General features: G+C 68.6%; 54 protein-coding genes and 3 pseudogenes. 25 read left to right on the top strand and 32 right to left on the bottom strand.

Translation table 11 applies throughout. From position 1 onward, the window contains the following. Positions 1-118 (bottom strand): CBS domain-containing protein (locus tag B0F77_RS51020; protein WP_425435818.1); only part of this gene is annotated, 118 nt, incomplete at its 3' end. A 182-nt stretch (positions 119-300) separates the two neighbouring features. Between B0F77_RS51020 and B0F77_RS43680 the strand changes: the two genes are divergently transcribed. Then, entirely contained in the window at positions 301-666 is a 366-nt protein-coding gene (locus B0F77_RS43680) for an ArsR/SmtB family transcription factor (RefSeq protein WP_086668962.1), read from the top strand. A 117-nt stretch (positions 667-783) separates the two neighbouring features. On the opposite strand, the gene B0F77_RS43675 is transcribed toward B0F77_RS43680, so the two are convergent. From B0F77_RS43675 to B0F77_RS43640, 8 genes are all read right to left on the bottom strand, one after another. After that, positions 784-2,163, bottom strand: a complete 1,380-nt coding sequence (locus B0F77_RS43675; protein ID WP_086668961.1) for a S1 family peptidase — start codon at positions 2,161-2,163, stop codon at positions 784-786. A 239-nt stretch (positions 2,164-2,402) separates the two neighbouring features. Then, the gene (locus B0F77_RS43670) at positions 2,403-2,786 is read right to left on the bottom strand and encodes an alpha-L-rhamnosidase C-terminal domain-containing protein (RefSeq protein ID WP_342746909.1); all 384 of its coding nucleotides are present in this window, start codon (positions 2,784-2,786) and stop codon (positions 2,403-2,405) included. A gap of 128 nt (positions 2,787-2,914) precedes the next feature. Continuing rightward, positions 2,915-4,108 carry a fumarylacetoacetate hydrolase family protein gene (locus B0F77_RS43665; protein WP_086668959.1) on the bottom strand — a complete coding sequence of 398 codons (1,194 nt, stop codon included), beginning with the start codon at positions 4,106-4,108 and terminating at the stop codon, positions 2,915-2,917. A gap of 260 nt (positions 4,109-4,368) precedes the next feature. Further along, entirely contained in the window at positions 4,369-5,466 is a 1,098-nt protein-coding gene (locus B0F77_RS43660; protein ID WP_086668958.1) for a glycoside hydrolase family 43 protein, read from the bottom strand. Positions 5,467-5,563: 97 nt separating this feature from the next. Beyond that, positions 5,564-6,451 (bottom strand): alpha/beta hydrolase family protein, encoded by an 888-nt coding sequence (locus B0F77_RS43655; protein WP_086668969.1) that lies wholly within the window; start codon positions 6,449-6,451, stop codon positions 5,564-5,566. A 108-nt stretch (positions 6,452-6,559) separates the two neighbouring features. Beyond that, positions 6,560-8,800, bottom strand: a complete 2,241-nt coding sequence (locus B0F77_RS43650) for a rhamnogalacturonan lyase family protein (protein WP_086668957.1) — start codon at positions 8,798-8,800, stop codon at positions 6,560-6,562. A 29-nt stretch (positions 8,801-8,829) separates the two neighbouring features. Then, positions 8,830-9,870 carry a rhamnogalacturonan acetylesterase gene (locus B0F77_RS43645; RefSeq protein ID WP_086668956.1) on the bottom strand — a complete coding sequence of 347 codons (1,041 nt, stop codon included), beginning with the start codon at positions 9,868-9,870 and terminating at the stop codon, positions 8,830-8,832. A 68-nt stretch (positions 9,871-9,938) separates the two neighbouring features. Then, entirely contained in the window at positions 9,939-10,862 is a 924-nt protein-coding gene (locus B0F77_RS43640; protein ID WP_245849456.1) for an alpha/beta hydrolase family protein, read from the bottom strand. 348 nt (positions 10,863-11,210) lie between these two features. Between B0F77_RS43640 and B0F77_RS48380 the strand changes: the two genes are divergently transcribed. The 6 genes from B0F77_RS48380 (at position 11,211) to B0F77_RS43615 (ending at position 16,408) form a co-directional block, all read left to right on the top strand. After that, complete coding sequence (locus B0F77_RS48380) at positions 11,211-11,381, top strand: hypothetical protein (RefSeq protein WP_158102995.1); 171 nt, start codon at positions 11,211-11,213, stop codon at positions 11,379-11,381. 102 nt (positions 11,382-11,483) lie between these two features. Then, entirely contained in the window at positions 11,484-12,173 is a 690-nt protein-coding gene (locus B0F77_RS43630) for a lycopene cyclase family protein (protein ID WP_086668953.1), read from the top strand. Positions 12,174-12,182: 9 nt separating this feature from the next. Continuing rightward, positions 12,183-14,750: a cation-translocating P-type ATPase gene (locus B0F77_RS43625; protein ID WP_086668968.1), complete on the top strand. Its 2,568-nt coding sequence runs from the start codon at positions 12,183-12,185 to the stop codon at positions 14,748-14,750. Between the two features lie 31 nt (positions 14,751-14,781). After that, positions 14,782-14,934, top strand: a complete 153-nt coding sequence (locus tag B0F77_RS48375; RefSeq protein ID WP_158102994.1) for a hypothetical protein — start codon at positions 14,782-14,784, stop codon at positions 14,932-14,934. Positions 14,935-14,960: 26 nt separating this feature from the next. Next, positions 14,961-15,533 (top strand): CBS domain-containing protein, encoded by a 573-nt coding sequence (locus B0F77_RS43620; protein WP_086668952.1) that lies wholly within the window; start codon positions 14,961-14,963, stop codon positions 15,531-15,533. After that, complete coding sequence (locus tag B0F77_RS43615; RefSeq protein ID WP_086668951.1) at positions 15,530-16,408, top strand: universal stress protein; 879 nt, start codon at positions 15,530-15,532, stop codon at positions 16,406-16,408. The genes B0F77_RS43620 and B0F77_RS43615 overlap by 4 nt, the downstream gene beginning before the upstream one ends. 56 nt (positions 16,409-16,464) lie before the next feature. Here the strand turns inward: B0F77_RS43615 and B0F77_RS43610 are convergent, their stop codons facing one another. Then, a complete protein-coding gene (locus tag B0F77_RS43610) occupies positions 16,465-16,911 on the bottom strand; it encodes a universal stress protein (protein WP_086668950.1) in 447 nt (148 codons plus the stop codon). 64 nt (positions 16,912-16,975) lie between these two features. Next, entirely contained in the window at positions 16,976-17,473 is a 498-nt protein-coding gene (locus B0F77_RS43605) for a hypothetical protein (RefSeq protein ID WP_211294331.1), read from the bottom strand. Positions 17,474-17,639: 166 nt separating this feature from the next. Between B0F77_RS43605 and B0F77_RS43600 the strand changes: the two genes are divergently transcribed. The 4 genes from B0F77_RS43600 to B0F77_RS43585 all read left to right on the top strand — a co-directional run bounded on the left by B0F77_RS43600 (position 17,640) and on the right by B0F77_RS43585 (position 19,567). Then, positions 17,640-18,233 carry an Rv1733c family protein gene (locus tag B0F77_RS43600; protein ID WP_086668949.1) on the top strand — a complete coding sequence of 198 codons (594 nt, stop codon included), beginning with the start codon at positions 17,640-17,642 and terminating at the stop codon, positions 18,231-18,233. A 120-nt stretch (positions 18,234-18,353) separates the two neighbouring features. Further along, entirely contained in the window at positions 18,354-18,650 is a 297-nt protein-coding gene (locus tag B0F77_RS43595; protein WP_211294330.1) for an amino acid kinase family protein, read from the top strand. Positions 18,651-18,689: 39 nt separating this feature from the next. Beyond that, the gene (locus tag B0F77_RS43590; RefSeq protein WP_086668947.1) at positions 18,690-19,289 is read left to right on the top strand and encodes a TetR/AcrR family transcriptional regulator; all 600 of its coding nucleotides are present in this window, start codon (positions 18,690-18,692) and stop codon (positions 19,287-19,289) included. Continuing rightward, positions 19,286-19,567: a glycosyltransferase gene (locus B0F77_RS43585; RefSeq protein WP_086668946.1), complete on the top strand. Its 282-nt coding sequence runs from the start codon at positions 19,286-19,288 to the stop codon at positions 19,565-19,567. The genes B0F77_RS43590 and B0F77_RS43585 overlap by 4 nt, the downstream gene beginning before the upstream one ends. A 191-nt stretch (positions 19,568-19,758) precedes the next feature. On the opposite strand, the gene B0F77_RS43580 is transcribed toward B0F77_RS43585, so the two are convergent. Continuing rightward, the gene (locus B0F77_RS43580) at positions 19,759-20,061 is read right to left on the bottom strand and encodes a hypothetical protein (RefSeq protein WP_158102993.1); all 303 of its coding nucleotides are present in this window, start codon (positions 20,059-20,061) and stop codon (positions 19,759-19,761) included. Beyond that, the gene (locus B0F77_RS43575; RefSeq protein WP_086668944.1) at positions 19,950-20,453 is read right to left on the bottom strand and encodes a DUF998 domain-containing protein; all 504 of its coding nucleotides are present in this window, start codon (positions 20,451-20,453) and stop codon (positions 19,950-19,952) included. The genes B0F77_RS43580 and B0F77_RS43575 overlap by 112 nt, the downstream gene beginning before the upstream one ends. 139 nt (positions 20,454-20,592) lie before the next feature. On the opposite strand from B0F77_RS43575, the gene B0F77_RS43570 reads away from it, so the two are divergent. Further along, positions 20,593-21,042, top strand: coding sequence for a GbsR/MarR family transcriptional regulator (locus B0F77_RS43570; protein ID WP_086668943.1), 450 nt, complete (start codon positions 20,593-20,595; stop codon positions 21,040-21,042). Between the two features lie 101 nt (positions 21,043-21,143). Here B0F77_RS43570 and B0F77_RS43565 read toward each other — a convergent pair. Continuing rightward, positions 21,144-21,326: pseudogene (locus B0F77_RS43565) on the bottom strand (L-lactate permease); the annotation flags it as partial. A gap of 32 nt (positions 21,327-21,358) precedes the next feature. Here B0F77_RS43565 and B0F77_RS43560 point away from each other — a divergent pair. Continuing rightward, on the top strand, positions 21,359-21,844 hold the full coding sequence (locus B0F77_RS43560) for an FCD domain-containing protein (protein ID WP_086668942.1): 486 nt from the start codon (positions 21,359-21,361) through the stop codon (positions 21,842-21,844). Positions 21,845-22,024: 180 nt separating this feature from the next. Continuing rightward, the gene (locus B0F77_RS43555; RefSeq protein WP_158102992.1) at positions 22,025-22,723 is read left to right on the top strand and encodes a carbonic anhydrase; all 699 of its coding nucleotides are present in this window, start codon (positions 22,025-22,027) and stop codon (positions 22,721-22,723) included. Positions 22,724-22,857: 134 nt separating this feature from the next. On the opposite strand, the gene B0F77_RS43550 is transcribed toward B0F77_RS43555, so the two are convergent. Continuing rightward, complete coding sequence (locus B0F77_RS43550) at positions 22,858-23,040, bottom strand: hypothetical protein (RefSeq protein WP_086668940.1); 183 nt, start codon at positions 23,038-23,040, stop codon at positions 22,858-22,860. Positions 23,041-23,076: 36 nt separating this feature from the next. Beyond that, complete coding sequence (locus B0F77_RS43545; RefSeq protein ID WP_211294329.1) at positions 23,077-23,694, bottom strand: TetR/AcrR family transcriptional regulator; 618 nt, start codon at positions 23,692-23,694, stop codon at positions 23,077-23,079. A gap of 106 nt (positions 23,695-23,800) precedes the next feature. On the opposite strand from B0F77_RS43545, the gene B0F77_RS43540 reads away from it, so the two are divergent. Beyond that, positions 23,801-24,721, top strand: coding sequence for a nuclear transport factor 2 family protein (locus B0F77_RS43540; RefSeq protein ID WP_086668939.1), 921 nt, complete (start codon positions 23,801-23,803; stop codon positions 24,719-24,721). A 263-nt stretch (positions 24,722-24,984) separates the two neighbouring features. Here the strand turns inward: B0F77_RS43540 and B0F77_RS49455 are convergent, their stop codons facing one another. Further along, positions 24,985-25,146, bottom strand: coding sequence for a hypothetical protein (locus B0F77_RS49455; protein ID WP_211294335.1), 162 nt, complete (start codon positions 25,144-25,146; stop codon positions 24,985-24,987). 145 nt (positions 25,147-25,291) lie between these two features. On the opposite strand from B0F77_RS49455, the pseudogene B0F77_RS43530 reads away from it, so the two are divergent. After that, positions 25,292-25,629, top strand: a pseudogene (locus B0F77_RS43530) (transposase); the annotation flags it as partial. A 67-nt stretch (positions 25,630-25,696) separates the two neighbouring features. Here B0F77_RS43530 and B0F77_RS49450 read toward each other — a convergent pair. Continuing rightward, entirely contained in the window at positions 25,697-26,575 is an 879-nt protein-coding gene (locus tag B0F77_RS49450; RefSeq protein WP_086668938.1) for an NmrA family NAD(P)-binding protein, read from the bottom strand. Between the two features lie 246 nt (positions 26,576-26,821). Between B0F77_RS49450 and B0F77_RS43520 the strand changes: the two genes are divergently transcribed. Then, positions 26,822-27,391: a TetR/AcrR family transcriptional regulator gene (locus tag B0F77_RS43520; protein WP_086668937.1), complete on the top strand. Its 570-nt coding sequence runs from the start codon at positions 26,822-26,824 to the stop codon at positions 27,389-27,391. A gap of 186 nt (positions 27,392-27,577) precedes the next feature. Here the strand turns inward: B0F77_RS43520 and B0F77_RS48370 are convergent, their stop codons facing one another. Further along, a complete protein-coding gene (locus B0F77_RS48370) occupies positions 27,578-27,724 on the bottom strand; it encodes a hypothetical protein (protein ID WP_158102991.1) in 147 nt (48 codons plus the stop codon). An 847-nt stretch (positions 27,725-28,571) separates the two neighbouring features. Here B0F77_RS48370 and B0F77_RS43515 point away from each other — a divergent pair. The 4 genes from B0F77_RS43515 to B0F77_RS43500 are packed head-to-tail and all read left to right on the top strand — an operon-like array spanning position 28,572 to position 33,258. Then, positions 28,572-29,837: an extracellular solute-binding protein gene (locus B0F77_RS43515; protein ID WP_086668936.1), complete on the top strand. Its 1,266-nt coding sequence runs from the start codon at positions 28,572-28,574 to the stop codon at positions 29,835-29,837. Next, the gene (locus B0F77_RS43510) at positions 29,834-30,793 is read left to right on the top strand and encodes a carbohydrate ABC transporter permease (protein WP_245849454.1); all 960 of its coding nucleotides are present in this window, start codon (positions 29,834-29,836) and stop codon (positions 30,791-30,793) included. Before B0F77_RS43515 ends, B0F77_RS43510 begins: the two co-directional genes overlap by 4 nt. After that, positions 30,790-31,641 (top strand): carbohydrate ABC transporter permease, encoded by an 852-nt coding sequence (locus B0F77_RS43505; RefSeq protein ID WP_086668935.1) that lies wholly within the window; start codon positions 30,790-30,792, stop codon positions 31,639-31,641. The genes B0F77_RS43510 and B0F77_RS43505 overlap by 4 nt, the downstream gene beginning before the upstream one ends. Positions 31,642-31,665: 24 nt before the next feature. Then, positions 31,666-33,258, top strand: coding sequence for a glycoside hydrolase family 43 protein (locus B0F77_RS43500; protein ID WP_086668934.1), 1,593 nt, complete (start codon positions 31,666-31,668; stop codon positions 33,256-33,258). Here B0F77_RS43500 and B0F77_RS43495 read toward each other — a convergent pair. The 3 genes from B0F77_RS43495 to B0F77_RS43485 form a co-directional block, all read right to left on the bottom strand. Beyond that, positions 33,221-33,643, bottom strand: a complete 423-nt coding sequence (locus B0F77_RS43495) for a DUF418 domain-containing protein (protein WP_211294328.1) — start codon at positions 33,641-33,643, stop codon at positions 33,221-33,223. The two genes, B0F77_RS43500 and B0F77_RS43495, sit on opposite strands and share 38 nt — an antisense overlap. 230 nt (positions 33,644-33,873) lie before the next feature. After that, entirely contained in the window at positions 33,874-34,302 is a 429-nt protein-coding gene (locus tag B0F77_RS43490; RefSeq protein WP_211294327.1) for a DUF6069 family protein, read from the bottom strand. A 25-nt stretch (positions 34,303-34,327) separates the two neighbouring features. Then, positions 34,328-35,188, bottom strand: coding sequence for an SDR family oxidoreductase (locus B0F77_RS43485; RefSeq protein WP_143467227.1), 861 nt, complete (start codon positions 35,186-35,188; stop codon positions 34,328-34,330). A 117-nt stretch (positions 35,189-35,305) separates the two neighbouring features. On the opposite strand from B0F77_RS43485, the gene B0F77_RS43480 reads away from it, so the two are divergent. Together B0F77_RS43480 and B0F77_RS43475 are read left to right on the top strand one after the other, a co-directional pair. Further along, positions 35,306-35,701: a winged helix-turn-helix transcriptional regulator gene (locus B0F77_RS43480; RefSeq protein WP_281252620.1), complete on the top strand. Its 396-nt coding sequence runs from the start codon at positions 35,306-35,308 to the stop codon at positions 35,699-35,701. Between the two features lie 339 nt (positions 35,702-36,040). Further along, positions 36,041-36,499, top strand: a complete 459-nt coding sequence (locus B0F77_RS43475; protein WP_086668931.1) for a hypothetical protein — start codon at positions 36,041-36,043, stop codon at positions 36,497-36,499. Here the strand turns inward: B0F77_RS43475 and B0F77_RS43470 are convergent. From B0F77_RS43470 to B0F77_RS43455, 3 genes are all read right to left on the bottom strand, one after another. Further along, positions 36,474-37,016, bottom strand: coding sequence for an MmyB family transcriptional regulator (locus B0F77_RS43470; RefSeq protein ID WP_245849453.1), 543 nt, complete (start codon positions 37,014-37,016; stop codon positions 36,474-36,476). The genes B0F77_RS43475 and B0F77_RS43470 overlap by 26 nt on opposite strands. A 308-nt stretch (positions 37,017-37,324) precedes the next feature. Then, complete coding sequence (locus tag B0F77_RS43460) at positions 37,325-38,269, bottom strand: NADP-dependent oxidoreductase (protein WP_086668930.1); 945 nt, start codon at positions 38,267-38,269, stop codon at positions 37,325-37,327. 106 nt (positions 38,270-38,375) lie between these two features. Further along, positions 38,376-38,843, bottom strand: coding sequence for a cupin domain-containing protein (locus B0F77_RS43455; RefSeq protein WP_086668929.1), 468 nt, complete (start codon positions 38,841-38,843; stop codon positions 38,376-38,378). Positions 38,844-39,018: 175 nt separating this feature from the next. Between B0F77_RS43455 and B0F77_RS43450 the strand changes: the two genes are divergently transcribed. After that, entirely contained in the window at positions 39,019-39,516 is a 498-nt protein-coding gene (locus tag B0F77_RS43450) for a MarR family winged helix-turn-helix transcriptional regulator (protein ID WP_086668928.1), read from the top strand. A gap of 2 nt (positions 39,517-39,518) precedes the next feature. On the opposite strand, the gene B0F77_RS43445 is transcribed toward B0F77_RS43450, so the two are convergent. Next, positions 39,519-41,477, bottom strand: a complete 1,959-nt coding sequence (locus B0F77_RS43445; RefSeq protein WP_245849451.1) for a P-loop NTPase family protein — start codon at positions 41,475-41,477, stop codon at positions 39,519-39,521. Between the two features lie 29 nt (positions 41,478-41,506). Next, on the bottom strand, positions 41,507-42,361 hold the full coding sequence (locus B0F77_RS43440) for a helix-turn-helix domain-containing protein (RefSeq protein ID WP_086668927.1): 855 nt from the start codon (positions 42,359-42,361) through the stop codon (positions 41,507-41,509). Between the two features lie 926 nt (positions 42,362-43,287). Here B0F77_RS43440 and B0F77_RS43435 point away from each other — a divergent pair. After that, positions 43,288-44,211, top strand: a pseudogene (locus B0F77_RS43435) (non-reducing end alpha-L-arabinofuranosidase family hydrolase); the annotation flags it as partial. Positions 44,212-44,411: 200 nt separating this feature from the next. Here B0F77_RS43435 and B0F77_RS43430 read toward each other — a convergent pair. From B0F77_RS43430 to B0F77_RS49440, 5 genes are all read right to left on the bottom strand, one after another. Continuing rightward, on the bottom strand, positions 44,412-45,518 hold the full coding sequence (locus B0F77_RS43430; RefSeq protein ID WP_086668925.1) for an XdhC family protein: 1,107 nt from the start codon (positions 45,516-45,518) through the stop codon (positions 44,412-44,414). Positions 45,519-45,698: 180 nt separating this feature from the next. Continuing rightward, the gene (locus tag B0F77_RS43425; protein WP_086668924.1) at positions 45,699-47,909 is read right to left on the bottom strand and encodes a xanthine dehydrogenase family protein molybdopterin-binding subunit; all 2,211 of its coding nucleotides are present in this window, start codon (positions 47,907-47,909) and stop codon (positions 45,699-45,701) included. Further along, complete coding sequence (locus B0F77_RS43420) at positions 47,906-48,886, bottom strand: FAD binding domain-containing protein (protein ID WP_086668923.1); 981 nt, start codon at positions 48,884-48,886, stop codon at positions 47,906-47,908. Before B0F77_RS43420 ends, B0F77_RS43425 begins: the two co-directional genes overlap by 4 nt. Before the next feature lie 6 nt (positions 48,887-48,892). Then, positions 48,893-49,552, bottom strand: coding sequence for a (2Fe-2S)-binding protein (locus B0F77_RS43415; protein ID WP_086668922.1), 660 nt, complete (start codon positions 49,550-49,552; stop codon positions 48,893-48,895). 133 nt (positions 49,553-49,685) lie between these two features. Then, the gene (locus B0F77_RS49440; protein ID WP_211294326.1) at positions 49,686-49,862 is read right to left on the bottom strand and encodes a hypothetical protein; all 177 of its coding nucleotides are present in this window, start codon (positions 49,860-49,862) and stop codon (positions 49,686-49,688) included. Positions 49,863-50,362: the final 500 nt, after the last annotated feature.

The following is a 50,362-nucleotide window of genomic DNA, read 5'->3' as shown; positions in this document are numbered from 1 at the left end:
CGACCGGGCGCCCGGTCGAATCCACCACCGGGATCGCGATCACCTCATGAGCGATCATGATGCCGACCAGCTCTTTGAAGGACGTGTCCAGGGCCGCCGTGACGACCCGACGGCACATCACATCCGCTGTCGTCGGCTCACTCATGTCCGTCCTCCCACCGTTGTGCGAGGTGACCGGCGTTGCTTACTTGGTAAGATTAGCAACTGCTGAATCCCGTTGAAACGCATCCCGAGTCGCAACAGCGGGGATCTACCAGGGAGGATCAGCACCATGACGACGGTCGGCGGGAAGGGGCACCGATGAGCAGGCCCCTCTACCAGGTCAAGGCGGAGTTCTTCAAAACCCTCGGCCACCCGGCGCGCATCCGGGTGCTCGAACTGCTCAGCGAGCGCGAACACTCCGTCGCGGAGATGCTCCCCGAAGTCGGCATCGAAGCCGCCAACCTCTCCCAGCAACTGGCCGTACTGCGCCGCGCCGGGCTCGTCACCACCCGCAAGGAAGGCTCCAACGTCTTCTACTCGCTGACCAGCCCCCACGTCGCCGAACTGCTCGCGGTCGCCAGGCTCATCCTCACCGGTGTCATCACCGGCCAGATGGAGCTCCTCGACGACCTTCGCGCACCAGCCGTCGCCCTGCCCCGCAGCCGCACTCGCAAACAGAACTGAGTGCCGTTCGCGCTGGTCCTGCCCGGTGAAGGCGTCGGTTGCCGCGAGCCCCGGTAACTCCGGGCCTTCGTCGGTGGCCGGGCGCGTCGACGCCCGGCCGCTCGATGACGGGGCTCGTCAGCCCTTCTTCACGATGCCGGGCAGGGCCTTCTCGGCCAACCGGATGTCGGTGAACACTTCCAGGCAGTCGCCGTCCGACCACTTGCCGCCGCCGCTGTGGATGCCCTTCGCGACGACCTTTCCGCCGCTGATCGTGTAGATCGGGCCACCGGAGTCGCCGGGGGCGGTGCAGGTGCCGCTCTTCTTGCCCAGGGTGATGTTGCGGGCCATCTGGCCGTCCCGGTACTTGATGTTCGTCTTGGGGTCGGCGACCTTCCAGCCGCACAGCTCACCCTTGGTGGTGCCACCCGTGCAGTACTTGTCGCCGATTTTCGGCGACTTGGAGGCGACTCCCTTGACCTTCCGGTGCGAGCTTCCGTTCGGCCCACCGACGTAAATGTCCCCGGCGGTCAGCCAGTTGCCGTTCATCTTCACCAGCGAGAGGTCACCGCTGTAGTACGACACACCGCTCATCTTGGTCGAGCCGGTCGTGTTGTTCCAGTTGTCCTTGACGACCTTGCCGATCTTCTGGCTGCCGTAGTGCGGCATCCGCACGTCGCTGTTGGCACTCGTGCAGTGCCCGGCGGTGAGGAAGTAGCTCTCGCCCTGGTGCGTCCAGGAGAACCCGACCGTGCAGGTGCCCACGTTGGTGTTGGTGGTGGAACCGCCGTAGAACGGGTTGGCATCGTCGTCCCGGCTGTACTCGGCACCAGGGGACACACCCGGAGTGAGGTGAACCGCGACCTTGTCGGCGCCGTACCGGGTGGCCAGCGCCGTGCGGGTCTCCTCGGTGAGCGCTGTGGCGCGCACGACCACGCGGTTGCGTTCGGCGTCCACAGACGCGGCGTACAGGTTGCCCACACCGGGTACGTCGGACTCCAGCACCGCGTCCTTCACGGCGTCGAGGTCGGCGAGGCTGTACTTCGCCTTCGGCGTGCTCGGGTAGAACATCCTCGGGATGATGATGACCTGGTTGGGCGCCGGGGCCGGTGATGCGGCCGGCGGTTCCTCGGTCTTGCCGGTCTCGATGCCGTCCTGGGCCGGGTCGTCGTTGCCGTCGTCGTCATTGGACGCGTTGACGGCGATGCTGGCCGCCGCGTAGGCGACCTTCGTCGAACCGGCCTCGGCACGGACGCCCGCGACGATCCGCCCGGTGGCCCGATCGACATACGGAGGGGCGAGGTCCGCTGGATCCGCGTCGGCGCGCGCCTCAGCCGTCTCCAGAGCCTGGGCCACGTCGTCGGCGAGCTGGTCCGGAATCGCGGGTGCCGCGGTGAACACCTCGACCGCCGTGGCCGTGGCCGCCTGGTCGCCGGTGACGACGGTGGAGCTCGATGCGGCGCCGGCCGGCTGTCCGGCACCGAGCACCGCGGCGGCTACCGAACCGGCGGCGATCACACGGATCAGGATTCGGCGCTTGTGTCTGTTCAAAGAAAAGTACCCCCATCAACGAATGCCCGTGCGGACACTCGCGTTCCACGGAAGGGAAACGCGGACGGGGCAGGCCCGCATCGCCGCGCGTCCCTTCAACCGTCGGTTCCGGCGAATCGATCACCGGACTCGCGGGCGACGATGGCAGCGCGTGGTTGCAAATCGCTGACACCTGGTGCGGCAGCCACAAGTGGCGTGACGACAGTTCACGCGGCCCTATACGAAGCAACTCTCCACATGCGTGCCGGGGCCGCGGTGAACGTGCGTCCATCTGGCAACGTCACGGTCGCGGTTGTTCCCGGCGGCACCGTGACGGTGAGGCGGAACCGGTCGTCTTCGATCCGCCAGTGGGTTGCGATGCGCCCGTGCACGGAGTCGAGTTCCGCCTCTGCCCAGGTGAGGCCGAGAGCCCGGATGCTGTCCGCGACGACGGCGTTGACAGCCTCCTCTTGCGAGACGTCCAGCACCCTGGTGGTGAGACGGTCGGTGCCGGCGCGGTTGACCGTGTCTTCGAGACCGGCCTCGTTCACGTCTGCGGCGACGACGTGAGCGCCCTCTGCCAGGAGGCGCAGGACGGTTGCCTGGCCGATGCCGGAGGCACCTCCGGTGACGAGGACGCAGGCGCGTCGAGGTTGGCGGCTCAGGGTCGGTGTTCATGTGGGAATGGATAGCCCGCCGCCAAATCAGAGGGCCAATTTGTCGGTGACGACCACCTTGGTCACGAGCGCGCTTCCGTGCGCGAGCTCAGCAGACCGCGGGCGGCGAGGTTCTCCATCAGCGCAGTGATGCCGAACGTCCAGTCTTCCGCGTCCTCCGCCGTGTTCACGACGTTCGTCAAGGCGCCCAATCGGGGCGAAGAGATGCGAACGACGTCCCCGATCTTGTGGGTGAACCCTTCGCCGGGCTGGTCCCGATCCTCGGTTGGAGCGAACATCGTGCCGGTGAACAGCACGAAGCCGTCGGGATAGCGGTGGTGGGCGCCGAAAGCGTGGGACACGAGGTCCTCGAGCTCCCGGCTGATCTCCGACACCGGATTGACGCCGTGCAGCTCGAAACCGTCGGGGCCGGTGATGTCCAAGGCGATCTCGGTGGCTTTGGCGTCCGCCAGGGTGAACCCGTCGTCGAAGAGCCGGAGGAACGGACCGATGGCGCAAGAGGCGTTGTTGTCCTTCGCCTCGGTGAGCAGGAGAGCACTGCGGCCCTCGAAGTCACGCAAGTTGACGTCGTTGCCGAGCGTTGCGCCGACCGGGTTCCCGCGCGAGTTCACCACCAGGACGAGCTCGGGCTCGGGGTTGTTCCAGGCTGAGCGGGCGAGTACACCGATGTCGGCTCCCAGCCCCACCGCCGAGAGCACCGGGGCCTTGGTGAAGATTTCAGGGTCCGGGCCGATTCCGACCTCGAGGTACTGCGACCACAGGCCCTCGGTCTGAAGAACTCTCTTCACCTCCGCGGCCTCCGCGGACCCCGGCTTCAGGCTGGAGATGTGGCCCTGGACGATCGCGCCCACCTTCTGTCGCACTTCCTGGGCCCGCGCGGGATCCCCGTCGGCGCGCTCTTCGATGACCCGCTCGAGCATGCTGCGGACGAAGGTCACGCCAGCGGCCTTGAGCACCTGCAGGTCGACCGGTGCCAGAAACCGGGGAACAGCATCGGTCGGGTTCGTCGTAGCGGCCAGAACCTCCGCGAGCGGCCACGACGTGCCGCCTGGGTGGTTCTTGACGATCTCCAGCGCGTCCGGCCGCTCGAGCAGTGACGACACGGTCGATGTCAGCGGCGACAGATCGACGACCTCTTCGCCGCGGATCGTCACGACCGACGGGCCGCCCGCAGACGGGTCGAAGACCCTCGCGACAAGTGTGGCGTCCGCCGCGTCCTGGGGAAGAACGTTGGCGGCGTTGAGTGAGATCGGCATCGAAATCCCTCCTGCTCGCACCGCAGATTAGCTCGAAATCCCGACGAGCTTCCTGATGGCGGCCGATGCAGCCGGGAATGATCTCGGCGCGGTGGTGGGCCCGCGGCTACGACGACCGTGTGACCGCACGAGAGCGCTCACTTGGCGGCTACAGCGTGCACTGAGAGCTTGTGCGCTCCTGAACTCCGAAAACCTGCTGCACGTGGGACTCGATGATGTGCCGCGCCGCCTGGTCGGCGGCGCGGTCCACCACAGGGCGCTCAGCCCCAGCGCCGCAGCAGCCGGTCGTACTCGGCTTGGGTGACCGGCAGGACGGTGCCGTGGCGCGGCCGGCCGGGCAGGGTGTAGCTGGAGACGGGCGTCCACTGCCGAGCGTTGAGGTCGGTGGTCGTGAACGGGACGTAGCCCCGGCCGCCGTACTCGTCGATGAACATGTACCAGCGTTCCTCGGTGTTCGACTTGAAGACCAGCGGTCCCTCGCCTTGCCTGATCGCGTTCTTCCCGAGGCACTCGGCGACGAAGGAGTAGCTGCGGCTGAGGATGAACGACGACTTCTCCGCGAGGACGAACTTGCCGCAGGCGGACTGTGAGGAACTCCGCTCGTCCTTCGTGAAGCGGTAGTAGGTGCCGTTGTGCTTGGTGAGGGTCGAGTCGATCGTCGAGTAACCCTTGTCGACCCAGACCTGAGCGGCGCTGAAGGTGCGGAAGTCGGACGTCGTGGCGTACATCATCCGGTTGTAGGTGTTGCCGGTGTGGTTCGGATCGTTGGGGGAGTACAGCTTCGAGGCCCAGAACACGACGAACCGACCGAGGGTTTCGTCGTAGTACGCCTCAGGGGCCCATGAGTTGCCGGCGGTGTCCGGTGAGACCCGCGCCAGGCGCGGCGCGCTCCAGTTCACCAGGTCGGTCGACTCCCAGACCACGATGGACTTGCTGCCGGTCCGCTGCACCTGGTCCCAGTTGCCGTTGCCGTACATCCGCAGATCGGTGGCGATCTGGTAGAACTTGTCGCCTTGCGGTGAGCGGAGGATGAACGGGTCGCGCACGCCGCGGGTCCCGATGGCCGAGGTCAGCACCGGTCGTCCGGTGTCGAGCTGGCGCCATCGCGTCGGGTCGTTGCCCTGGCTGAGTGCGAAGTAGACCTGCTCGCCGGAGGCGGTGTTCTCGCCGGTGAAGTAGGAGAACAGGTAGCCGGCGTACTTCGGTGCCGGCGCCGCGTCGATCACCGCGGCCTGAGCCGACGGCCCCGCGACCACTGCAGCGGCGCCGCTCACGATCAACGCGCCGGCGAGGACGAGTGCGGTGCGGCGTCTGAGCGGACGTCGCGGTGAGGCATTGCCGTGGAAAGACTGTGTCATCGAGCCCGTCCAATGTGATTGCGGAGAAATGTGATTGCGGAGGGTTGCTGGCACCGTGCCGGGGCACCGCCAGAGCGTTGCCCCGGCAGATCTCGTGTTACCCCAGCTGGGCTTCCCACCGGGTCTTGGATCCGGACGCGTCGGCGGGGAGGCGGTCGCGTGCGGCGGTGTCGCCGTACATGGTCCAGCGGGCCCAGTCGACGACGGTCCTGGGGAAGCGCTGGTCGCTCCAGAAACTGGTGTGGCTGCCGCCGACGAAGGTGAGGAAGGCCTTGGGCCACCTGATCTCGTTGTAGGCCTGCCGGGCCGAGGAGTAGCTCGTGGTCGAGTCCTTGTCGCCGTGCACGAACAGGACCTTGGCGTTCACGGAGCTCGACGGGTTGCCCATGTCCACACAGGACTGCGGGTTCGCCGAGATGATCCGCTTGTCGGGCCAGGACGTGAGCAGGCCGTGGGTGACCATGCCGCCCAGCGAGTGGCCGGAGACGCCGACCCCGAGGCCGGTGTTGATGTGCCCGGCCAGCGGGCCGCTCGCGTTGAGGGCGAGGGTGTTGGTGAGGACCTGCGAGACGTCCTTGGAGGTGTTGCCGTTGTTGACGTCGCCGAAGTTGTGGTTGAAGTGCGGGGCGGGGACGACGAAGCCCGCTGAGGCGAGGGCCCTGATGATGAACAGGGAGTTCTGCGGGCTGCTGCCCAAGCCGTGGGTGAAGTTGTAGACGGGGAAGACACCGGCGGCGACGGGGGCGTTGGTCACCGGGCTGCCGCCGGCGGTGCCGGCGGCGGGGTAGTAGACGTAGGTGTTGATCTTGCGGCTGCCGCGCGTCCAGCTGTACTGGCGCACACCGACGGCGAAGGGCGTGGACGGCGCGGTTCCCAGAGGCGAGACCGGGGCGGCGGCACTGGCCAGGCTGGTGCCGAGCAGGGTCGCGCCACCCACGGTCGCCGCCGCGACCGTGCTCAGCCTCAGGAAAGAACGTCGTTGCATCGACACGATGGCTCCTTGCAGGGGTGGTGAGGTGCGGAGCTGGCGGCGGGAGACCTGGTCGCGGTCAGACGGGCCGGGTAGGTGCCGCTGACCCGCCGGACCATCGGGTCAGCGGAGGTGGATGTTCGGTTGTGGCGGCGTGCTCATGCCGTTGCCGAGGAAGAAATTCGGGTGTGGCGGCTGGTTGTAGGCGGTGTTCTGCCACGCGATGGCCACGCGGTACTGGGGGTCGTGCAGCAGGGTGTGGATCCGCCTGTCGGTCTGGACCGTCGTGGCGTAGACGCGCAGTGCGGCGTTGTCGTCGCGGGGCAGGACGACTTCCTCGCGCCAGTCGCCGAACAGGTCGCCGGACAGCGACGGGGTGGACTTGGTTCCGTTGATGGAGTGTGCGCCGGAACCGGTGAGCAGGCGGGTGTCGGCGCTGGTGCCGTACTTGTCGACGTGGTTGCCGTCGAGCAGTTCGCGCACCGGGTCGGCGTCCCACCAGACGAGGAAGTTCGCACTGGCGGGTGCTCGTCCGACGCTGCCGCCGGAGGAGTTGAACGCGCTCGTCAGGCCGGTGCCCTTGCCCCAGAACTCGGCGCCGGGATTGCCGGCGTACACGTCGCCGGCCACACCGCGAGCGGGGCCTTCGCAGTTGCAGGTGTTGTTCTTCTGCATGATCACGGCGCCGCTGTTGGCGTCGCGCAGGGTGGCGGCGGCGCCGGAGCTCTGCTCGTGAATTTGCCAGATCTCCTGTCCGGGGCGGCTGGGCACGAAGTCGCTGACGTGCAACGCGTCGCCGTGGGCGTAGAAGTTCGTGGTGTAGCGTCCGGTGCCGTCGGCGTTGATGGTCATGCCGCCGTAGATGATCTCGTCGGTGCCGTTGCCGTCGACGTCCGCAATGGACAGTGAGTGGGTGCCCCTGCCGGTCCACTGCCGGCCGGCGCTGCCGGAGTCGAACTTCCAGCGCCGGGTGAGCTGGCCGTCCCGGAAGTCCCAGGCCGCGATCGTGCTCTTCTCGTAGTAGCCGCGGCCCATGATGATGCTGGGCCGTTGCCCGTCGAGGTAGGCGGTGCCCGCCAGGAACCGGTCACCCCGGTTGCCCTTGCAGTCACCCCAGTCGCAGATGTTGCCGCGGGCCGGCTCGAAGTTCACCGTGGACATGACGGCGCCGGTGAGCCCGTTGAACACGGTCAGGTACTCGGGTCCGGTGATGATGTAGCCGTCGGAGTTGCGGTGATCGGCGTTGGCGTTGCCGATCACTTGGCCGGTGCCCGACACCGTGCCGTCACCCGTCTTCACCGCGAGTTCGGCCCGGCCGTCGCCGTCGTAGTCGTACACCTGGAACTGGGTGTAATGCGCACCGGCGCGGATGTTGCGGCCGAGATCGATGCGCCACAGCCGCTGTCCGTTGAGCTTGTACGCGTCGAGGTAGACGTTGCTGGTGCGACCGGACTGGGAGTTGTCCTTCTGGTCGCTGGGATCCCACTTGAGGAAGATCTCGTACTGGCCGTCGCCGTCCGCGTCGCCGACACTCGCGTCACCGGCCGTGTAGTTGCTTCCCGGCCTGGAGATCGGCACGTCCAGGTAGTTGCCTCCGGTGAAGCGCAGCGACGGCTCGGACGGCTCCTGCTCGGTGCCGTTCACGACCGCGCGGACCGTGTACGAGGCGTCCGCCGGTGCCCCGGAGTCCAGGAAGTTCGTGGAGCTGGTGATCGGCGCGGCGTTGAGCTTCGTGGAGCCGCGGTAGACGTTGAACCCGGTCGAGGCCGGCTCGGTCCCGAACAGCCGCCACGACACCAGGTTGCCGGATCCGGAGCGCACGCTGACCAGACCGCGGTTGAGATCCTCCAGCTGCCTGCCCGCGGGTGGCGGAGTGCCACCGGCTTCGAGGTCGAGGTAGTCGATGTTCGCCAGGCCCGCCGCGGTGGACGGGTCCAGCCGGATCGTGTTCGTACCGGCGTTCACTGACACGGTGAACGTCTTGGTGCCCCAGGTGGACCAGGCTCCGGTCGGATCGAACGCGGCGCCCGAGTGGGCGACCGCACCGTTGACGAGCACGTCGGTGGGGCGGTTGTCGGTCGCGCCGTTGGCGTACCGGACGGCGATGGTCGCCGTACCGGCCTCGGCGGCGGTCACGGTGAACTGCGTCGCCGCGTCGACTGTGTTGTCGCCGTTGCAGAACCCGCTGCCGGAGTAGCCGGCGTGGTTGGACTCGATCGCGCCGGCACAGGTGGCCGGCGCGGCTTCCGCTTCGTATCGGGTCGCCGCCGCCGAGGCCGCCGAGCTGACAAGACCGTTGCCGGCCAAGGTCAGGGCGACGACGCCGGCGGCCAGCGGTGCGGCGCGCCATCGGTGCAAAAGCATGAGTGACCTCCAACAGGTCAGTCGAAAGCTCAGCGCAGGTGGTCGGTCAGCGGCAGGTTCAGCTCCCGGACGCCCTGCACGACGAGGGTCGCCATCTCCGCGGCGCCGCGCTCGGAGAAGTGGGTGTTGTCGCCGGTTTCCTTGGTGAGGTACAGCGCCTGAGATGCCGACGGTCCCATCGACTCGACGAGGGCCTTGCTCTTGGCGGTCAGGTCGATGACCGGCACGTTGGCGCTGCGGCCGAGTGACCGCATCACGGCGGGCAGGTCCACGCCCTTGCCGTTGATGTGCAACGCGACGCCGTCGAGCTTGCTGCCGTCGAACCGCCTGCGCACCGGTGGTGTCACCAGCACCGGAACGCCGCCGCGCTCGCGCACACCGTTGATCATCCGGGTGAGGTTGTCGCGGAAGGCCGTCGCGGTGGTCTGCTTGTCGTTGTGACCGAACTGGATGAACACCAGGTCCTTGCTCTTGATCAGCGGCTTCATCGTCGGGAACAGCGCGCTGTTGGACAGGAAGCTGCCGGAGCTCTCGCCGGAGTCGCCGTAGTTCGCGATCACGGCACCTTCGCGAACCCGCGCCGGCAGGAACTGGCCCCAGCCGGCGTAGGGCACGTAGAACTGGTCGCAGGTGGTCGAGTCACCGGCGAGGTAGACCGCAAGGGGAGCCCGGGCAGGGGTGACGGTCAGTGAGCCGATCGCGGGTGCGCTGCCGCTGAACGTGATCTGCAGGCCCGGTGTGCCGGTGCCGCCCTGGCCGGTGGGCTGGCCTTCGGGGTTGCGGACGTTGACCGTGGCTTTGGTGCGGACGATCTGGCCGGCGGTGGTGGAGACGGCGTTGAGGACCTGCCTGCGGGCTTCCACCGACATGGAAGTGTTGGCTGCCTTGGTGGTGCTGCCGAGTTCCACGGTGACGTCGTAGTTTCCTGGTGCGACGTTGAAACTGCACTTGATCGGCGCGGTGCCAGAGCACTGTGGCGGCAACGCCGCAGTTGCCGCCACAGCAGGGATCGGGGCCAGCACGGCCACGTTCAGGGCGGCGGTGAGGAGCGCGAGGCGCTTGAGGGACATCGATTCTCCTGTCACACGTCGAGAAACCGCTCAAGGCGGCGGTGCGGCGGTGGTGGCTGGTCAGGCGGTCAGGTGCGGTTCCTCGTCACCGCTTGGTCCAGGTCTGACTGGTGCCGCCGTTGCAGGAGGGGGCAGCTGTTGCGGTAGGTCCTGATGCCGGTCCAGTCCTGCAGTGGGCACAGGAACTGCGGGTAGCGCGCGTCCTGGTCGATGAAGATCTTCATCCAGGGGATGACCTTGCGCGTCATGACGGAGTTGTTCGACGTCGGGAAGCCGTGCCCGGCGCCGGTGAGCTCGAGGTAGGCCTTCTCGGTCGAGGCCGGGATGTTGTTGTAGTGGGTGAGGATGCTCGCCGGGGTGCTCGTGCCGTCGTTCTGCCCCGCCAGCAGCATGGTGGGGACCCGCATGTCCGTTGTGGTCTGCGAAGGGCTGTACGGCGCCAGTCCGATGGCCGCCTTGAGAGTCGGCCGGCGCAGGGCGGCCGAGATGGTTCCGCCGCCGCCCATCGAGTGGCCCATCACAGCGAGGCGGTTCGGATCGACCCTCGTGCGCACCGAGCTGCGCTGGGTCAGGTAGTCCAGCGCCGCCAGCAGCTGGGTACCCCGCGCGTACTCGCGGTCGTTGCGGTTGATGGTGTCGATGCCGATGACGACGAACCCGAACGAGGCCAGCCAATGCCCCATCCAGGCACCCTCGGCCGCCCAGGTGGCGGTGTAGCCGGGCGAGACAGCGATGGCGCCGAACGTGCCCTGGCTGGTGACGGTGGGGTAGTAGATCTTCGCGGCACCGAAGCCGTTCCCTCCGCCCACGCTCGTCTCCGCGGTGGCGAACGTGCCGCGGCTGGCGGCCACACTCTCGCGGGTCGGGTCGGGGCCTCTCTGGTACGGGTTGTCCGCCGCGGACGCCGGTCCCGCGGCCACGGTGGACGCGAGGATGCCGAGAGCGGCCGTGCAGGCGATCGCCGCTCGTCTCAACAGCTGGATTTGGGACAAGGTGCAGTACCTCTTTCTCGGCAGGGGCGGCGAAAGAGAATTCAGAGCTGGGTCGTTCGGGTTGTCAGGGTGTCCAGCGGAGGCCCGGTAGCGGGCACGCGTTGTCCCACTGGACACCCTGAGCCCGGATGCCAGCGTCGCGAGCAGTTGGATGTGAACGTGCACGGTCCCGGAATACCGCAATTGTCCTTGATAGAACCGCATGTATGTGATCGATTCAAGCCTCTCGCGACCAGATTCTGTGAACGTGCACAGTATTGTCGAAATTCGATGGCACATTCGACGACGTCAGTTGAATCAGGCTGATTCTCGAACGACGAGCTCAGTCGGCACGTGTCGTCCGAAGTCGTGCCACTCCGCAGCGCCGAACAGATGTGGTCCTGTCCGGACGGTCTGCCGGCCGTGCAGTGGCTCACCTCCGACGAAGCGCGCGACCTCGGCCACGGTGAACTCGCCCAAGCGGCGCAGCTCGTGTCCTGCCAACCGGCCAGGTGCGGAGTGACGAGCACGTTGGCGTGAGCCTGGCCGGAGGTCAGGCGCGGCATGCGAGCCGAAGGTCCTCACCACGGCAGTGCGCAATGCCGTGTCGGACGAACGGTCTGCACGGCGAGCATGTAGGCCATGACGCGCATCGTGATCGTCGGTGGAGGACTGAGCGGATTGAGCCTCGCCGCTCACCTCGCCGTGTTGGACCACCGCCATCCGGTTGTGGTGGCCGACGACGGCAGCCGTCCGCTGAGTGGCATGACCTGGGCTTCCTGGAGCGCTCGGCCTGGCCTGCTGGACGCCGCCGCGAGCCGGTGGTTCGACCGGATCCGGGCGCACGTGAACGGCCGCACGAAGGTGCTGGAGCTCGGCCGCTATCGCTATCGGGTGGTGCGCGGCGACGACTTCGCCGCCGTGGTTCGGAGGTTCGCCGATCCGTTGCGGCATTTCACGTTCCTCAGCGGTCATGTGGACCAGGTGCAGGACGACGGGGTGATCGTCGATGGCCGGCACATGCGTGCGCGGTGGGTCTTCGACAGCGTGATCGGACCCGCGGCGCAGCCGCCGGTCGACGCGCAGCTGGTCTTCCGGGGTTGGCGGGTGCGCACCGTCGGGACCCTGACGTGCGAGCAGCACCAGACCGATGCCCGGGAGCAGCGTGAGCAGACCGCTCAACGCGAGCCGTGTCGCAGCGGCTCCGGTCACGGCCGGTTCCGGTGTGCCACCGGGGCGCAAGGTCGAGGCGGGGCGGACACCGGCACAGGGAACATCGTCCCCTATCCGGCGGGACGTCACGCCCTGGGTGTCCTGCTCCAGCCCCGCTGAGATGTGTTCATGACTGTCGCGACAACGGGACTTTCCTCGGCCGAGGCGGCGAGGCGACTGCATGATGACGGGCCCAACGCGTTGCCGGTCGCGCGACGGCGGCACCCGTTGCTGCTGTTGGTGGAGCAACTGGTCCACTTCTTCGCGCTGATGCTGTGGGCGGCCGCGGTGCTGGCCCTGGTCGCGGGCATGCCCGCGCTGGCGGTGGCCATCGTCGTCGTGGTCGTGCTCAACGGTGCTTTCGCGTTCGCTCAGGAATACCGGGCCGATCGCGCGGCACAGCGGTTGCGGGATCTGATGCCGGTGCGCGCCACGGTGCGCAGGGACGGCCACCTCCAGCAGGTCGACGCTTCCGAACTGGTCGTCGGCGACGAGCTGATGCTGGAGGCCGGTGCGCGGGTCTGCGCAGACGGCGAGGTGCTGAACGGGGCAGGGCTCGCCGTCGACGAGTCGATGCTGACCGGTGAAAGCGTCCCGACCAGACCTGAGACCGGACAACACGTCTACGCGGGCACCTACGTCACGGAAGGCGAAGCAGCGGCGTTGGTGACGGCGACGGGCGGGCACACGAAACTCGCCGGCATCGCCGCGCTGACCCAGGAAGCGAAGCCGCCGCGCAGCCCGCTTGCGCACCAGCTGCACAAGGTCGTGGTGGCTGTCGCGGTGATGGCGGTCGCCGTCGGCGTGCTCTTCTTCGGCGTCGCAGTGCTCCTGGGGCTCCCGATCGCGGAGGGTTTCCTGTTCGCCATCGGCGTCACGGTGGCACTCGTACCGGAAGGGCTGCTGCCCACTGTCACGCTGTCGCTGGCCCGTGCGGCGCAGAGCATGGCGGCCAGGAAAGCATTGGTGCGCAGGCTCGACGCGGTCGAGACATTGGGCGCAACGACGTTCATCTGCACCGACAAGACCGGCACGTTGACACGCAATGAGATGTCGGTCGTGCACGTGTGGACGCCTTGTGGCGAAGTGACTGTGCACGGCAACGGTTACGAGCCGACCGGCTCGGTACACGGTGCTTCCGAGGCGGTCGAACGAGTGCGTGCGCTGGCTTCGTCCGCGAAGCGGTGTTCACCTACCGCCCACGCACGCCATCACGACAACAGATGGCTTCCCGTCGGTGACCCGATGGAGGTCGCGTTGCACGTTCTCGCCGCACGTCTGGGGGTCGACGGTCCTTCGGAGGACGCCGTGCGGTTCCCGTTCGACCCGAGGCGCCGGCGATCGTCCGTTGTGGACTCCGACGGCGTGCACGTGACCGGCGCACCGGACTCGGTTCTGCCGTTGTGCGGAGTGGTGCCGGGTGCCGACGAGGCGCTGGCCGGTCTGGCGCGGCGCGGGCTGCGGGTGCTGGCGGTGGCGCGCAGGGCGGGTCGCGGGCAGACCTGGCAGGAAGCCGAACGAGACCTCGAACTGCTCGGTCTGGTGGGTCTGCAGGACCCGCCGCGCGACGACGTGACGGAAGCCATCGCGTCGTGCCGGTCCGCGGGCATCCGCATCGCCATGATCACCGGCGACCATCCCGCCACCGCGCGGGCCATCGCCGAGCAGGTCGGTCTGCTGGGGCCCGAAGGTCTTGTGGCCGAGGGCAAGGACCTGCCGGCCGACCAGGACGAGCTGGGCACGTTGCTCGACCGGGACGGCGTCGTGCTCGCCCGCGTCACTCCGGAGGACAAGCTTCGCATCGCGACAGCGTTGCAGCGCAGGGGACACGTGGTCGCGATGACGGGCGACGGCGTCAACGACGGACCAGCGCTGCGCGCAGCCGACATCGGCGTCGCGATGGGCGCCTCCGGCACCGACGTGGCTCGCGAGGCCGCTGATCTCGTGCTGCTCGACGACCACTTCGGCACGATCGTCGGCGCGGTCGAGCTGGGCCGCGCGACGTTCGCGAACATCCGCCGCTTCCTCACTTACCACCTCACTGACAACGTCGCCGAACTCACGCCGTTCGTGGTGTGGGCGCTGTCCGGCGGATCGATCCCGCTCGCGATCACCGTCCTGCAGGTGCTGGCACTGGACATCGGCACCGACCTGCTGCCCGCGCTCGCGCTGGGCGCGGAGCCGCCGAACAAGCGCACCATGCACGGACGCCTGCGGACCGGGTCGCTCATCGACGGGTCGCTGCTGCGCCGGGTGTTCGGTGTGCTCGGACCGGCGGAGGCGGCGATGTCGATGCTGGCATTCCTCGCGGTGCTCTTCGTGGGTGGCTGGCGGCTCGGCACCACTCCGGACACGGCTCTGCTCGCGACAGCCTCAGGTACGGCGTTCGCCGCGATCGTGCTCGGCCAGCTCGCGAACGCCTACGCGTGCCGCAGCGCGACCCGGTCCGTACCGCGCGTCGGGTTGCGCGGCAACAGGTTGCTGCTGTGGGCGGTGGCGTTCGAACTTGCCGTGCTGGCGGTCTTCCTGTTCGTGCCACCGCTGCCGGACCTGCTCGGCGGATCGGCGCCCTCGGCGCTCGGCTGGGGCCTGGCTCTCGCGGCGGTGCCCGTCGTGGTGGCGGCAGACGCTGTCACCAAGGCGTATCTGGCCCGTAAAGCGCACTTCACAGGGCCAGAGCGGCCCCTTACGCCGTGACGACGGCATGCCACAGAGTGGCTCAGGTCCGGTGATCCACCTGATGCACCGCCAGGAGTGGCGGGCCGGCCTGATCGAGCGCCATGAGCTGGCGGGCTTCCCGCAGGCACTGCTGCTCGTCGGCACCAAGGACCCGGATGGTGCGGGACCAACGGCCGCGTCCACGGGCGCGGCTCGTTCCTAACGTCGGAAGTGGAAGGGAGTAGCGCCATGCGTGCTCGCGACATCATGACAAGTCCGGCCATCACGGTCACACCGGAGGTACCCGTGCGCGGCGCCGCGGCGTTGCTCGTGTCGCACGGGTTCACCGCGCTGCCGGTCGTGGACGACGACAAGAGGCTCATCGGCATCATCACCGAGGCGGACCTGCTGCGCAGCGGCTACGTCGACGAGACGAGGGGCCGGACCGTGGGCGAGGTGATGACTTCACCCGCCGTCGCGATGGACGCCGGCGCACAGGGTGCCGTGATCGCCCGAGTGTTCGTGGACGACCACATCCGCTGCCTGCCGATCGTCGACGGCTCGAAGGTCGTCGGCGTCGTCACCCGTCGAGACCTCGTGCGCGTTCTGGCGCGCACGGACACGACCGTGTCGGCTGAAGTACAACGCATGCTGGATCTCCACGACGGTGGCAGTCGCAAGTGGACGGTTGTCGTGCAGGACGGCGAAGCCGTGGTCGACGGCGAGAAAGCCGACGAGGAAACCGAACGCGTGCTCACCGCGCTCGCCGGTTCTGTGCCCGGGGTGCTGCGTGTCCGCGTACTGACGGAGGGAGAACGATGAAGGGACCCGACGCCCCGGTCGTGGTCGGTGTCGACGGCTCGTCGTCGGCGCTGGCCGCGGTGAAGTGGGCCGCCGACGAATGCGCCCGCCACCACGCCCCGCTGCGGCTGGTGCACGGGTATTCCCTGCCTGTCAGGGGATACCCGGAGATCATCCTGACCGGCGCCGAGATCAGCCACGCCATCGAGGAACAGGCGCGGGCGTGGCTGACCGAAGCGGTCGCCGCGGCCCGTGCCACCGCACCGGACGTCGAGGTGATCACCGAGGTCGTCAACGACAACGCGACGCATCTGCTGATCAAGGAGTCGCGGAACGCACGGCTGATGGTGTTCGGGTCGCAGGGACTCGGCAACGTCACCGGTCTGCTGGTCGGCTCGACCGCGCTCGCTCTCGCCGCACACGGCAAGTGCCCGACGGTCGTCGTCCGCGGTACCGAGGTGCCGGGCGGGCCGGTCGTGGTCGGGGTGGACGGCTCCCCGACGAGCGAGGCCGCGCTGGCGTTCGCCTTCGAGACGGCGTCGATGCGGGGCTGTCCGTTGACCGTGATCATGTGCTGGCAGGACTTCATGGTGGAGAGCGCGTACAGCGCCTCACGGTTCACTGTGGACTGGGGCCAGGTCGAGGCGGACGAACAGCGGCTGCTGGCGCAACGGCTGGCCGGGTGGCAGGAGAAGTACCCGGACGTCCAGGTGCACCGCGTGGTGCTGCGGGACCGTCCGGTGCGGGCTCTCATGCGGTACAGCGCGGAGGCCCAACTCGTGGTCGTGGGCAGCCACGGGCACGGCGGGTTCGCGGGCATGTTGCTCGGGTCGACGAGCCAGGCACTGGTCTACAACGCCCCGTGCCCGCTGGCGATCGTCCGTCCCGCCGAGTGAGAGGAACACCGAGGCGGCCTCCCCGCAGCAGGGAGGCCGCCTCGGTCGGTCCCAGGTCACTTCACGGCGTTCGGCGGAATGACCACGACCGGGCATTCAGCGCGGTGCAGGCACTTCGCGGCGACTCCGCCCAGCACCGCTCCCGCGAGCCGTCCGTGGCCACGCGTCCCGATCACGAGCAGGTCGGCGTGCCGGGAGGCCTCGACGAGGTGATCCGCCGCGTCGCCCACCTCGACGACTTCGGTGACGTCCGGTGCGTCGGGCACCGCCGCGCGTGCCAGCTGCACGTTGGCGTGCAGTTCTTGTGCGGGATGCCGTTGCGGCCTTTCGCTGTACGGGTGCAGGCCCATCGACGTCGCCGGGACGAAAACCGGCTCGTGGAAGTAGGTCAGCACCGCCTCCACCCGCGCGCCGCGGCGCGGCGACTCCTCCAGTGCCCACCGCAGCGCGGCACTCGACTGCGCGGAACCGTCCACGCCCACCACGATCACAGGTGTCCTCATCTTCTACTCCCATCGCTCATCACGAGCGTGGCTCTCGCCGCACACCGGTCGGCAGGGGCCAACGTCATGACCTGGGCGAGTCCATCCGCACTGCTGACACCGTGTCGGAGGCGAACCCTCGAAGGAACTCGAGCGGAGGTTGTTCCGCGCCGAAGCGACACGCGACCTGAACCGCTGCCCCGATCATCTGGTCGGGGAAGAATCCCTGTGCGGCAGCGAGACTCGCCCGGCACGTGCGGACGATCTGACGTGTGGCAGTGGTGTCGGGCGTTTGCCGACAGGTCTCGCACCGAACGATCACGTCGCCGGTCAGCTCGTCGACACCGACGGACGCGATGGACGAGCAGCCACGGCACCAGCGGTGACCGGTGACCTTGATGACGTGATCCGCGGAGTGAACGCAGTGGTGCAGCCATCGACGATGCAGCCGGCACGAGATGCGTTCCAGAGGGTTCAGACCGAGATCCTCCGCCGCGTCCTCCTCAGCGAGCATCGCGGCGAGCGCGCGGTCACGGACGTCGGCGTAGCGCTCGCGGTCGGTGACGAGGAGCGGCGTGGTCATGGCGTTCTCCCGGATTCGAAGTTGCCTCCAGGCTTCGCCCAGGCCCAGGCCGTCAACACCGCACGGGGACCTCCTTCTGACCGAGACCACAGGCTCAGCGGGGTCGAGACGTTGGTCCCTGGGGAGCGGGGCGTCCACCCGGAAGCCTTGAGTCCGGAGGTGGACCATGAGCGCGAAACCGATGTCCAGACTCGTCCATCAGGCCTTCCCCTACCGGAACAAGCTCGCCACGACAGGCGACCGGATCGAGAGCACGGTGCTCGTGCTGGGCGTCGCGGTAGCGCTCCTCGGCGTTCCGGTCGCCGGTGCGGCCGGTTCGGAGATCTACGCCACGCAGCGGGAGCGCGTCGTCGTCGAGCAGGCGACCAGGAGTCGCACGGAGGCGATTCTGATCGAGGACGCTCCACCCACGATCGGATCCTCCGAGCGAGGTGGCACCGTCGAGACGACGTCCGTGCTCGCCAAGTGGCGGCTGCGGGACGGAAGTGCCCGTCAGGGTTACGTTCAGGCGCATTACGACGCCAAGGCCGGCGCCGCGGTGTCGATCTGGATCGACCAGAACGGAAAGGCGAGCGAACCTCCGATGACCAATGGAGGCGCCGCGATCGACGCGATCGTGCTCGCCCTCATGCTGTGGGGCGCGGCGGCCGGTTCGATGGCGCTCCTGTACCTCGCCGTGACGTTCGCGCACAAGCGGTTCCGCCTGCGGCAGTGGGCGAACGAGTGGGAGCGGATCGCCGTGGAGTGGACGGGCCGATGAGTAACCGGACCGTCCCGATCGGACACTCGAACGTCGTCGTGGCCGGACTCGACGGATCGGATTCGGCGCAGCGGGCGGTCAGGTGGGCCGCGCGGCTACCTGCGTGGTGTGGAGGCCGTGGTGGACAAGGACCTCACGTCCGCACGGCTCGCGATCGACCTGAAGGCCGACCGGCTCCTGCTGCTCACCGATGTGCCCGCGGTCCAGCGTGACTTCGGCACTCCGAACGCGGAACCGCTGTACCAGCTCACCGTGGACGACCTCCAGCACCTGAGCTTTCCGGACGGCTCCATGGGGCCGAAGATCGAGGCGTGTCGCCGGTTCGTCGAGGCGACCGGTTCGCCGGCGGCCGTCGGTGCGCTGACGGCCGCGGAAGCGATCTTGCACGGCGAGGCCGGGACCACGATCCGCTCTTGAGGCCTTGCGAAGACTGAACGCACGTTCAATACTCTGAACATGCGTTCAGCTTCGGATCTCACCGCGCGGGCCCGCATCCGGGACGCGGCCCTGGCTCGGTTCGGCAGTGACGGCATCGCGGCCACATCGGTGCGCGCGGTTGCGGCGGATGCCGGTGTGTCGGCCGCGTTGGTCCTTCATCACTTCGGATCCAAGGACGGTCTGCGGCAGGCGTGCGACGAGTACGTGCTCGAGTCCATCAGGGCCGGTGACGATGCCGACATCAGTGCGCTGGGGGAGGTGTTGCGGGCGGCGACTCCGTTGCGCCGCTATCTGGGGCGGGCCCTGCTGGACGGCTCGGATGCGGCCACGACGTTGTTCACCGAGATCGTGGAACGCACTGAGCAGTGGCTGGCCGAGGGCGAGGCGGAGGGCTGGGTGCGGGCGACGGAGGACGCGCGGGCGCGGGCGGTCACCTACGTGTCCTGGTTGCTGGCGCCGTTGGTGCTGGGCGATCAGGTCGGCCGGTTGCTGGGCGGCGACCCGGCCGAGACGGCCATCGCGGTGCGAGGCGCGCGGGCTGGGCTGGAGATGCTCACCGGCGGCCTGTTCTCCGACGACCGGTGGCTGACGGCGTTCAACGATGTGGACAACCGATGAGGGCTCTGCTGGTCACCCACGGGACCCGTGGGGACGTGCAGCCGTTTCTCGCGCTGGCGGTGGCGTTGCTCAAACGCGGTCATGAGGTGGTGTTGACCGCTCCGGAGTCGTACGCGCAAGACGCGGTGGAGCGTGACGTCGAGTTCGCGACACTGGGCGAAGGCCCGAACAGGCTGATGAACGACCCCGTGATCCAGGAGGCGATCGAGAGCGGCTACCGGGGCGTGCGCGGCAAGATCGCGGCCGCGGCCGGAGCCACTCACCGGACCAGCGGGTGAGCAGCGGCTCGATGGTGGCGAGCAGGAGCACGTAGGCGGTGACCACCGTCAGTACTCCAGTCCGCGCCTGTGTGGCCATCAGGAGGGCAAGATCTGGTCCAGACAGTTGTTACGGCGTACCAAGTCTGCACGGCGTGTCCGTGTCGGCTGCGACTTCGAGCGACGTCGCTGCCAACGACGACGTTTCGTGATCATTGGTGCCCAGCACCAGTTCTGGCGGCCACAGGGTCGACGCTGCTCGCGCGCAGTAGGCGGACGGCCACGGCGACGGTCCAGCTGAACCCGGTGAGCAGGGAGAGGTGTTCGAGCAAGCCGGCAGGAGCAGGGCGCCAGATGTCGAGGGTGTCGAGGCGGTAGGCGATGCCCGCGGCGAACGCGAAGATTATGACGAAGGCGCCGGACAAGCGGGAGTAGATCGCCCAGTTTCGGCTGGTCTGGCCCAGTCGTCGAGCCAGGACGAAGGCCGCCGCGCTGAGCCCGGCGAACAGCGCCAAGCCCGCCACCTGATGGACAGCGCCGCCGGCGGTGACTCCGTGGCCTGCTGCCCAGGCGGATACCCGAGCGCGGGGTCAGTGGGTACGAGCCCGGCCAGCACGAGCCCAGCTGCCGCAGTCGCCAGCAGACGCGGGCCCCAGGTGGCGCCAGGGCCCGACTTCGACGTGCGGCGTAGTCCGAAGGCGAACGCGGCCAGCAGAAGGCCCCCGAGGACGAAGTTCGCGGTCTGCAGCCAGGCGCGGTCACCGGTGCCGAGCTGGCTGGCGCCGTGATGCCACAGGCTGTAGCCGGTGCGGGTGGCGCCGTCGGCCCACAGGACCACCTCGATGAGGGCTCCGGCAGCGATGCCGCTGGCCAGCAGCACGCGTGAGCCGGGTTTCGGGTTGGTCATCGGAATGTCCTCCTGTTCTCCGCGACAGCGAGCATCGCGTGCCGACCAGACTTCCCGGCTCACCCGTTGGTACCGCCACGAGCCCGTGGCGGTACAGTTATTTTAGCTTATGCTGAAACTTCTGTAAGAAGGTGGTCGGGTGGCTGGGCGCGAGGCGTTGCTGGAGTGGGTGGAGCAGGTCGCCATGTACCTGGCGCGCGACGGGGTGCCGCCGATCGCCGGGCGGGTGCTGGGGTGGCTGATGGTCTGCGATCCGCCGGAGCAGTCCGCCGGGGAGATCAGTGCCGCCATCGGCGCCAGCCGTGCCTCGCTGACCTCGAACCTGAGGTTGTTGTCCAGCATGGGGTTTCTGGCCAGCAGAACCCGGCCGGGGAACCGGACGGTCTACTACCGGATGGCGGAGGGCGCCTGGGCAGTCGTGGTGCGCAAGCAGATCGCCGGCATCACGTCGTTCCTCGACATCACCCGCCAGGGCCTGGACCTGGTCGGGTCGGACGAGGGACGAGCCGCGCGCGTTCGTGAGGCGCAGGCGACCTTCGAGTGGATGGCCGCGGTGTTCGACAACGCGCCGCCTCCGCACCTCAAATGACCAGGCAGGACAGCCTGATCCGGCGGGCTGTGGGCAGTTCGGCAACACCTGCTCGGGTCTGAACTTCGGTGAGAACGCCGGACGGCGGTCGCGCCGTGATGAGCCACGTCCGCCGCGACGGCGAGGTTCTGCGGGGAGATCATCTTGCCGACGACGCCCGCGGAGGAGTTCGCGGCGGCGAGCAGGTACGGGTCGAGGCCGGTCTTGTGCGCCGCGGCCACCGGGAGGGCGCCGAACAGCGAGTTCGACGACGTGTCGGAACCCGTGATCGCGGCGCCCAGCCAGGCCGACCGCCAAGGCCGCGATCGAGAAACTGGTGGCCGAGGGCCTGCTGCGGCGGGACGCCCACAAGACCGCACGGCTGCCGTCGATGAGCCGGGCCGACATCGAGGACCTGTACTTCAGTCGAAGCTACATCGAGTCCGAGGCGGTCCGGCGAATGGCCGCGCGCCGGGAGGTGCCGGACGAGGCCCGCCGGACGCTCGCCGAGATCGAAGCGGTCGGGGAGGCCTCGTCGACCGAGATCGTGGAGCCGGACGTGCGGTTTCACGAGTCCATTGTGGACACGGTGGGCAGCGAGCGGATCTCGCGGCTGTACCGTGCGCTGATGGGGGAGATGCGGCTGTGCATGCGGCGATCCTCGACCGGATCGAAGCCGGGGACGCGGACGGTGCCGCCGAGGCGGTGCGGGATCATCTCGACCGCGCCAGGGACCGCCTGGCGCCTTTTCTGGAGCGCGACGCGGCTTCCTGAGATCGCTGAAGAAGTTCCGTGGATCGAGGAACTCGCGCGAGATCGCTAACGTCCGGCAAACCGGATATCCGGGCGCGGCTCCGGCGTGGTTGCTGGGTAAATGGCACTCGATCGGGGGTGTCTTGCCAACGACTCCACAGTGGACAGGCCCCCTAGCATGTCCACTGTGGATACTTTTGATACGACTGTTGAAGAGCGCTCTCAGGGCGTTTCCGCCAGGCGAACGTTGTTGCGTGGTCTGGCTCTCGGCGGGATCTCGGTCGCCGTGAGCGCGTGCGCGGCCGGTGGCATCAAGGCCTCCGGCGGGGCGACCGCGACGACGGTGCCCGCGCCGCAGAGCACTGATCTGCCGAAGACGCCCGACGGTGCGTTGCAACGGCTGCTGGAGGGCAACAAGCGCCTTCTCGCCAACGAGCGGCTGCACGTGCAGACGCTGGACGACATCCGCAAGCACGCCACGGGACAGTCGCCCTACGCCCAGGTCTTCGGCTGTGCGGACTCGCGCGTGCCGGTCGAGGTGGTCTTCGACGAGGACTTCGGCGACGTGTTCGTCACGCGGACTGCGGGCAACGTGTTGTCGGAGCCCACGATCGGCACGATCGAGTACGGCGTGCTGGCGCTGAACACGCCACTGATCATGGTGCTCGGGCACCAGAACTGCGGCGCGGTGAAGGCGGCCGTGGACGCGGCGAAGGACCCGTCGAAGCTGCCGTCCGGACCGCTCGGCGCGCTGGTGACGGCGTTGTTGCCGGCAGCGAAGGCGGCGAAGGGCGAGGACGTCTACGCCTCCGCTCTGGAGGCGCACGTGCGCAGCGTCGTCACGACGCTGGAGCAGACGCCGACGCTTGCCGAGGCGATCAAGGCGGGCAAGCTGCGGGTGGTCGGCGCGTCGTACGACCTCGCGACGGCCAAGGTCACGATGTACTGATCTCCAGCCGGCCGAACGGTTCGAGCGCAACCAGGCTGGTGGAACGAGCCTGGTGCCGCGAGCGCAGTGCGGGAGTGAAAGGTTGTGACGGCAACGCGGGCCGCGGGGCCGGTGTCCACTGTTGACTTCGGCTGTCAGAAACAGCCTGTCAACTTCTCCTCGGCCAGCGACGACAACTCCCCGGCGACATTGGCGTAGATTCGCTGCACGCCCTGGATGATCACCTCGACGGACATGTCCCTGACGACCGCCGCCCTGGTCGCCCGGTCGCCCTCGGCCGGGCGTAGCGCGTCGAGCCACGATCGGTCCGCGATCACCGGTCAGGGTAGTGGCGACGTCGGATCGAATTGCGACTACGAGTCGTGGTGTGGGCGCACGGGCTGCACGGCGGACATCGCGTCGTCCACGAGTCTGCGCAGGGAATCGGTCCCTTCGCTGGCCAGCCAGACGATGTTGGCGACGTTCAGGCAGGCGAGGGCGGCGGCGGTGAGCGCGGCAGGGCGCGGATCGTGGTTTGCGCCGGCGGACGGCAGGTTCATGCGTGTGGCGACGAGTGGGGTCAGCAACTCCTGCCATTGCAGCTGCTGGTCCAGCCGACCGGCTCGCAGCGCCGCGGACTGGTCGGTGATCCGCAGCAGTGCGAGGCCGTGACGCGGGTCGCGTTCGGTCGCCTCCACGATGACGTCGAACGAGTGACGCAGCGCGGTCCAGGCGTCCTCCTGGGCGGGGCGGTCGGCCAGCACGCCGGCCAGGAGCGCGCCAACCGCCTCGAACTTCACGAGGACGACGTCCTCCTTGGAGGCGAAGTAGCGGAAGAAGCTGCGCTGGGACATGCCGGCCGCGGCAGCGATCTCGTCCACCGTCGTGGCGTCGTAGCCCTGCTGGACGAACAGGTCCCACGCGACGTCCATGAGCTGCGACCGCACCGCTTGACGGGTTCTCTCCCGCAGGCCGGGCCTTCTCGTGGTCACCGGGCAACTGTACTGTCCGCCAGACCTGTCAATAACTGTAGACTGTGTCAGTCGCTGACAGAAATGACGTAGGCTGTCGCCACAGTCCACGAGTCGGAGGTAACAGATGCGGTCCACTGCCTTGTCCAGGAAGGCGCTCGCGACCCTGCTGGCTGGCGCGATCTTCGGTGCCACGGCGGGAGTCACGCCCGCTGCAGCGAGCCCGCCTCCCGTGCGCGCTTGGCAAACCAGCGCGCAAGAGCTGCACAAGGCCATCACGGTGAGGGTGCTGAAGCGGCTCTTCGAGGATGGCGACGTCTCCGTCGTGGACCGGTTCATCCGGCCCGACTACATCCAGCACAACCCGCTGGCTCCGGACGGAACCGCGGCGCTCAAGGCCTTCGCGGCGCCCCTCGCCACGCAGTTTCCCGACCTGAAGTACGACATCAAGCGCGTGATCGCCGAAGGAGACCTGGTGCTGGTGCACTCCAACGTGGTGCTCACACCCGGCGCGCGCGGCTCGGCGGTCGTGGACATCTTCCGCTTCGACCGGGACAACCGGATCGCCGAGCACTGGGACACCTCCCAGGAGGTGCCCGCGACCTCCGTCAGCGGCAACGACATGTTCTCGACGGTGAGCTCACCGCGGACGAACCAGCCCGGCCCGCGTTGGGTCACGCCGTTCGCCAAGTCGGTCGCGACCGGGTACTTCGACCAACTCCTCGTCCGCAAGGACGTCGATGCCGTCGACCACCTTGCTGCGGAGTACCACCAGCACAACCCCTCGATCCCCAGTGGCTCGGCAGGTCTGCGGGAACTGTTCTCCGGGGTGTTCCAGCAGTTCCCCCAGCTGACCGTGGAACGCAAGCGGGTCATTGCCGAGGGGGACATCGTCGCGGTCCACGCTCACTACCGGACCGGTCCTGACGACCGGGGACAGTCGGTCGTCGACATCTTCCGCGTGGGGAAGGACGGGAAGATCGTCGAGCATTGGGACGTGGTCCAGGCCGTGCCCGCGACCTCGGCGAACGACAACACGATGTTCTGATGACCGTCACGGCGTCCGGGTTTTGATCAGATGCCCGGACACGACGTGCTGGACGGGTGCCGCGACGTGGTCGCCGCCGTTCTTGCGTCATGCTCCGGAGTTCGGATCCTGGCGACGAGTCCCACGACAGCCTCTACCGGACGGCCGGCAAGCAGCACACGACCGCAAAGGACGCAGTAGGCAGTATCACCGCGGTTCCGGCACCGCGAGATCAACCTGACTCGGTCGTGCTGACCGCTTAACCGGAGCAGCAGGGACAGTGACTACGCGACCCGCTGTCCCTGTTCGCACAACGCGGTGGAACCATGTTCGGCGGCCTGCACGGCGGCAGCAAGACGGTCAGCCAGCAGTGGCTTCACCTTGCTCCGGGCCTCTTCCAAGCTGTGGAAGCCGGCGGAGAGGATCTCGCCATCCGTGAACACCATGCCGATTCCACTGCTCCGCCGGGAATCTCCCAGTTCGGCTTGTAGGACGGATCGAGCAACAGCACCCTGCCGGACTTGTCGCGGAACAGCACTCCGGCGGCCATGCGCTTGCGGGCCAAGCCGGCCACGGTGAGATCATCTTGGTCTGGCCGGTGTGATCACGGCGTCGGAGCCGTCCTGGACAGCCGCGTTCACCGGGCTGAGTCCTCGCCGCTTTGCCGAGTTGGTGACCGTGGTGCGGGGCGAGGTCGCGAAGAAACCCCGACTTGGGCGGCCCTGGAGGTCGTGGACGGCACCCTGGTGCCCACCCGTGACCACACGGTGGCCGCACAGTCGAAGAACTATCGCTACTCCACCAACCACCAAGTCGTCATCGACGCCGACACCCGTCTGGTCGTGGCGGTCGGCCGGCCGCTGCCCGGCAACCGCAACGACTGCCGGGCCTGGGAGGAATCCGGCGCTAAAGGCGCTGTTGGCAAGACGACTGCGACGGAGTGCACCACGCCATCGCTTTACCGAAGATCACCCGCAGGACGACCCCGGCCGGACCTCACGTCGCGTCGGCGAACGTCCGGCGCGCCCACTCCCGGACCGTGACGCCGGGCCGCCCGAGAACGGCCTGAACGTCGTCGCGGACCACGTTCTGAAACTTCATGTGTCCGGCGACCGCCTGACGCATCGTCTGCACGGCGCTTTGCATGTACAGGCGTTCCGCAGCAGAGGGGATCTTCGCCACGCCGTCGGCCAGGTCGTCGGGTCCCATCGAGGTGTAGGTGATCTCCCGGCCCAGAACGTCGGTGAGTATGTCGGCGATCTGCGGGCCCGTCAGCACTTCCGTGCTCAGCCAGTAGTCGGCGCCGCCGTGCTGCGAGGGCCCTTCACGCAGGACCTCGGCGGCGACGGCAGCGATGTCGGCGGTGTGGACGTAGCCCTGCGGTGCCTCCTGCCACCAGCCGGTCAGCGTGCCGGTCTCGCGGATGGGAGCCGCCCATGCGTCGCCGTAGATGACGTTGGGGTGCAGGTGCGTCCACGCGATGCCGCTCGCCTTGATGTAGGTCTCGATGAGTTGATGCCACGAGAAGTGCGGGATGTCGTCGTCTCCCGAGTTGAAGACGCCGAGGTGCACGAGGTGGGACACACCGGCGGTGGCAGCGGCATCGACCAACCTTTTGCTCTGATGCAGCATGTCCGCGCTGTAGCCCGTCAGCAGAAAGACCCGACTCACACCCTCCAGGGCCCGCGCGTAGTGCGCCGGGTTGTCGAGATCTAGTACGACCGCGTCGCGGCCCTCGGCACGCCACTGCTCGGCGGCTTCGGGCCGGCGCGTGGCCAGGCGCACCGCGAGATCGCCGCTGTTCGCGTCGAGTTCCCGGACGATCTGCGATCCGACCTGGCCGGTTGCCCCGATGACCAGGACTGTCTCCACCATTGCTGCTTCCCTTCGAATGCGGTCTGAGGGCGCCGCCCGGCCCGGGTACGCCGGCCATGAGCTTCCTGCGGGGATCCGGAGCCTTCCGGCGTCGTCGCCGGCCGCCCACGGCGTGCGGCGCCGGCCGGCAGTGGCGGGCAGCCGCGCGCTCCGTCTGACGTAGAGTCTTAACGGAATGCGTTCCGCTTAGACATTAGGCGGAACGCATTCCGGAAAGCAAGCGGAGACGACCGAAGGATGCCTCACATGTCCGCCACCCCCCGCCGGACCAGGAGTGACGCGCTGCAGAACCGCGAGCGCCTGCTGGAGGTCGCCGCACGCGTCTTCGCGGAGAAGGGCATGGACACCGCGCCGGCCGCGATCGCCAAGGAGGCGGGCGTCGGTGTCGGCACCCTCTACCGGCACTTCCCGACCCGGGAAACCCTCCTCGTCGCCGCCCACCACCGCCAGCTCTCCCTCGTGTGCGAGACGGCAACCGCTCTCGCGGCCCGACACACGGCGGCCGAGGCCACCCGGCTGTGGCTGGAGCACTTCCTCGACTACGCCATGGCCAGCAGCGACATGTGCACCGCCCTCAACGCGGCCATCGCTTCCGAGGCTGATCCGTTCGCCCACGCCCACGCGCTCCTGAGCGGCGCCATCACCACCCTCCTCGACGCGGGCACCCGGGACGGCAGCCTGCGCTCCGACATCGCGCCCGGCGATGCCCTGCTCCTCGTCGGTGGTATCGCCACCGCGGCGCAGCGCGCCACCAGAGAACAGGTCCACCGCCTCGTCGGACTCCTTGTGGATGCCCTGTCAGCCCCTCGACCGTGACCCAACCCGGCGCCACCCTCACAGGTCGAACACCGGTCGGCGAACCACGGATTAGCAGGGCCCCTGAACCAGATGTCAGAGGTCATGGTCCAAGCCGCCGATGGCGCCGACTGCCCCATCTCGCACTGCCTGCGGCAATGGTCTTCGAACGGCCATCGCGCGTGCGGACTTCAGCCTGACGTCAGCTCAGAAGGTCTCGACGAGCTTCCTCAGCGGTGCGGCGAGATCCGGGTATTGACCCTTGTCGATTCGGTGCAGCAGCCGAGCGGCGACGTAGAGCAGGGCGAGCTGTCCGGCTGCTTGGACACGGGATCCTCTCGCCCTGGTGCGCACTGAGCACACTCTGCGACTTCCTTGGTACCGCTTGGAAACCTCCAAGGGAGGGGCTTGCAGGGGGACGCCCCTAACGAGGGTCTGCCTTGGGTGATCGGGCGGCGAACACGTTGATCTGTCGCTGAAGGCGTCTGCGCCGGGGTGAGGCTCTAAGCGGGCTGGTGTCCGGGCAGGGTCCGACTTTCGCTCACTGGAAGAGTTAGGCCCTGGGTTCTTCTCTCTTTTTCGGTGGAAACCCGCGCTCAATACGTTCGACATCGCGTTCGGCAGCCGCCTGGCGCCAAACGCAAGTAAGTACCTTCATCCTGAGTCACGCCATCCGGTCACTGGGGGAGAACCGGCCGAGTCCTGCCCAGCTGGCGTTCCGGGACGTTGCTCTGGTGCCGCAGCGCCAGAACTTCCACGTCCTTGTCCCGATCGCTCACGGGCAGCAGGCGCAACAGCGCAAAGCTTTGGTGATACTCAGATAAGCCAGTCGGAGCAGCACGGCTGGTCATCATGTTGTGTCAACGATGTCACCGCGAAGAGCAATCTCACCTGTGAGCAGCCCAACGTCGACCAGGCCGTCACCGCTAAAGGGTTCTCGAAACTTTTAGCTGGTTCGCGTTCACAAAGTTTGTGGTAAAGGTCCGCTGTGGATCACTTTTCGGCGATTGCAAGTAGTACAACGGTTCTTGACGACCCCTGTGGCGCAGCTTACTGTCGTGAGCGCTAACAATCACAGTTGAGACGAAAAGTTTCGACCGCACGGTGCGGCAGGAGTTCGACCGATTCACGCGATCGCGCTTTCGGTGGCCCACCGCGCGGTGGCGATGCCACTTGTTCTCGCACACCTTGGAGAAGCGTCGTGAAACTCCGCTCACCCCTGCTCCGCGCCGCTGCGGTCCTGGCCCTCCTCACTGCCTGCACACCCGGCACTGGAGGCGGAGGGGGAGGTGACGGCAAGTCCTTCGAGTTCTGGTCGTTCTCCGCCATCAACCAGAAGCTGACCGTCGACGCGTACCAGGCGAAGCGCCCAGACATCCAGATCAAGCTGACCGAGGTGGGCACCTCCACGGAGACTGCCCAGTCGCTGACCACCGCGCTGGCCGGCGGCAAGGTGCCGGACCTGGTGCTCATCCAGGGCGACAACCTGCCGCAGTTCGTGCAGCAGCCGCAGAACTTCGTGGACTTGCGCACGTTGGGCGCCGACGACGTCAAGGGCGACTACCTGGACTGGGTGTGGCGGCAGAGCGTCGCCAAGGACGGCGAGGTGCTGGGCGTGCCCACCGACGTGGGCGGGATGGCCGTGGCGTACCGGACCGATCTGTTCGCCGCCGCCGGGCTGCCCACCGACCGCGCCGCGGTGAGTGCGCTGTGGCCGACGTGGGACGCGTTCATCGAGACGGGCAGGCGCTACAAGCAGGCCACTGGCAAGGCGTTCACCGACAACGCGGCCACCAGCGTGTTCTACCAGGCGGTCAACCAGGTGTCGGAGAAGTACTACAGCGCGGACCGCAAGCTGGTCTACAGCACCAACCCGCAGGTGAAGGCCGCGTTCGACCTCGGCATCAAGGCGGCGACCGCAGGGATCACCTCCGGGCAGTCCTCGTTCGAGACCGCGTGGAGCGCCGGCATGGCGCAGGGCCAGTACGCGGCCGTGTCCGCGCCGTCGTGGATGCTCAACAGCATCCGCAGCACCGCGCCCGACACCAAGGGCAAGTGGGACATCGCGAAGATCCCTGGCGGCTCCGGCAACTGGGGCGGCAGCTACCTGGCCATCCCCAAGCGCGCGAAGAACCCGCAGGCGGCCTGGGAGTACATCAAGGAGATGCAGTCGCCCCAGGGACAGTTGGAGCACTTCGCCCGGGTCGGCGCGCTGCCGTCGACGCCCTCGGTCTACAAGGACTCGAAGCTCGCCGAAGCGAAGGACCCGTTCTTCTCCGACGCGCCGACCGGCAAGATCTACACCGACTCGCTGCTCGGGCTCAAGCCGTTCTACATCGGCCCCGACAGCGCGGCCATCGGCCAGGAGTTCCTCAACGCCATCACCAACGTCGAGCAGAGCGGCGGCAACCCGGCCACGGCGTGGGACGACGCGTTGCGCAACATCAAGACCGCCATCGGCGAGTGACCGCCGTGACCGCCACGCTCTCCCGGGCCTCCAGGGCCGCGCCACCTCCTCCCAGGACCAAGAAGATCGCGGGTGTGGGCGAGCGCCTGTCGGCGTACGCCTACATCGCCCCGTTCTTCGTGATCTTCGGGGTGTTCGGGCTGTTCCCGTTCGCCTTCACGTTCTACGTGGCCCTGTTCGACTGGAACCCCATCGGCGACCAGGTGTTCATCGGGTTCGACAACTTCACCCGGATGTTCGGCGATCCGCGGTTCTGGAACGCCGTCGGCAACACGGTGAGCATCTGGGCGCTGTCCACCGTGCCGCAACTGCTGCTCGCCCTGGTGCTGGCGCACGTGCTCAACCACGCCCGGCTGCGGTTCGCGCTGTTCTTCCGGATGTCGGTGCTGGTCCCGTACATCACCTCGGTGGCGGCCACGGCGATCGTGTTCGTGCAGCTGTTCGACCGCGACTACGGCCTGTTGAACTGGCTGCTCGGGCTGGTCGGCGTGGCGCCGGTGGACTTCGTGCAGTCCGCTTGGGGCAGTCACCTGCTGATCGCGGCCATGGTGACGTGGCGGTGGTTCGGCTACACCACGCTGCTCTACCTGGCCTCGCTCCAGTCGTTGCCACGCTCGGTGTTCGAGGCGGCGGCCATCGACGGCGCGGGACCGTGGCAGCGCTTCCGCCACATCTCCGTGCCCTCGCTGCGCCCGGTGATCATCTTCACCGTGGTCACCTCGACCATCGGCGGCCTGCAGATCTTCACCGAGCCGCTGCTGATCGCCTCGGGCGCGCCACTCACGTGCGGGGCGGTGCGGCAGTGCCAGACGCTGACGCTGTTCCTCTACGAACAGGGCTTCGGGCAGTTCGAGTTCGGCTACGGCTCGGCGGTCGGCGTCGCGCTGTTCGTCATGGTCGTGGTGATCGCCGCGCTCAACTACCTGCTGTCCACCCGGATCAAGGCGGACCGATGACGACCACCACCGCGCCGCGCCGCCGGCGCCTCGACCGGGTCCGCTGGTGGACCTACCTGCTGCTGGGCGTCGCCACCGTCGTGTGCCTGTTCCCGCTGTACTGGATGTTCATCGTGGCCACGTCGGACACCGCGACCGCGACGCGGATGCCGCCGGAGGTCGTGCCCGGCGGCAACTTCCTCCACCTCGCGGGCCTGGTCATGGACACGGTGCCGTTCGTGCAGTCGCTGCTCAACAGTCTGGTCGTGGCCACCTCGATCGGGATCGGCCAGGCGGTGCTGTGCGCGCTGGCCGGTTTCGCGTTCGCGAAGCTGCGCTTCCCCGGCCGCAACGCGCTGTTCGTTGTGGTGCTGCTGACGATGACCGTGCCGACGCAGCTCTCGGTCATCCCGCAGTACCTGATCATGTCCGAGCTGGGCTGGGTCGACACGCTGCAGGCGCTCATCGTGCCCGGCCTGGCGAGTGCGTTCGGCATCTTCTGGATGCGCCAGCACATCTCGGCCACCATCAGCGACGAGCTGATGCAGGCGGCCCGCATCGACGGCGCGAGCACCGGGCAGGTGTTCTGGCGCATCGCGTTCCCGATCGTGCGTCCGGCCGCGTTCGTCCTGGGCCTGTTCGGGTTCGTCACCGCGTGGAACGACTTCCTGTGGCCGTTCATCGTGCTCAAGTCACCCGAGCGCTACACCGCCCAGATCGCCATCAAGGCGCTGCAGAACAGCTACGACGTCGACCTCGGTCTGGCCATGTCCGGCTCGTTCCTGGCCACCATCCCGCTGGTCGTGCTGTTCGTCCTGGTCGGCCGCCGCATGGTCGCCGGAATCCTCGAAGGCGCCTTCAAGGGCTGAAGCCCTCGCACAACAAGGAAAACCATGAACTCACCGAACTCCGGCGCATCGTTCTACGACAACCCCGTGATCCCCGGGTTCCACCCCGACCCCAGCGTGTGCCGGGTCGGCGAGGACTACTACCTGGTGTGCTCCAGCTTCGAGTACTTCCCAGGCGTGCCGATCTTCCACAGCCGCGACCTGGTGCACTGGCGGCAGATCGGCAACGTCCTCGACCGCCCGGCGCAGTTGCCGCTGCCGGCCGACGCGATGGCGTCCGACGGCATCTACGCCCCCACGATCCGGCACCACGCCGGCCGATTCTGGATGATCACCACGAACGTCTCGCAGGGCGGCAACTTCCTCGTCACCGCCGAACGGCCAGAAGGCCCCTGGTCGGACCCGGTGTGGCTGAGCCTGCCCGGCATCGACCCCGACCTGGCCTGGGACGACGACGGCAACTGCTGGTGCGCCTTCGCCGGCGCCCACGGCCCCAACTTCACCGGCGTGCAGATCGCCCGCATCGACCCCGAGAGCGGAAAGGTGCTGGAGGACCCGTTCCCCGCCTGGGCCGGCACCGGGTTGCAGTGGCCGGAGGCGCCCCACCTGTACCGCGTCGGCGAGTGGTGGTACCTGCTGATCGCCGAGGGCGGCACCGAACGCGGCCACACCGTGGCCATGGCGCGCGCCCGTTCGCCGCGCGGTCCGTGGGAGTCGGCGCCGACCAACCCGATCCTGTCGCACCGCAGCACCGACCACCCGGTCCAGAGCACCGGCCACGCCGACCTGGTCACCACGCCGGACGGCGAGTGGTGGATGGTCCTGCTGGCCACCCGCCCGGCCGGGTACAGCCCCAAGTTCCACGTCCTGGGCCGGGAAACGTTCCTCACCCCCGTCGAGTGGAAGGACGGCTGGCCGCGCGTCGGACCCGTCAAGCTGCGGGAGCGGGCGCCGGGAGCCCTGCGACCGCAGGAGCCGACACCGCAGCGCGACGACTTCGACGCGCCGGAGCTGGAGCCCCGGCTGATCTCGCTGCGGTCGCGCCCGAACGGCTCGTGGTCGCTGACCGAGCGGCAGGGGTGGCTCGCCCTGCACGCCACCGGCGGCACGCTGGACCAGCCGGGCTGCACCTTCGTCGGCCGCCGCCAGCAGCACCCCGAGAGCCGGACCGCGGTGCTGCTGGACCACGGCGCCGGTCGCGCCGGCCTGTCGGTGCGCCTGGACGAGGGCCACCACTACGACCTGGAGGTGGCCGACGGACAGGCGAGCGTGATCGCCCGCATCGGACCCCTGCGCCAGGTCGTGGCCACCCGCACCGTGCCGGCGGACCCGGTGGTCCTCGTGATCACCACCAGGTCCGCCCGGAAGTGGTCGGTGGGGGAGGAGAGGCGGTCGGGCCTGCACGTCGCCGCACCCGACTTCGTCGCCTTCCACGTCGGCACGGACCCCGAGCCGCTGGCCGAGCTCGACGGCAGGTACCTGTCCACGGAGGTCGCCACCGGCTTCACCGGCCGGGTGATCGGCATGTACGTCACCGAGGGCACCGCGTGGTTCGACTGGTTCGACCACGGCCCAGGCGAAGTGCGGCGGGGAATCGGTGCTACCACGCGGATCCCGGCCGAGAAGGAATCGGTGTAGCGCGGGGGTAGGACATCCGGCGGACCAGTACCTCCATCGGTCCGCGCTGTCCGGTGCGGCGCATCCACTCGGCGAGCAGCACCGAGACGGCGAAGACGACAGCGGCGATGCCGTAGCTACCGGCCAAGCTCACCTTGTCGCGCAGGTTGAAGGTGAACGGGTAGAACAGCGCCAGCCACACCACGGACTGGAACAGGTAGAACGTGAGTGACCGCTGGCCGAGCGCAGCCAGTGCGGTCGTGAGCCGCCCAGGCTGGTCCCCGATCCGAGCTGACGCCAGGCCGACGGCGGCGGCAAGGCCGATGCCGCCCGCGAACCCGGTCAGGTCGTGCGCATCCGCCGACCGCCCGGCGAGGTCCTGGGCATGGCGCCACCCGGGGCGCACCGCATCCGTTCGCCTCGTCGATCTGTCCACTTAGGATGCGAACCGGCTTCGCGTGCGGTGTTGGCACATCGTCCACGGGAAGGAGGGGCCGAGCTCAGAGCGGTGTGGCCCGGATCGTGCCCGGGCCCAGGAGCCGGTGAGGGCTTCGTGGTGCGCACGTGGCGGTCGCTCCCGCTGCGGCGGGCGCCATCGGAGCGAATCCGGTGGCGCCCGTCCCCGTGCGGCGGTGATCAGACGCGGGCGGTGGCGTCCTGAGTCCTGTCCGCGGGCAATGGCAGCACGGTGCGGAAGATCGGCACTGCGACCGCGGCCACCACGACGTGCATCAACATGAGGGCGACCACGCCGACCGGGCTCGCGCCGGGGATGCCGAACAGCAGCAGGTCGGGCAGCAGTGACACGGCGACGACGATCGGCACCAGCTTGCGCAGCACGGCGTTCGGCCGGGCGGCCTTGCTGCGGATCAGGGCCCACGCCACGGCGGCCACGATCACGCCGACCGCGGTGAGGAACACGTAGGCCTGGGGTGTGAGGCCTTGGATCACCTCGGGGGCGGCGCCGAGCGCCTGGGCGGCGAAGGACACGGCGGTGTTGGCGGCGGAGGCCAGCACGATCGCGGCCAGCACGCCGAGGATCACCTTGGTCTTGCTCGTTTCCACGACTGTCTCCTTCGAGTGCGCCGGGTCAGCCCAGGTTCTTGAGCAGCGCGGTGACCGCGTCGTCCAGGCTGGTGGTGGGACGGCCGAGCAGCGTGCGCAGGTCGCCGCTGTCGGAGGCCAGTTCGCCGGCGGCGATCGCGCGGTCGGCGTCCACGAGCATGTCCGCGACGAACTCGGGCAGTCCAGCGCCCAGCAGGATGGAGCGGTGCTGCTCCGCGGGAACGTCCTGGTAGGCGACCGGCTTGCCCGAGATCCGGGCGATCGCCTCGGCGAGATCGGCGTAGCTCCAGGCCTCGTCGGCGGCGAGTTCGTAGACCTTGTTCTCGTGGCCGGTGCCGGTGAGCACCTCGACCGCGGCGCCGGCGTAGTCGGCCCTCGGCACCCCGCCGATCGGGCCCGCGCCCGCGCTGCCGAGGACGGCCCCGGTCGCCAGGGCCTGGGCGACGGACTGCTCGTAGTTCTCGGTGTACCAGCCGTTGCGCAGGAACGTGAACGGGATGCCCGAGTCGCGGATGGCCTCCTCGGTGGCCTTGTGCTCCGGGGCCAGGCTGATGGTGCTGGTGTCGGCACGCAGGATGCTGGTGTAGACGAGGTGGGTCACGCCGGCGGCCTTGGCGGCCTGCACGGCGGCGGTGTGCTGGGGAACGCGGCGGCCGACCTCGCTGCCGGAGACCAGCAGCACCTTGTCCGCACCCGCGAACGCCTCGGCCAGCGTCGAGGGCTGGTCGTAGTCCGCGACGCGCACCTGCACGCCGAGCGCGGCCAGGTCGGCGGCCTTCTGCGGGGTGCGCACCGCGGCCACGATCTGGCCCGCCGGGACCTTCTGCGCAAGTGCTTCCACGGCCAGACGGCCGAAGTGTCCGGTGGCGCCGGTGACGACGATCATCAGGGGGTCTCCTTCGTGTCGGTACTTCATTCAAGTTTGTACAAACTTTTCGAAAGTGCAACCCCTGAGTGAGTACGATCTCTAGAATCGTGCGGCGGATTGGGTAGTATGTGAGGTGTGAGCGATGTGGCGAGTCCCGAGGACGAGCACGACAAGTTCGTGTTCGACGCGTTCGCGCAGCGCTGCCCGTCGCGTTCGACGCTGGAACACCTGACCGGCAAGTGGGGCACGCTGGCGATGGTCGCCCTGCACGAGGGCACCTTCCGGTTCAACCAGCTGCGCCGCCGGGTCGACGGCGTGAGCGAGAAGATGCTCGCGCAGACGCTGCAGGCACTGGAGCGGGACGGGTTCGTCCACCGCGAGGCACAGGCGACGATCCCGCCGAAGGTGGAGTACAGCCTGACCGACCGGGGCAGGCACACCGCCGAACTGCTGCTCGGTCTCATCCAGGACGTCGAGTCGCAGATGCCGGACGTCATGGCGGCGCGGGAACGGTACGACGCGGCCAGGTGACGGCTACGGCGCCTTCTCCGTCCTGATGGTGGACCTCGTGCGGTCACCAGGCGGTTGGACGCGCGTGCTGTGGGACGCAGTCGTATCGGGCGCACGTCGAGGCCGTCGCGGCGTTCGAACATGTGCGTCAGACCCGAGATGCGCGGGAGTCGTTGATCACTGGCTGGCTGAGGCCAACGGCAGGAGACCGGCCATCGCCGCGCGGACCTTGAACGACGCCGGGACATCGACGGCGTCGTTGCCCTCGCCGTGAACGCCAGCATCGCGTGCGATCATGTCACGCTGCGCCGGACAATCAGGCGCCACAACGGGGGACAAGTGAGAATCAGGCTCGCAGGAGTGCTGGCAGCACTCGCGCTCGTGACCGCGTGCGGCACCGACGTGCCTTCCGGACTGGCTGAGAAGGTCGAGTCGGGCTGTCCGGGCCTGCTGAAGCCCGAGCCGGTGGCGGTGATCACCCAGGGCTTCCAGGTCTCGCAGGTGAGCGCCGAAGAAGCCGACAGCTGCCAGGTCTTCGTGTCGACCGGCCAGAAGGTGCTCGGCTTGGGACTCGTCGCCTACGCGAGCCAGGAGGAGTCGGAGCGGCTCACCCCGATGCTCTGCACCAGCGGGGTGTTGGACTCGAAGACCAAGTCGTGCGAGGCCGGGCAGCCCGGCGAGGGAGGACTGGCGGTGCACGCCGTCGCCGGACGGTGGAACGTACGGGTATCGGTGTACGAGGTTCCGGTGAATGACGAGATCAAGGAAGCCGTGCAGCAGATCGTCGAGGACCTCAGGAACTCCGACAAGACCAAGTGATCCGGTTTCCTGGGCGGCTCGGTCGTCGGCGAGCCTCGCTGAGCCGGGACGCACGCAGGAGGTCGAGCTGGTCGGCGCCGCTGGTTCCCGCGGTTGCCGTGCAGGTGACGATGCGCAGGTCGACGCCGGGCACGGTCAGCACGTCGCAGTCCGGAGTGACGTCACCCAGCTCGGGATGGCTGATCGTTTTGAGATCGCCGGTGAGCTGTTCCATGCCCGCCACCGACCACAGCTCACCGAAGAAGGGTGAGGCCGTCCGCAAGCCGTCCACGAGCGCCGCCAGTTCTGGGTCGGCCGGGTAGCGGGAGACTGCTTCGCGCAGGTCCGCGACGATCGCGGTCTCGAAAGCGTACGGTCCGGCTGTCGAGGCGACGGGGCGCAGGTGCCAGCGGCCCTCGCCCGTGCCGAAGAGTGCGCGGGCGAGGTTGCGTTCGGCGGGCGGTAGGCCGGACGGATCGCCGTGCAAGGCCGTCCACATGTCGTTCCACCACAGCAGGCTCCAATCGGCGGCGAACACGCCGATCGGGAGTGGAAGAACAGCACGGCCGGGCCTGGCGTCGCGCCTTTCTTGGTGTAGCAGCGCATCGTGATCCGTGCGCCGTCGTCCGCGGTGGCGTGGTGGTCGGTGGTGGTCACGTAGGCCGGGATCGGCTGGGCCGTTCCGGCGGCGCCGATGATCGGCTCCCACATGGCCCTGCGCGCCTCGACGTCGCCCACGGCCGGAGGGGTGGCGGCCGCCATCGCACCGGCCATTGGAGCCAGTGCGGTGGCGATCTCGGGATCCAGACCGAGCGACATGGTCTGCTCGTCTCTGTTCGTGGGTTGTCAGACGCCGGAGACGAGGAAGACGACCTTGCCGCGGACCGCGCCGGACGCGGCCTGGGCGTGGATCCCGGGCAGTTCGGTCAGCGGTACGCGCTGGGCGACGTCGACCCGCAGGTCGCTGGAGTCGACCAGCGCCACGAGCTTCGCCAGCTGCTCGGCGTCGCTGCGGACGTAGAGGTTGATGCCGCGCACGTCGCGGTCCTCGTCGGTCGGCGCGGGCATCCAGATCGTCGTGTTGACGACGACTCCGCCAGGGCGGACCACCGTGACCAGCTCGGCCAGGACCGCCGGGTCGACCGGCGCGAGGTTGAGCACGAGGTCAACCTCCTCGGTCACCGCCGAGAGCAAGCTGGTGGTGGTGTGGTCGACGACCTCGTCGGCACCGGCGGTCCGCACGGCCTCGGCGCTGCGCGGGCTGGCCGTGGCGATCACGTGGGCACCGGCCCCCTTGGCCAGCTGGACGGCGTAGCCACCGACCGGTCCGCCCGCGCCGTTGACCAGCACGCGCTGCCCGGCCTTCAGCTGGCCGTGGTCGAAGAGCGCCTGGTAGGCGGTGAGGCCCACCAGCGGCAACGCGGCGGCGTCGGCCAGCGGGATGCCCTTGGGAGCCGGAGCCAGGGCGAGGGCCGGTGCGATGACGTACTCGGCCGCCGCGCCGGGCCTGGTCATCGGCAGGAAGCCGACGACCTCGTCGCCGACCGCGAAGCCCTCGACGCCCTCGCCCAGTGCGTCGACCGTGCCGGCGACGTCGAGGCCGGGGGTGTGCGGCAGCTCGACCGGGATCGGGCCCTGCATGACGCCCAGGCGGATGTTGCCCTCGACGGGGTTGAACGTCGTGGCCGCGACGCGGACCAGGACCTCACCGGCTCCGGCGACGGGCCGCTCCACGTCCTCGTACCGCAGGACCTCGGGGCCGCCGAACTCGTGGAAACGCACTGCCTTCATGGCAACTCTCCCTCGTAACTTGCTTCGAACTCGAAGCACCTGGACCTGAGAGTAGACCTGCTTCGAATTCGAAGCAAAGTGACGTGCGGCACGTCACGGCCTGGGGTCAGCGGGGAGGGTCGAGCAGGACGTTGCCGGAGATCTCGGCGGCTTCCGCGAGCAACGACAGCGGGATCTCGAACCCCTCGGGACGCGGTTCACGCAGGTCGCGACCGGCATGGCGGAACATCTTCTCCAGCCCGCCAGGAGTCGAGATGAGCAGCAGGTCGGCCTTCTCGGAGGTGATCCGGTAGCTGTGTGGAACGCGGCGAGGCAGGAAGACGATGCCGCCTTCGCGTAGTTCGTGCTCTTCGTCGCCGGCCCACACCAGCGCGGAACCGGACAGCAGGAGGAAAACCTCGTCCTCGTTGTTGTGCATGTGCCACGGCGGCGCCTCGCCGAGACCGGCGTCGAAGCGCCCGACGGTCAGCTGCCCTCCGGTTGCCTCGGCGTCGAGCAGGACGCTGAACACGCTCCCGCCGATCCATTCGAGCTGTTGCTGGTCCTCCCGCTGGGAGAGGTGGGGGATGCTCAAGGTCGTCCTCGGGGTCGGTGGGGACGGCGGCGCCGTCCTCCTGCTTGGAACCCTGGTGTGCACCGCTGCCCGGCCGCCACGTCCTGTGGTGCTCACCTGTGTCCAGTGCTGCTCAGCCCGCGCACACTGCGCCGCCTCGGGTGCTCCTTCGAATTCGAAGCAGTAGGCTGCGGCCATGCCCGACTCACCGCCGTCGCTCGACCCTGTTCAGCTCGGCGCCTACTTCGCCCTCGTCGAGGTGACCAGCCTGCTGCGCCACGCGGTCGAGCAGCAGCTGAAGGAAGCTGGTGACCTGAGCTACGTGCAGTTCCAACTGCTGGCGCGGCTCGGGGACTCGCCGACGGGCAGCCACCGCATGACCGACCTGGCCGACGGCGTCGTCTACAGCCGCAGCGGCCTGACCTACCAAGTGGGACTGCTGGAGAAGGCGGGTCTGGTCGAACGCTCGCCGTCCGCGGACGACGAGCGCAGCGTCACGGTCACCATGACCGATGCCGGACGCACGTTGCTCGCGACGGTGTTGCCCGGGCACATCGAGGTCGTCAGCAGGCTGCTCTTCGAACCTCTGTCGCGCGACGATGTTCACACCCTCGCAGGACTGCTGGCGCCGGTGCGGGACCACATGCGGTCGACGCCGCCGCGTTCGGCAGCGCCTCGCCGCCGCAAGAGCTGACGTCACCTGGCCAGGAGGTGTGCGACGAGTCGCTCCTTGGCCAGGGCGAGGTGGCGCCGGTAGGTGCCGTACGGCACGCCCAGCCGTCGCGCGGTCGCCTTGTGGGTGCCGGACGCCGAGATGTAGGTGGCGGTGAGGGCGTCGTGCGCTTTGACGCCGGCGGGGTCGACCCGTAGCGCGTCGAGGGCCGCCGTGATGGCATCGCGCAGGTCCGTCACGGGATCGGCCGAGTCCGGTCGCACCAGGTGCGACCGCAGCAGGACGCTCGTGGCGAACTCGCGGGGAGCACGCCACGTGCGCAGTGCTTCGAGTACGCCCTTCTCGAACGCCTTGCGCGGCAGGAGATCGGCTGATCTCGGGTCCCACGAGGCCACGGGCGCGGCGGCGCGGACCCTGTCCTCGGCCCACTGCTCCACGGGCTGCCGCCAGTCCCTGCCGAAGACGTGCTGCCTGCGCCCGTCGACCTCCACCGCCACCACCTCGTGCAGCCCGGCGGCGGTGAGGTCGTGCCGCCACGGTTCGGCGTCCTGGAAGACGGTGAAGGTCACCGCCCGACCCGGGGTCCGCAGCTCGGCCGCGACGGTGCGCAGGCCGATGAGATCCATCAGTGGTGATGGCCGTTGGTGGCCGCCGGGCTGCACGGCGAAGCGGCGGATGCCCACGTGCTCGCCCTGGCGCAGGGGAGCGGCCGCCTCGACGTGCTTCCACAGCGCCGCGATCACCGGGTCGGCGGCCAGGTCGTCGGGCGACGGCGCCTCCAGCCGCAGGACGGCCATGAATCCCAGCAGCCTGCCCGCGGAGCGGTAGACGCGAAAGCCCTCCGGCTGGTGTCGGATCCAGTGCGCGACCGCGGATTCACCGGCCATGCGCAACATGTGAGGCACGTCGGCGGAGCCGATAGGCGTGTCCTCGATGTGGGGATGGGCCCGCCAGTCGTACAGGTCGTGCGGGCGGGCCTGGTCGCGGAAGAGGAACATCCACTCCGCGGCGCGCTGCGGTGCGTCGTCCTCGGCTGCCCGGCGCACCGCGCTCAGGCATGCGACCGAGACGCGCGTGCGGACTTCCTGGTAGCGCTCGGGGTCCCGCCACCGCAGATCGGCCGCGAGCGTGGATCGCACCGCGACGTGAGGATGCAGTCCTTGGGGCGTGGTCTCGACGTAGGGCTGTCGGCGCAGCCAGGAGAACACCGTCGCGGCGTCCTCGTCGCCGAGCACCGCGCGCAGCAGTTCCTCCCGCGTGACGCAAACCTGCGCGAGGACGTCGAGGGCGCGTCGGTGAGCATCACTCGGCAGATCGCCCACCAGCCGCTCCATCAAGGTGGTCAGCATCTCGCCGGTGGGCTCGCCGACCGCGGCCGGTGCCGAGGCGGCGAGGCAGAGAGCGAGCGGGCTGCCGCCCGCGAAGGCGACGATGGCGGCGCGGTGGTCCGGTGCGACGTTCCGTGCGGCGAGAAGGGAATCGGACTGGACGGCGTCGAGCGGTCGCAGGGCCAGCTCGGTGAACACCTGCGCCCAGCCGGGATCCAGCGTCCACTCGGCGTCGGGGGCGATCCTGCTCGCGAGCACGACGATCGCTCCCTCCGCGAGCCGCCGCAAGAAGGTGTCGCGCAACCACGGCTCAAGTTGTTGGGAGCGCTCGAAAGCGTCGACCAGGAGCACCACACCGGGTTCGACGCACGCCAGCGCGGCGATTTCTTCCAGGCGCCGCGGATCCGCGTTCAGGAACCGCGCGTCGACCTGCACGACTTCGCGACCAGCGAGCTCCGCCTGCGCGGCGGCGTAGCGCAACAGCGAGGACTTGCCGATGCCGCCGGGACCGTGGACGTACGCCACGAGCGGCGCGTCGGCCGCCCCGGACAGCATCCGGTCGAGTACCGACCGCTCGGAGTCCCTGCCCACCAACGCTCCCGCTCGCGCCGCGGCCAGCCGGCCCGCCAAGCCCAGGCGCACGTTGATCAACATGGCCCCCAGGATCGCCGCCCGCGGACCGGTCAGCCTGGGCCAGCTTGTCCCACCCTGACGACGGCAGGCCCGGTGAAGGCGCGGACGACCTCGTCGAGCCGTCCCGCGTCGGCCGAACTCGGTGCGGCGGTGAGCACCACCGCCTGGAGGTTGTTGCCGGGCACCTCCAGCAGAGTGCCGTCGAGTGCGATGTCACCCACGCCCGCATGTCGGAACACGGCTCGATTCTCAAAGTCAGCAACGTTTCTTGGCGCACGCCACAGGCTGTCGAAGGAACGGCTCGTGGTCCGCAGCTCGTCCACGAGCTCGGCGAGCGGCTCGTCGGCGGGGTAGCGCAGGGACGTGCTGCGCAACCGGGCGGCGAGCGTCGCCCGGAACGCGGCCGCGTGGTCGTCATCGCGGCTGATCTCGCGGTGGGCGTGGGAGAACGTGCGCCATGCGACGTTCCAGTCCCGGGCCTGCCGGTTCGACGCTCCCGCTCCGAGCGCCAGCCACGCACCGTTGACGGCGACGACGTTCCACGCCGCATCCGTCAGGAACACGGGGGTGTCGGCGAACCGCTCGAGCAACCGCATCGCGGCGGACCCGGCCTCCCGCGGCACCTGCCCGTCCGCCACGGCATACCCTGCCAGCGCGCAAAGCCGTTCGTACTCGGCCGGCCTCACGCACAACGCACGGGCGATCGCGTTCACCACCGCAGCGGACGGGTGACGGCGGCCCTGTTCCAGCCGCCGCACGTAGTCCGCCGACACCCCGGCCAGCTCGGCGAGCTCCTCCCGCCGCACGCCACGAGCCCGCCGCCGGCCGACCGGCAACCCGATCGCAGCGGGCTCCGTGTTCTCGCGCAACCGGCGCACCTCCGCGCCGAGATCCTGGAACGCCATGACGCAAGTGTCCTCGGCTGATGTCAAGCGCGCGTCGGGGTGGACCGGGCACCGTGAGCTGGTTGCTGGGAAGTCCGGAACCAGCGATCGACTGCTGCGGTGGCGCCCGCTCATCGGCATGAGGGTGCGTCCGGCGCTACCAGATCCGATCGTGTCGCCTGCTCCCGGAAGTACTAAGTGCTCATTTGTGCCGTGATCACTGTACGCATCCGTTCAGGTCCCATTGAGGGCCGTTCCGGTGCGTTCAACGCACGGAATTGCTCCCAATCTGCTCCCACTCCGTGCTCCCAAGGCTCATCGGCTCTGTCGCACCTGAGGCTGGCGTGCATGCTCGGCGGCGTAGACAGATGTTCCGCGTGTTGGTCTGGACGCGGGAAAGACCTCCTGATGCGCTGTCCCGGCGTGATCGCAACCGCAACGCCCGCTGACCTGTCGGCTGGCGCTGGTGTCGGCTGGCGCTGGTGTCGGCTGGCAAGGTGCTCACTCGTGCTAAACAATTCTCTCGTTTTTAGCATTCTAAATGCGTGCCTGTCCGTTCGAATCGAATTCGATACGTCTTGACCGCGCGGAGATCATCCTCCAGAGTTTGGTTGATGTGACCGGTATCCGCAGCAGTGGCACTCCAGCCCGTTTGCCCGTGTTTAGTTCTCGGATTGTCCACACGCGGGTGTAATGACTGTTCGTCCAGAGGATGCGCGATAGACCACTCGGCGCAAGTGGTCGTTCGACGTTGCCAATGCCGCGGTTGCCCTCCCACTTCAACGAAGAGGAGCACGCCCATGGCCGGATCAGGCCATCATCCGAATACCTCCGCCCCGCGATCCCGCAGGCGTCGCATGGCTGGTGTCACCGCCGCCGTCGCCGTGCTGCTCGGCGGACTGGTGGCGGCGTTCAGCGCCACCCCCGTGTCGGCGGCGCCCGTCGGCACTGCCGCCTGCCAGCTCCCGTCGACGTATCGCTGGTCGTCGACGGGTCCGCTGACGAACCCGAAGCAGGGCTGGGTGTCGCTCAAGGACTTCACCCACGTCGTGCACAACGGCAAGCACCTGGTCTACGCGACGACGCACGACTTCGGAAAGACCTGGGGCTCGATGAACTTCGGGGCCTTCACGAACTGGCCCGACATGGCCTCGGCCAGCCAGAACGGGATGAATTTCGGCGCCGTCGCACCCACGCTGTTCTACTTCGCTCCGAAGAACATCTGGGTGCTCACCTACCAGTGGGGCGGGAACGGGCAAGCTTTCAGCTACCGGACGTCGAGCGACCCCACCAACCCGAACGGATGGTCAGCGCAGAAGGCGCTCTTCACCGGAAGCATCTCGGGCTCCGGCACCGGGCCGATCGATCAGACGATCATCGGTGACAGCCAGAACATGTACCTGTTCTTCGCCGGTGACAACGGCAAGATCTACCGTGCCAGCATGCCGATCGGGAACTTCCCCGGCAGCTTCGGCTCGAACTACACGACGATCATGAGTGACACGAAGGAGAACCTGTTCGAGGCGGTCGAGGTCTACAAGGTCCAGGGCCAGAACCAGTACCTCATGATCGTCGAGGCGATGGGCCGCAACGGGCGCTTCTTCCGCTCGTTCACGTCCAGCAGCCTGAACGGTTCGTGGACTCCGCAGGCCGCCACCGAGAGCAACGCATTCGCCGGCAAGGCCAACAGCGGCGCCACCTGGACCAACGACATCAGCCACGGCGACCTGATCCGCAGCAACCCCGACCAGACCAAGACCATCGACCCCTGCAACCTCCAGCTCCTCTACCAGGGACGTGACCCCAGGTCCAACGGCGTCGATTACGGACTCCTGCCGTACCGACCGGGCGTGTTGACGTTGCGACGCTGACCGCCTCGCGCGCTCACCTGACCGGCGCCCTGACCTCACCTCAGGTGGGGCGCCGGCCAGGCACTGCTTCCCAGGCTGTGCGGGCGAACAGACGTCGTCGTCTGGCCGGTCTTGGCCCGATCACTGATCGCCTACGACCACTGATCGATCAGGACGTACTCATCTAGCGGTGCCCACGACTCGATGTGGGCCGGGGAAGCTCATCGGTGGATCGGGCCTTGCGTGCGCGTGAGGCGCTCACCGCCGCCGTCCCAGCGCAGCGCGATGATCTCGGCGGCGATCGACACCGCGGTCTCCTCCGGGGTCCGCGCACCCAGGTCCAGGCCGATCGGCGAGGCCAGGCCCGTGAGCTCGTCCTCGGTCAGACCGGCGTCGAGCAGTCGCCGCAGCCGGTCCTGGTGGGTGCGGCGTGATCCCATCGCGCCCACGTAGCCCAGCTTGAGCCGCAGGGCGGTTTCCAGCAGCGGCACGTCGAACTTCGGGTCATGGGTGAGCACGGCCACCACTGTTCGCTCGTCCACGCGGCCCGCGTCTGCCTCGCGCCGCAGGTAGCGATGTGGCCAGTCGGTGATGACCTCGTCGGCGTCCGGGAACCGGTTCTGCGTGGCGAAGACAGGGCGTGCGTCGCACACCGTGACCCGGTAGCCGAGGAACCCACCCAGCCGTGCCACCGCTGCGGCGAAGTCGATGGCACCGAACACGAGCATCCGCGGCGGCGGTTCGAAGGAGTTGACGAACACCGTCATGCCCTTGCCGCGGCGCTGACCGTCGAGCCCGTAGTGCAGGGTGGTGCTGCGACCTGCGGCGAGCATCCCCCTGACGTCGTCGGTGATCGCGTCGCGGGCGCGCGGGGAGTCGATGGTCCCGGACACCTGGTTGGGCGACACGACCAGACGGCGGCCAAGCCAGTCCGGGTGTTCGACGACCGTGGCGACAGCGACCGGCTCGCGCGACCGCACCGCCGCAAGGACCTCCGGCAACTCGGGGAACGACTCCGCCGAGACCGGCTCGACGTACACGTCGATGATCCCGCCGCAGGTCAAGCCGACCGCGAAGGCGTCGTCACCGCTGACGCCGTAGCGCTGGAGAACCGGTGTGCCGTCGGCGACGACCTGCCGGGCCAGCTCGTACACCGCGCCCTCGACGCACCCGCCGGACACACTGCCGGACACACTGCCGCCGGCGTCGACGAACATCGCCGCACCGGCAGGGCGTGGCGCGGAGTTCCAGGTGGCGACGACAGTGCCGAGGCCGACCGTCTCACCCGCCTCGACCCGGCGGACCAGTTCCTCCAGTACGTCACGCACAGCCGGACTCCTCCATCAGCCGCAGGGGGCACGGCTCCAGCAGATCATCTGCGGTCTTCACGTGGGAGTGCCTGTCGACAGGTGTATCGACAGGGCACCCCACCTGGGTGGCGCTGGCTGTGGACGGCGGCTGTACCGCCCGGTGACCGGCCGTCACCGGGAGGGAATGCCGGCTCGTTGTCAGAGCAGTGCTTCGGCGGTGATGGGGAAGTCGCGGAGGCGGCGTCCAGTGGCGTGGAAGACGGCGTTGGCGATGGCGGGTGCGACGCCGACGAGGGTGATCTCGCCGAGTCCCTTGACGCCCAGGGGGTTGGTCTCGGGGTCGTTGCCGTTGAGGTAGATGGCTTGGAGGTTCGGGATGTCGGCGTTGACGGGGACGAGGTAGTCGGCCAGGTTGGCGTTGGCGATGCGGCCGTCGCGGGGGTCGGTGACGGTGTGTTCGAGCAGCGCTTGCCCGATGCCGCCGACCATGCCGCCGATGGCCTGGCTGTCGGCCAGTTTTGGGTTGACGATCTTGCCCGCGTCGTAGACCCCGAGCATGCGCCTGAGACGGACGATGCCGAGGCGGGCGTCGACGGCGACCTCGGCGAACACCGCGCCGTACGCGGACATGGAGAACCGGTCGTGCACGGCCCCGGTGTAGGTCCCGATCGCTTCGAGATGAGGGCGTTGGTTGCGGGTCAGCAACTGCTGATAGCTCTCGCCACGCGTGGGGTCGTTCTTCAGATGCATGCGTCCCTTGCGGACGATGACGTCCTCGGGCCGCACGCCGTGAAGGGGTGAGCGGGAGTCGTTGACGGCGAGGGTGATCGCCTGGCTGCGCACCTGGTCGGAGCCGAGCTGGATCGCGGTGCCGACGCTGGCCATGGTCGTCGAACCGCCGTGTGGCCCGGTCGGCGGCATGACCGAGTCGCCGAGCCGGAACGTGACGGTCTGCATGGTCAGGCCGAGGGCGTCCGCGGCGACCTGGGGCATGGAGGTGTAGGTGCCGGGGCCCATGTCGCTGGTCGCGGCCTGCACCAGGGCGGTGCCGTCGGCGTGCAGCCGGACATGGGCCTGCGCGGGGAACCCGCCGGTGTCGTAGACCGCGGCGGCCATGCCGGTACCGATCAGCCAGTCACCGTCCCGAGTGACGCCCGGTTTCGGGTTGCGGCCGTGCCAGCCGAACTCGCGGGCGCCGACGGTGTAGCACTCGCGCAGCCGGCGGGTGGAGAACGGCAGCCCGGTCGACGGGTCCTTGCCCGGTTCGTTGCGCAGCCGCAGCTCGATCGGGTCGATGCGCAGTTCGTGGGCGAGCTCGTCCAGGGCGCACTCGATGACGTGGACGCCGGTGGCGAAACCGGGACCACGCATCCAGATCGGGGTGTTCACGTCCAGCGGCACGGTGGAGTAGGCCTGCCGCACGTGAGGCATGCTGTAGAGCATCTGCCCCGGAAGTAGTACCGCCTCGGTGAACTTCTCGTAGCTCGACGTCTCCGACTTGACGTCGTGGACCATCGCGGTCAGCTGACCGCGCCGGTCGCTGGCCACCTTCAGCGCGTAGGTGTAGGCGGGCCGGTAGCCGGTGCCGAAGTACAGCTGCCGCCGGGACAGCACCAGCTTCACCGGCTGACCGGTCACCCTGGCGGCCAGTGCCGCGATCGTGGTGTGTGGCCACGCACGCAGCCCGCTGCCGAACCCGCCGCCGACGAACGGCGAGATGACCCGCACCGACTGCTGCGGAATGCCGAACACCGCCGCGACTTCCTGCTGGGTGCCGCCGACGACCCATTGGGTCTTGTCCCACAGGGTGAGGTTGTCGCCGTCCCACCGTGCGATGGTGGCGTGTGGCTCCATCGGGTTGTGGTGGTTGCGGGCCATCCGGTAGCTCAGGTCGAGCCGGACCGGCGCCTGCGCCCACGCGTTGTCGGCGTCGCCGCGGGCGTAGGAGGCAGGTTCGTCGGCCGGGGCGCGGGTCAGGTCGGTCGACGGTGCCTCAGCGGCGTAGGTGACCCCGACCAGACTCGCGGCGTGCTGCGCCGTCTCCAGCGTTTCGGCCACCACGACCGCGACCGGCTGGCCGAAGAACAGCACCCGGTCGTCCTGGAACACCCGCAACCTCGTGCCTGGCTGCGGGTTGTTCGAACCTGGATTGTCCACATAGGGCAGACGCGGTGAGTTGCCGTGGTGGATCACCGTCAGCACACCAGGCTGGGCGAGCGCGGCCCGCGTGTCGAAGCCGGTGATCCGCCCACGGCCGACACTGCTGTCCACCACGACCGCGAACCGGACGTTCGAGACGCCGTCATCCGGGCCGTGGTCCGCGGCGTAGGGCGCCTGCCCGGTCACCTTGAGCCGTCCGTCTACTCGCGACTGCGGCGTGCCGACGGCTGTCTGGGGTTGCAGTGTCACCGGGTACCTCCCACCACACGCAGCTGACGTTCCACGGTCCGTTTCAGCAGCTCGACCTTGAACTCGTTGTGTGCCAACGGCTGGGCGCCGTCCGCGGCCCGCGCGGCGGCTTCGGTCCACAGCTGGTTCGACGGCCGCTTGCCGACCAGGTGCTGCTCCACCGCGGACAGCTTCCACGGCACCGTGCCGACACCGCCGGCGGCGACTTTCGCCGTCCGGATCAGCCCACCGCCGATGCACAGGGCGACCGCGGCCGAGGTGAGGGCGAACTCGTAGCTCTGCCGATCCCGAACCTTCAGGTACCCCGACCTGAGCGGTCCGGGGTGGGCAGGGATCTCCACCGCCGTGATCAGCTCACCGGGCCGCAGTGCTTGTTCCCGCTCGGGCGTGTTCTCCGGCCGGAGCAGGAAGTCGGTGAACGCCACCCGGCGCTCGCCGTCCGGGCCGAGCAGGTGCACGGACGCCTCCAGCGCGGCGAACGCAACCGCGACGTCCGAGGGATGGGTGGCCACGCACGCCGGCGACGTGCCGAGGATCGCGTGGCTCCGGTTGAACCCCTCCCGAGCAGCACAACCCGAACCGGGCCGGCGCTTGTTGCAGGCGGCCGACACGTCGCGGAAGTACGTGCAGCGCGTGCGCTGCATGATGTTGCCGCCAATGGTCGCCATGTTCCGCAACTGCGCCGACGCGCTCAGCTCCAACGCTTCCGAGATCACCGGATGGGCGGCGCGCACGCGGCCGTCGGCGGCGGCTTCCGACATCCGCACCAGCGCGCCGATCCGCATCGCACCCTGCGGTGTGGTCGTGATCTCCCGCAACGGGAGGGCACTGATGTCGACGACCGCGCCGGGACGTTCGACGGTCTCCCGCATCAGGTCGACCAGCGTCGTGCCTCCGGCGATGTAACGCTCACCGCGCTGCCCGGCGGCAACAGCCTCACGGGTGTCGGTGACTTTCGTGTAGGTGAAAGGAAACATGACGCCTCACCGAGCCTTCGCGGCCTGCTGGACTGCCCGGACGATCTTCAGGTAGCAGCCACAGCGGCAGATGTTGCCGCTCATCCACTCCCGGATCTCTTCCGGCGACCGCGCGTGGCCTTCGCGGATGCAGCCGACGCCGGACATGATCTGCCCCGGCGTGCAGTAGCCGCACTGGAACGCGTCCTGCTCGACGAACGCCTCCTGCAGCGGATGCAGTTTCTCGCCGTTGGCGAGTCCTTCGATGGTGGTGACCTCCGCGCCGTCCAGCCGGACCGCAAGCGTCAGGCACCCGTTGACCCGCCGTCCGTCCACCAGCACCGTGCACGCGCCGCAGGCGCCGGCGTCGCACCCTTTCTTCGTGCCGGGCAGATTCAGGTGTTCACGCACCAGATCCAGCAACGACGTCCGGTTGTCCACTGTGACCGTGACCCGCCTGCCGTTCACCGTCAGCGAGACACGACTGCTCGTGCCGCCGCCTGGTTGCGCGGTCGCGGACGGCTCGGCGTCCAGAAGCGCTGGTCCCGCGACCACACCGCCCGCCGCGACCCCGGTGGCCGCGATGAACGTACGACGACGCAATGCCGGCGCGGACTCGGTCGGCGCTGGCGGGGGAGCGGGCTCTGGTGGGTCGGGAACGGGGGAAGCGCGGTGCTCAGCGGACATGCGCCCTCCTGTCAGTTTCGGCGTGGTGGGGGTCAGATCCATCCAACCCGCGACGGTCGCGCTGAGGGAGTTACTGACAGAGCACCCTTCGCGCCGCTGTGTACACGAGGACCACACAGGGCTGTGCCGCCGGTCATGCTTCGGCGGGGAGATCCTCGGCGAATATCCGGAACTGCCCGGGGTGGGTGTGCAGGTGCCAGAGCGTGTCGGCGAGGACGGCAGGGTCGTCCACAGTGGTCTCCAGCAGCGGGCGGAGGAACTCCTGCTGTGGCAACGGCTCGGCGGCGGGACACCACCCCTGCGCCGACACCTCCAGTGCCTCGACGGCTCCACACAGGCCACTGCCCTTCGCAGTGAGCAGGTGCTCGTATCGCTGCGGTCGTGACTGGTACTGTCAACGTTCGAGGAAGCCCTCTGCAACCAGCTGACGAAGCCGTCGGACGGCACCTTGCGCGAGATCCCGAGCCGCCGCTGAAAGCCGCCGAAGCGGCACACCCCCATTGAGACCGAGCGCGATCGGTGAACACGCAGCGGAACTGATCTCGCTCAGGGATGCGCGCCGGAACGGTGCTGCCGATCGGTCCTGGCGAACGCTCGAAGCAGCTGCGGATCTCTGAGAGCCTGTTGGCGAATGGTTGCGCGAGGTCGGCGACTCCGTCGACGCGGCGGAATGGGTGCTGCTCGGCGAGCTGGCCAGGGGCGCGAACCAGCTCAAGGGCAAGGTCACCTCGCCAGCGCAGGTGCCGGACGCCGACGGGCGGATGCCCCGGCGGCGGTTGGACTTCGAGCCCGACCGTCGGCACGCCCGCA

The sequence above is a fragment of the Lentzea kentuckyensis genome (genome assembly GCF_002150765.1).
GTDB classification, from domain to species: Bacteria; Actinomycetota; Actinomycetes; order Mycobacteriales; family Pseudonocardiaceae; genus Lentzea; species Lentzea kentuckyensis.
The sequence above is the reverse complement of the archived record's forward strand: the minus strand, read 5'-3'. Positions and strand labels throughout refer to the sequence as shown.

Excerpts from the sequence above, each read along its gene's own strand:
- B0F77_RS43680 (WP_086668962.1), top strand. The coding sequence starts at position 301 with ATGAGCAGGCCCCTCTACCAGGTCAAGGCGGAGTTCTTCAAAACCCTC.
- B0F77_RS43665 (WP_086668959.1), bottom strand. The coding sequence starts at position 4,108 with ATGCCGATCTCACTCAACGCCGCCAACGTTCTTCCCCAGGACGCGGCG.
- B0F77_RS43660 (WP_086668958.1), bottom strand. The coding sequence starts at position 5,466 with ATGACACAGTCTTTCCACGGCAATGCCTCACCGCGACGTCCGCTCAGA.
- B0F77_RS43655 (WP_086668969.1), bottom strand. The coding sequence starts at position 6,451 with ATGCAACGACGTTCTTTCCTGAGGCTGAGCACGGTCGCGGCGGCGACC.
- B0F77_RS43650 (WP_086668957.1), bottom strand. The coding sequence starts at position 8,800 with ATGCTTTTGCACCGATGGCGCGCCGCACCGCTGGCCGCCGGCGTCGTC.
- B0F77_RS43645 (WP_086668956.1), bottom strand. The coding sequence starts at position 9,870 with ATGTCCCTCAAGCGCCTCGCGCTCCTCACCGCCGCCCTGAACGTGGCC.
- B0F77_RS43630 (WP_086668953.1), top strand. The coding sequence starts at position 11,484 with ATGACGCGCATCGTGATCGTCGGTGGAGGACTGAGCGGATTGAGCCTC.
- B0F77_RS43625 (WP_086668968.1), top strand. The coding sequence starts at position 12,183 with ATGACTGTCGCGACAACGGGACTTTCCTCGGCCGAGGCGGCGAGGCGA.
- B0F77_RS43620 (WP_086668952.1), top strand. The coding sequence starts at position 14,961 with ATGCGTGCTCGCGACATCATGACAAGTCCGGCCATCACGGTCACACCG.
- B0F77_RS43615 (WP_086668951.1), top strand. The coding sequence starts at position 15,530 with ATGAAGGGACCCGACGCCCCGGTCGTGGTCGGTGTCGACGGCTCGTCG.
- B0F77_RS43610 (WP_086668950.1), bottom strand. The coding sequence starts at position 16,911 with ATGAGGACACCTGTGATCGTGGTGGGCGTGGACGGTTCCGCGCAGTCG.
- B0F77_RS43605 (WP_211294331.1), bottom strand. The coding sequence starts at position 17,473 with ATGACCACGCCGCTCCTCGTCACCGACCGCGAGCGCTACGCCGACGTC.
- B0F77_RS43600 (WP_086668949.1), top strand. The coding sequence starts at position 17,640 with ATGAGCGCGAAACCGATGTCCAGACTCGTCCATCAGGCCTTCCCCTAC.
- B0F77_RS43590 (WP_086668947.1), top strand. The coding sequence starts at position 18,690 with ATGCGTTCAGCTTCGGATCTCACCGCGCGGGCCCGCATCCGGGACGCG.
- B0F77_RS43585 (WP_086668946.1), top strand. The coding sequence starts at position 19,286 with ATGAGGGCTCTGCTGGTCACCCACGGGACCCGTGGGGACGTGCAGCCG.
- B0F77_RS43575 (WP_086668944.1), bottom strand. The coding sequence starts at position 20,453 with ATGACCAACCCGAAACCCGGCTCACGCGTGCTGCTGGCCAGCGGCATC.
- B0F77_RS43540 (WP_086668939.1), top strand. The coding sequence starts at position 23,801 with ATGCGGTCCACTGCCTTGTCCAGGAAGGCGCTCGCGACCCTGCTGGCT.
- B0F77_RS49455 (WP_211294335.1), bottom strand. The coding sequence starts at position 25,146 with ATGGTGTTCACGGATGGCGAGATCCTCTCCGCCGGCTTCCACAGCTTG.
- B0F77_RS49450 (WP_086668938.1), bottom strand. The coding sequence starts at position 26,575 with ATGGTGGAGACAGTCCTGGTCATCGGGGCAACCGGCCAGGTCGGATCG.
- B0F77_RS43520 (WP_086668937.1), top strand. The coding sequence starts at position 26,822 with ATGTCCGCCACCCCCCGCCGGACCAGGAGTGACGCGCTGCAGAACCGC.
- B0F77_RS43505 (WP_086668935.1), top strand. The coding sequence starts at position 30,790 with ATGACGACCACCACCGCGCCGCGCCGCCGGCGCCTCGACCGGGTCCGC.
- B0F77_RS43500 (WP_086668934.1), top strand. The coding sequence starts at position 31,666 with ATGAACTCACCGAACTCCGGCGCATCGTTCTACGACAACCCCGTGATC.
- B0F77_RS43485 (WP_143467227.1), bottom strand. The coding sequence starts at position 35,188 with ATGATCGTCGTCACCGGCGCCACCGGACACTTCGGCCGTCTGGCCGTG.
- B0F77_RS43460 (WP_086668930.1), bottom strand. The coding sequence starts at position 38,269 with ATGAAGGCAGTGCGTTTCCACGAGTTCGGCGGCCCCGAGGTCCTGCGG.
- B0F77_RS43450 (WP_086668928.1), top strand. The coding sequence starts at position 39,019 with ATGCCCGACTCACCGCCGTCGCTCGACCCTGTTCAGCTCGGCGCCTAC.
- B0F77_RS43445 (WP_245849451.1), bottom strand. The coding sequence starts at position 41,477 with ATGTTGATCAACGTGCGCCTGGGCTTGGCGGGCCGGCTGGCCGCGGCG.
- B0F77_RS43440 (WP_086668927.1), bottom strand. The coding sequence starts at position 42,361 with ATGGCGTTCCAGGATCTCGGCGCGGAGGTGCGCCGGTTGCGCGAGAAC.
- B0F77_RS43420 (WP_086668923.1), bottom strand. The coding sequence starts at position 48,886 with ATGTTTCCTTTCACCTACACGAAAGTCACCGACACCCGTGAGGCTGTT.
- B0F77_RS43415 (WP_086668922.1), bottom strand. The coding sequence starts at position 49,552 with ATGTCCGCTGAGCACCGCGCTTCCCCCGTTCCCGACCCACCAGAGCCC.